The organism is Streptomyces sp. NPDC058195 (genome assembly GCF_042883525.1).
Classification (GTDB): domain Bacteria; phylum Actinomycetota; class Actinomycetes; order Streptomycetales; family Streptomycetaceae; genus Streptomyces.
Map to the genome: position 1 here is coordinate 170,929 of NZ_JBHVVM010000007.1, position 52,200 is coordinate 223,128.

The window sequence follows — 52,200 nt, forward strand, 5'->3', positions numbered from 1 at the left end:
CGCCGAGGGCGTGGACCTGCTGCTCTTCGCGGGCGGCGACGGCACCGCGCGGGACGTGCTCCGCGCGCTGGACGGCGTGCGGTGCCCGGTCCTCGGTGTGCCGACCGGAGTGAAGATGCACTCGGCGGTCTTCGCTGTCAGCCCGCGTGCCGCGGGCGAGGTCGCCGCGGCGTGGCTGGACCGCACGGGCGGGGTCCGGCTGCGGGACGCCGAGGTCATGGACCGCGACGACGAGGCCCTGGACCGGGGGCGGGTCGCCTCCCGGCTCTTCGGGTGGCTGCCGGTCCCGGACGTGCCGGTCCGGGTGCAGCAACGCAAGACCGGCAGCACCGCGGTGGCACCGGAGGCGGTGGGCGGCATCGCGTCGGAGGTCGCCGGGCGGGTCGGGAAGGGGCTGCTGGTGCTCGGCCCCGGATCCACCACCCGGGCGGTGGCGGCCGTGCTCGGCGCGGACACCTCGCTCACCGGGGTGGACGTGCTCGCGCTGCGGCCCGGTCACCCGCCCCGGGTCGTCGTCCGCGAAGCCGCCGAGGACGCCCTGCTGTCGCTCGGGCCCGCCTGGGTCGCCCTCTCCCCCATCGGCGGCCAGGGCTTCCTCCTGGGCCGCGGCAACCAGCAGATCTCCCCGCGTGCCCTGCGCGCGGCGGGCGGACGCGAGCGCCTGCTCGTGCTGTGCACCGAGGCGAAGCTGGCCGCGCTCGGCGGCCGTCCCCTCCTCCTCGACACCGGAGACGACGCGCTCGACGCGGAGCTGTCCGGCTACCACCCCGTCATCACCGGCCGCCGGAGCACCGCGCTGTACCGGCTGGCCGGCTGAGCCCCGTACCTCTTCCCCGACACCGGACCCAAGGAGCCCAGCATGATTTCCCTCGACGGCAAGCGCGCGATCGTCACCGGCGGCGGAGCCGGGATCGGCCGCGCCACCGCACAGGTCCTCGCCGAACTCGGCGCCCGGGTGGTGATCGCCGACATCGACACGGACGGCGGCGAGCGCGCCGCGAAGGACACCGGCGGTGTCTTCGTGCGCTGCGACGTGGCGCGGCGCGAGGACTGCGAGGCCGTGGTGCGCACGGCACAGGAGCGGTTCGGCGGGGTCGACGTCCTCTTCAACAACGCGGGCATCATCCGCCGTTCCACGGTCTGCGAGATCACCGAGGACGACTGGGACCTGGTGATGGCGGTGAACATCCGCTCGGTGATGCTGATGAGCCGGCTGGTGATACCGGGCATGGCGGCACGGGGCGGCGGCTCCATCGTCAACACCGGCTCCGGGTGGGGCATCCGGGGCGGCGGCCGGGCCGTCTCGTACTGCGCGTCCAAGGGCGCCGTCGTCAACATGACCCGGGCCATGGCCATCGACCACGGCCCCGACAACATCCGGGTCAACTGCGTCTGTCCGGGCGACACCGCGACCGGGATGCTCGCCGACGAGGCCCGCCAGCTCGGCGAGAGCGCCGACGCCTTCTACGCCGACGCCGCCGACCGGCCCCTGGGCCGGATCGGGCAGCCCCGGGACATCGCCCAGACCGTGGCGTTCCTGGCCTCCGACGCCTCGGCGTTCCTGAGCGGGGCGGTCATTCCCGTCGACGGCGCCGGTACCGCGTGACGTTCGGGTAGCGGATAATCGACCGGACCGAAGGGGAGGGCAGCCGCACATGCCAATCGAAAACCGCCCGCTGCGCGAACAGGTCAAGGAGGAACTGATCAAGCGCCTCGGGCGCGGCACGATCGCGACCAGCTCACCGATCAACGAGGGGCAGCTGGCCACCGAGCTCGGCGTCAGCCGGACACCGCTGCGCGAGGCGCTGATCACGCTGGAGCGCGAGGGCGTCATCACCAGCGAGCGCGGCAAGGGTTTCCGCTTCACGCCGCTCAGCGCGCAGGAGTTCCGCGACCTGTCAGCGATCGTGGCGACGCTGGAGGCCCTCGCCCTGGAGTCGAGCGATCCGGAGCATCTGGTGGCGACGGCTCCCCGGCTGCTGGAGGAAGCCCGCGCCTTCTCGGCCCCGCAGGCCCCGCACGATGTCATAGAGCGGTACGACGACGCCTGGCACGATCTGCTCCTGTCCGGCTGCACCAACGACCGTCTGATGAAGCTGATCACCTCCCTGAAGGTGACGATGCACCGCTACGAGCGGGTGGCCCTGGGCGATCAGGACATCCTGGAGCGCTCCGCCGAGGAGCACGAGCGGATAGCGGAGTGCCTCCAGCGCGGCGACCTGGACGCGGCCGTCTCGGCGCTCAAGGAGAACTGGAACAGCGGAATGCACCGCATCCTGGAGCACCTGGAGGACTGACCGGGGCGGCGGACTCGGCCATCTGCCCGGAAGGTTCCCGCGGCGGTGACGCCGAGAGCGGATCCGCGCAGGGTGAACACCACCGGAGTTCACGGCTGTTCGCCCTAGCGTTCCCTCCATGAACAGGGGAAACGCATGGGTGCTGGGAGCGACGGGACAGATCGGACGGGTGGCCGTGCGGGCCCTCGCCGAGGACGGCTGGGAGGTGACGGCCGCCTCGCTCGGGGGCGGCCGGGACGAACGGTGGGACGGGGCCGTGCGCACGGCCGCCCTGGACCGGGACGCCGACGGGGCGCTCGCGGCGGCGCTGGGCGAGGGCTGCGACCTGCTGGTCGACATGGTGGCGTACCACAGGAGCCATGCCCTCCAGCTGACCGCTCTCGCCGACCGGATCGGCTCGGCGGTGGTCATCTCCAGTGGCGCGGTGTACGAGGACGAGCGGGGCCGCAGCTTCGACACGCAGGGCGAGCCGGGCGGCGCTCCGCACTACCCGGTGCCGATCCCGGAGTCGTACCGCACCTTGCCGCCCGGTGAGGCGACGTACGGGACGCGGAAGATCCAGCTGGAGCGCGATCTGCTGGCGGCCGGGGAGGCACTGCCGGTGACACTGCTGCGGGCCGGGGCGGTGCACGGCCCGCACTGCCGCTCGCCGCGTGAGCTGTACTTCGTGAAGCGGCTGCTGGACGGCCGGGAGCGGCGGGTGCTCGCCCTCGGCGGAAGGTCGCGCTTCCACCCGGTGCATGTCTCCAACCTGGCCGAGCTGATCCGGCTCGCGGCTCTGCGGCCCGGCTCGCGGGTGCTCAACGCCGGTGACCCGTACGCGCCGACGGTCGCGGAGATCGGTGAGGCCGTCGACGCGGTACTCGGCCGCAGCACCGAGACGGTGCTGCGCGAGGGGATGCCGGAGGAGGGCTTCGTCGGAATGACGCCGTGGAGCGGCGCGCATCCCATCGTGTACGACATGACGGCGGCCGGGCACGAGCTGGGCTACCGCCCGGTCACGGACTACATGGACTCGCTCCCGGAGACGGTCGGCTGGCTCGCGGCGCGGCTGGCGGACCGGGACTGGCGGGAGGTCTTCCCCGCCATGCTGCGGGCGTACGGGGAGAAGCTCTTCGACTACGCGGCGGAGGACGCCTGGCTGGCGGCGTACGACCGGCGGAGCTGAGACGGGCCGACGCTCGGCGGCGGCTCCTCGGCGGGATGCCGCCCCGCGCCCGGGCCGACTGCGCAGACTCCCCGGACATCGGCCCGCGCGGCCGGTTCTCCAGCGTCTCGGGGCCGGTGGCGGCGGCCGCATCGACGCCGCCCGCCGTGTGCGGTACCCATCGGGGCCGATGACGCGGCTCGGTCCGCGGCCCGGGTGCCGGTGAAACGGAGCGCCTTGCCGGAGCCCGCCCCGGCGGGCCTGCCCCGCGCGGCAGGCCAGCCGGGTGTCCCCGCCTCGGCGGACAGGGGCGCCCGGCCTTTCCGTACCCGGCGCGGGAACGGGGCACGCTCCGGGGCCGCTGGTACGGCGTTCAGCCGTCGTGCTCGTGACGACCCGCGTGCCCGGTGTGCCCGGTGTGACCGGTGTGCCCGGTGTGCTCCGCCGCGATGCCGAAGCGACGGCGTTCACCGGGAGCGGACAGCGCCGGGCCGACCGAGGAGACCGAGCTGATCACCCGCTCCTCGGTATTTTCCGCGCCCTGCTCCAGTCGTTCCAGGTCAGCGGCCGACACAAGCGCCACCAACGGCTTGCCGTGACGGGTCACGACCACGCGCTCGCCGCCGTAGACGACTCGGTTGATCAGTTCGGCGAGCTCAGCACGGGCTTGCGTCACAGGAATCTCGTAGGCCATGCTCCCATCCTAACCTTCTGTACGTCCTGTACATTTTCCACGGAAGCCCGAACGGGGCCCGTGTCCGTTCCGAAGGAGAGGCGTCACCATGCCGTTCCGCCCCGCAGCCCGCCATGTGCTGCCCGAGTTCACCGAGCGCACGACCGACGGTGTCCGCACCCTCGACCCGTACTCCAAGCTGCTGGCCGAGCGGATCATCTTCCTCGGCACCCCGGTCGACGACGCCGCCGCCTCGGATCTGATCGCGCAGTTCATGTACCTGGAGCACGCCGCCCCGGACCGGCCCGTCTCGCTCTACATCAACTCCCCCGGCGGCTCCTTCGAGGCCATGTCCGCGATCTACGACACCATGCAGTACGTGACCTGCGAGGTGGAGACCTTCTGCCTCGGCCAGGCAGGCCCCTGCGCCTCCGTACTGCTCGCCGCGGGCGCCCCTGGTCACCGGCACGCGCTGCCCGGCGCCCGGGTGCTCGTGCGCCAGCCCGAACTCCCCGAACCGGTACGGGGCCAGCCGTCCGACCTGGCCGTCGAGGCCCGGGAGATGGAACGGCTCCACACGCTGCTGATCGAACTGCTGGCGCGGCACACCGGCCGCGACACCGGACGGATCGCCGCGGACATCGAGCGCGACCTGATCCTCGACGCGGCGGGAGCACGGGCGTACGGCCTGGTGGATCACGTCCTGGAGAACCGGAACGCCTCCCGCCCACCGCACGCCGCGCGGTGAACGCACGATGCGACCGCCCGAACTCCCGCCGCTTCCCGCGCTGACCCGCGCCGAGGGAGAGTTCATCGACCGCTACCTCGACGTCGTCGACCAGCTCGGCCGGATCAACCCGGCCCGGGGCACCGACACCTACGGCGCGCTGCGCGCCGCTCAGGCACTGGCCTCGCACGCGGTGGCGCTGCGGGAAGCGCTGGCGCTGATGCACGAACGGGGGGAGGCACACATCCACACCGCGACGCTCGCACGGGCGCTGCGCGTGCTGGACGGTGAGCGGCGCGCCGGGCGCGTCACCGTACCCCCGGCTCCCACGATGTGACCGGAGCGTGCGCTCCGCCGTGGGCGAGGCGGGCGGCCGCACCGCCCACGGCCCTCACCCCGCCGCCGTGGCCGACACACCCGACACGGTGATCGGATTTCCTCGCTCGTTCGGCGTAGGAAGTCCCTCGCACGCGAGACCGCTCAACTTGCGCGTTTCACAGGGACAGTGACCGGAATCTACGCTTCCGTCGCTGGTACGGCGTGGGCCCGAAGCTCCGTCAGCAGCCCGGAGCGCACCATGTCCACCTGAATGGATCAGTCGTGAGGAGCCTCACATATCCCATTTTCGGCTCGGAAATCCGATGATCCGTGGGTCAAGATCCCTGGGACGACAAGCCCCCGCCACCGCGGCGGGGCGGTCCGGGCGGACGCCGAGTCCTGCCGCCGTCCGGATGCCTGGTCGACGAGAGTGGATCGGCAGGAGTGGAGGACCCAGGCACAACGGGTCGGCCCGGACACACCGGACGACCCTCGGGGTGAAGCCGCACCACGCGGCCGGGCGACTTCGCCGGCCCGAACCCGACAGGTCATCCTTCACAGGCGGCTGACGAAGGGTTGCGCATGTCTGCGCAGGTTCATGTCCCGTCTCTGTTCGTCCGGGCCGGAACGGCCTCGGTTCTCACTCTCGCCGCCGTCGGCGGCACCATGTTCGCCCCGGGTGTCCAGGCGGACGCCCAGGCCGCGACCGTATCGACGAAGGCGCTCGGCATCGCGGCATCGAAGAAGGGGGCGCCGTACCGCTGGGGCGCCGCCGGTCCCCACCGCTTCGACTGCTCGGGCCTGACCCTCTACGCGTTCAAGAAGGCCGGCAAGAAGCTCCCCCGCACCGCACAGCAGCAGTACAACCGGACCCGGCACGTCTCGGCCTCACGCCGGCAACGCGGCGACCTGGTCTTCTTCCACTACGGCCGCAGCGTCTACCACGTCGGGATCTACGCCGGAGCGGGCAGGATCTGGCACTCGCCCAGGAGCGGCGCGGTGGTCCGGCTGGAGAAGATCTGGACCAAGAGCGTCTACTACGGCCGGGTCGGCTGAGCCCGGCCGGTCCCCGAAGCCCCCGCCCGGCTCCGCACGGGCACCCGCCACGGCAGCACGACCCACACCGTCTTGCCGCCGTCGGAGGTGGGGGTGACGGTCAGCCGCCCGCCGCGCTGCTGCGCCAGACAGCGGATGATCCCCATGCCACGTCCGTTGTCCTGCCGCACCGCGGCGGGCGGTCGCCTGGGCCACTGCGGATGACTGTCCGTCACCCCCAGGCGGAACCTCTCCTCCTGGTCCAGCCGGAGGTCCACGGTGAAGGTGGGCGACTGCCCGAAGGTGTGCTGCACGACGTTGGTCGCCAGTTCGGAGACGATGAGCCGGACGCCGTCGACGAAATCGGCGTCGTCGGCCAGACCCCATCCGCCGAGCACCCCGACCACGTATCTGCGCGCCGCCGGAACCGAGACCGGATCGCTCGGCAGGGTGACGCATGCCCTCTGATGATCTGCCACAGCGTGCCGTCCTTCCCTCCCGGGCCGGTCCACCGATCGGGCCGGGCCGGGCCGCGCTTGGCGCCGGATTGCCCCTGATGCTGCCCGCTGTGGGGGTGCCACACCACAATATGCATATATCTATCGCTCAATGCGGTGAACTCTGCCACCTGCGCCTGTGAACGGCGGCACACTGTCCGGTCGGCGGAAGAGGGAGAGCGCGCATGCAGCACGGCCCCGCGGTGCGACGCCGCAAACTCGGGGAAGAACTGCGGAGCCTGCGCCACGCGTCGGGGCTCACCAGCCGGGAAGCGGCCCGGACACTCGGCTGGCACCAGTCGAAGGTGAGCCGGATCGAGACCGGCGTGAGCGGGGTGCATCCCGCCGACGTGAACCGGCTGCTGGACACGTACGGCGTGGACGACGCCCGGTTGCGCGGCCTCCTGGCGGCACTGGCGGGCTCGGCCGGTGGGGGCGGTACCGGCTGGTGGCATGCCTATCGCGGCCTGCTCCCGCCCCAGTACCGCGACTTCATCAGCCTGGAGTCGCAGGCGCGCACCGCACGCACACTGGAGACCTCGGTGGTGCCGGGGCTCCTGCAGACCGCCGACTACGCGCGTGCGGTGACCCGGGCCTCGCTGGACGGGCTGCCCGCCGGTCAGCTGGACTCGCTGGTGGAGGTGCGGCTGGCCCGGCAGGGGGTGCTGCGGACCGATCCGCCGCTGCGGCTGAGCGCGGTGCTCGACGAGGCGGTACTGCGGCGCCAGGTCGGCGGCTGCCGGGTGATGCGGGAGCAGCTGCGCCATCTGACCAGAGTGGCCCAGCTCCCCCACGTACGGCTCCAGTTGCTGCCGTTCGCGATGGGCGGGTACGCCGGGCTGACCGGGCCTTTCGTTATTTTCTCATTCCCGAACACTTCTGATCTGGATGTGGTCGTTCTTGACCATTTGACGAGTAGCCTCTATCTGGAGCGGAAAGAAGACCTTGAGGCGTACAGCTCGGCCTTCCGCACCATGCAGGCGCACGCGCTGTCGCCGGAGCACTCGCTGGACCTCATCGCCGCGATCGACCGCGGCGCACAGTGAACCGGACCGCCCGGAGGGACCTCATGTCGGACTGCCTGGCACAGCACGGCTCGGACTGGCGGCGCAGCAGCCGCAGCACGGGCATGAACAACTGCGTGGAGACCGCGCCCGTCTCCGACGGACGGCTCGCCGTGCGGGACTCCAAGGACCTGTCCAGAACGCCGTTACGGTTCTCCGCGACGGCCTGGACCTCCTTCGTCACCGGTCTGCACCGGACTCTGGCCGGCTGACGGCCGCGGTCCGGTGCCAGCTCGGAACGGCTGACGGCCCGGCCGGATGGCGGTGCGGCCAGCCGCGCGGCCGGCCAGCGCCTCCTGACAGCTGGTCGGGGGCGGTGCGGTCAGCTGGCGGGGGCGGTCCGCACGACGGTCTCCACGGCGGTGGTGATCTCCTCCTCGGTCAGGTCGGCGCGCGCGGTCAGCCGGAGCCGGGACACCCCGTCGGGCACCGACGGGGGACGGAAACAGCCGACGAGGACACCGGCCGCACGGCAGTCAGCCGCCCAGCGCACCGCCGCGTCCGCCGAGGGCGCGCGGACCGACACCACCGCCGCGTCGGGCCGTACGGCGGACAGTCCGGCCGCGGTCAGCCGTTGGTGGAGCACGGTGGCCACCGCACGGACCCGTTCGGCCCGTCCGGGCTCGCGGCGCAGCAGCCGCAGGCCTGCGAGGGCGGCGCCCGCGGCGGCCGGTGCGAGGCCGGTGTCGAAGATGAACGTCCGGGCCGTGTTGACGAGGTGGTCGATGACCCGGGCCGGACCGAGAATGGCTCCGCCCTGGCTGCCGAGGGACTTGGAGAGGGTCAGCGTGAGGACGGTCCCGGCGTCGCCCGCGAGCCCGGCGGCGGCCAATGCGCCCCGGCCGCCCGCCCCCAGCACGCCCAGTCCGTGCGCGTCGTCGACGAGCAGCGCGGAGTCCTCCGTACGGCAGATCCCGGCCAGTTCGGACAGCGGCGCCGCGTCGCCGTCGACCGAGAAGACCGAGTCCGTGACGACCAGCGCCCGCCCGTCGCGCGTCCGCAGGGCTTTGCGTACGGCCTCGGGTTCGGCGTGCGGCACGACGGCGGTCCGGGCGCGGGAGAGCCGGCAGCCGTCCACGATCGAGGCGTGGTTGCCCGCGTCCGAGACGATCAGTGAGCCGTGTCCGGTGAGCGCCGTGACGGCGGCGAGGTTGGCCGCGTAGCCGGAGGACAGCACCAGGGCCGCCTCGAAACCGCAGAACTCCGCCAGTTCCTGTTCGAGCGCGGCGTGGAGTGCGGTGGAGCCGGTGACCAGTCGTGAACCGGTCGCGCCCGCGCCCCATTCGCGCGCGGCCGCGGCCGCGGCCCCGGTGATGCCGGGGTGTCTGGCCAGCCCCAGGTAGTCGTTGCTCGCGAGGTCGAGGAGCCCGCAGACGGCGGGCCGGGGACGCAGGACACGGACGAGTCCGGCGTCGGCACGACGGCGTGCCTCGGCGTCGGTCCAGCTGAACGGGTCGAAGGACATGAGCGGTCCCTTTTGTAGGCAGCTCACAGACCTTAACCGCGGGCACGTCCGGTCATGGTGTGGCAATACACACACCCTCGACAGGTAGTGTTGTCCGGTTCCTCCTTGGCTGCGGGACCTGTGTAGGACAGGATCTTCGCCATGGACCTCCTGACCACGCTGGTGGACAAGGGCCTGCGGCGCGAGCCGCCGACCCGTGAAGAAGCCCTCGCCGTGCTGGCGACCCCGGACGACGACCTGCTCGAAGTGGTGGCCGCGGCCGGGAAGGTACGCCGTCAGTGGTTCGGGCGGCGCGTGAAACTGAACTACCTGGTCAATCTCAAGTCCGGCCTGTGCCCCGAGGACTGCTCGTACTGCTCGCAGCGGCTCGGTTCGAAGGCCGAGATCCTCAAGTACACCTGGCTGAAGCCCGATGAGGCTTCGAAGGCGGCCGCCGCCGGAGTTGCGGGCGGGGCCAAGCGGGTGTGCCTGGTGGCGAGCGGACGCGGCCCCACGGACCGCGACGTCGACCGGGTCTCGCAGACCATCGAAGCGATCAAGGAACAGAACGAGGGCGTCGAGGTGTGCGCCTGCCTCGGCCTGCTCTCCGACGGCCAGGCCGAACGGCTGCGGTCGGCGGGTGCCGACGCGTACAACCACAACCTCAACACGTCCGAGGCAACGTACGGGGACATCACCACCACCCACACCTACGCCGACCGGGTGGCGACCGTGCACCAGGCCCAGTCCGCCGGGCTCTCGGCGTGTTCCGGGCTGATCGCGGGCATGGGCGAGAGCGACGCCGACCTGGTCGACGTCGTCTTCTCGCTGCGCGAACTGGACCCGGACTCGGTACCGGTGAACTTCCTGATCCCGTTCGAGGGAACGCCGCTGGCCAAGGAGTGGAACCTCACCCCGCAGCGCTGTCTGCGGATTCTGGCGATGGTCCGGTTCGTCTGCCCGGACGTGGAGGTGCGGCTCGCGGGCGGACGCGAGGTGCATCTGCGCTCGATGCAGCCGCTGGCCCTGCACCTGGTGAACTCGATCTTCCTGGGCGACTACCTCACCAGCGAGGGCCAGGCCGGTCAGGCGGATCTGGACATGATCGCGGACGCCGGTTTCGAGGTGGAGGGGGCGGGCACGACGACGCTGCCCGCGCACCGGGCGGAGCAGGGCGGCCCGTGCGGATCACACGACGGCGGATGCGCCCCCTGCGGTGACACGCCGGAGGCGGACCCGGCCGGGCCCGCCGACGTACCGGCCGCGCGCGCCGGACTGGTGGCGGTCCGCCGTCGCGGCGCGGGAACGGATCTCGCCCCCAATGCCTGACGCGCTCTCCCCTGCCGAGTTGCGCTCCCTGGACCGGGCCCATGTCTGGCATCCGTACGGCCCGATGCCGGGGCGTCAGGATCCGCTGGTCGTGGAGTCCGCGTCCGGGGTACGGCTCAGGCTGGCCGAACCAGCCCATGGCCGGACCGAGTTGATCGACGGCATGTCGTCCTGGTGGTCCGCGGTACACGGCTACAACCATCCGGTCCTCAACGAGGCGGCCCACGAGCAGCTGGACCGGATGAGCCATGTGATGTTCGGCGGCCTCACCCATGAGCCCGCCGTGCGGCTGGCCACCCGGCTGGTCGCGATCACCCCGGAACCACTGCGGCACGTCTTCCTCTCCGACTCGGGGTCGGTCTCCGTCGAGGTCGCGGTCAAGATGTGCCTGCAGTACTGGCGTTCGGCCGGTCGGCCCGCCAAGCAGCGGCTGCTGACCTGGCGCGGCGGCTATCACGGGGACACCTGGCAGCCGATGTCGGTGTGCGACCCCGAGGGCGGTATGCACGAGCTCTGGTCGGGCGTCCTGCCCCGTCAGGTCTTCGCCAGCGAGCCGCCTTCCGGCTTCGACGCGGAGCCGGACGCCGCCTACGTACGGCATCTGCGGGAGCTGATCGCCGAGCATGCCGACCGGCTGGCGGCGGTGATCGTGGAGCCGGTGGTGCAGGGTGCGGGCGGGATGCGGTTCCACTCCCCCGCGTATCTGCGGGTGCTGCGCGAGGCGTGCGACGCGCACGACGTGCTGCTGGTGTTCGACGAGATCGCCACGGGTTTCGGCCGGACCGGAAAGCTGTTCGCCGCGGAACACTCCGGGGTCGCGCCCGATGTGATGTGTGTGGGCAAGGCGTTGACCGGCGGCTATCTGACGATGGCGGCGACGCTGTGCACCTCCCGGGTGGCGGAGGGCATCTCGCGGGGCGAGGTGCCGGTGCTCGCGCACGGCCCGACGTTCATGGGCAATCCGCTCGCCGCCTCGGTGGCGTGTGCCTCGATCGACCTGCTGCTCGGCCAGGACTGGGAGCATGAGGTGAAGCGCGTCGGAGCGGGGCTGCGCGAGGGTCTCGCCCCGGCGTCCGGGCTGCCCGGGGTGCGGGACGTACGGGTGCTGGGCGCGATCGGCGTCGTACAGCTCGATCACGAGGTGGACATGGCGGCCGCGACCCGGGCCGCGATACGGGAAGGGGTGTGGCTCCGGCCGTTCCGCGACCTGGTGTACACCATGCCGCCGTATGTGACGGGTGACGAGGACGTGGCGCGGATCTGCCGTGCCGTGTGCGCGGCCGCGCGGGAGGGATGAGATGACGATTCTGGTGGTGACCGGCACGGGCACCGAGATCGGCAAGACGATCGTGACGGCGGCCGTGGCCGCGGCGCACGCGGACCGCCGCGTCGCGGTGCTCAAACCGGCCCAGACCGGCCTGGCCCCCGGCGAACCGGGGGACGCCGACGAGGTGGCGCGGCTGGCCGGTGACCATGTCACGGCTCTTGAGCTGGCCCGCTTCCCCGAGCCCCTGGCCCCGGCGACCGCCGCCCGCAGGTCCGGTCTCCCGCCGGTAGGCCCGCACGAGGTCGCCGACGCGGCGCTCAAGCTGGCGGTCGAGCACGACCTGGTCCTGATCGAGGGCGCGGGCGGGCTGCTCGTCCGGTTCGACGACGGGGGCTCGACCCTCGCCGACGCCGCCCGCCTGCTGGCCGCCCCGGTGCTGGTCGTGACGCCCGCCGGGCTGGGCACGCTCAACACCGCGGCGCTGACCGCGGAGGCCTTGCGGGCCCGGGGGCTGGAGTGCCGGGGCGTGGTGGTGGGCAGCATGCCCGCCGAGCCGGATCTCGCGGCGCGCTGCAATCTGGCGGACCTTCCCGTGGTGACGGGCGCCCCGTTGCTGGGTGCGGTGCCAGCCGGTGCGGGGGCGCTGGACCCCGCGGACTTCCGGGCGCGGGCACGGAGCTGGCTCGCGGCGGACCTGGGCGGGGATCGCTGACCCGGGCCGCCGGGGCGGGGAGGGCCCGGCGCAGGCGCGGCATCACCAGCAGTGCGGCCTCACGGGAGATGCGGACCGCGTGGAAAGCGCGGCATCACGCGTGAGTGCGGACCGCGTGGAAGGCGCGGCATCACAGGGAGTGCGGACCGCATGGAAGGCGCGGCCCGCACGGCTGCCGCAGGTCACAGGCTCCACTGGCGGAGCTCGTCGGCGATGGCCCGTACGTCGGCCTTGCCCTCCTTCACCAGCCTGGCCAGGTCCCGGACCTGCTCAGGCGAGGTGATGACCTTGAGTCCGGAGGCCACGAGGTACCCGTACGCGACGGCCGAGGAGAACATCGCGTTGGAGTGTTCGAGCGCGGGAACGTGGAGCAGCAGCTGAAGGAGCGCCGCGGCCCGGGAGTGCGGGTCGCTGTACACGGGGCTGCCGAAGATCTCGGCCTCATGACGGGCCACCGCGGCGACGAGCGCTCCCCAGTCGACGACCTGCGGATCACCGGGGGTCTTGTGCTCAGCGACCATGAGCAGCCAGGAAAGGTCGATCTGCAGGTTCAACGCGTGCCTTTGCGCTCCGGGCCGAACTCCTCGGCGAACACCGACTCGTACTGCTTCATGAAATCGGCCGCTGCCTCGACGAAGGTGTGTCCGACCTCGCCCGCGTCCTGCCGTACGAGCTCTTCTATGTAGCGGTTCACGCTCATCCCCCTCTGCAGCGCGCGTTGCCGCGCGGCCTCGGCGGTGGCCTCGTCCACTCTCACGTTCAGCTGGGTCTTGGGCACCTCACCACGCTAGCGCCAGGGCGCTAGCAGCGGCAAGAGGAGGCCGGGCGCCCCGCACACGGAGTCCGGGGCCCGGAGCCGGGCACGGAAGAGCACTCGGCGCGGCCTCCAGCGGGCCGCCGACAGGCCCGAAACGGCCCGGTGGATGTGATGCCACCCATAGGGCCTAGATCACATACTGGGCTGGTTAGTAGATGCCGGGGCCGCGGCAAGCACGGGAAAACCACTCCGAAACAGAGCATTTCGGACATTGCTCCGTATTCGGGTAGTACGTCACATCGTTGACCCCTGGCCGGACCGCCGCTAACCATGGTTGTCATCACGGGGAGCCACGGCAGGCCCGGACACACCACCGGACCCACCCGCCTCGTCCCGCATCTCGCGGATCCCGCCCCACCGCCACCACCGGCACCCGGGCGGTCTCATTCCACCCACAGGAGTTACTTCCGCATGACTGCTCGCGCCCTGAACCGCTCCAGCCGCATCCGCAACCTGGCCATCACCGCCCTCACCACCACCGCCGCGGCTGCCGCAGCCCTCACCCTGACCCCCGCCTCCGCACACGCCGCGGAGACCAAGCAGACCGCCGTCGCGGTCACGGCCAGTGACGCCCAGGGCCAGCAGACCGGCACGGCGTACGCGAACAACCTCGACGGCTGGATCAAGGAATCCCTGGACATCATGAAGGCCAAGGGCATCCCCGGCAGCTACGAGGGCCTGCACCGCAACATCATGCGCGAGTCCAGCGGCAACCCCAACGCCGAGAACGGCTGGGACGTCAACGCCCAGAACGGCACCCCGTCCAAGGGCCTGCTGCAGGTCATCCAGCCGACCTTCAACGCCTACCACGTCGCCGGCACGGCCCACGACCTCACCGACCCGGTCGCCAACATCACCGCCGCCGCCAACTACGCCGCCAACCGCTACGGCTCGATCGACAACGTCAACTCGGCTTACTGATCCGGGTATCCGTACCGGCACGCTCCACCACGACGCGTCCGCACCGCGGCGGACCGTCCACCACGCGGAACACGCTCGCCCGGCCGGTCCCCACTCTGCTTGGGTCGGCCCATGAGCGATCTCCGCATCCGCCACGCCGACCTTGGCGACATCGACGCCGTACTGGACTTCTGGCGCGAAGCCGCAGAGGGAACGAGCATCAGCGACGACCACGACGGGGTGACCCGGCTCATCGGCCGGGATCCCGAGGCCCTGCTCCTGGCGGAGCGCGACGGCCTCCTCGTGGGAACCGTCATAGCGGGCTTCGACGGCTGGCGGTGCTCGGCCTACCGACTGGCCGTACATCCCGACTGCCGCCGCGAGGGCATCGCCACCGCCCTGGCACAAGCGGCCGAACGGCGCTTCCTCGCCCTCGGCGGGCGACGCGTCGACGCCATGGTCCTGGAGGCCAATGAGCGCGCGCACCGCGCCTGGGACGCGAACGGCTACCGGCGCGAGGACCACTGGCGGCGCTGGGTCAAGCCACTCACCGGGTGAGCCGCACTCCGGACCGGGCGGAACACCGGGACCGGGCGGAACACCGGGACCGGGCGGAACACCGGGACTGGGCGGAACGCCGGGACCGGGCAGAACGCCGGGACTGGGCGGCCACGGGAAGATCAGCGGACTTTGCCGATCCTTTACTATGGGTGTTCCCTGTCCGATCCTTCCGAAAGGTGTGAGCGTCCGCCCATGGGCGAGCCTCCCAGTCGACATAGCCGGCACCGAGCGGTCCTCCTGTCCCTGCCCGATCATGGGACGGAGGTGAACCGATGACCGAAGTGCTCCTGCTGCTCGTGGCCGTACTGCTCTCCCTGGCCTGCGGCGCCTTCGTCGCGGCCGAGTTCTCGCTGACGACGGTCGAGCGCGGCCAGCTGGAACGGGCCGTCGAGCGGGGTGAACGGGGCGCCGCCAGCGCCATGAAGGCCGTACGCAGCCTCACCTTCCAGCTCTCCGGCGCACAGCTCGGCATCACCGTCACCAACCTGGTGGTCGGCATGCTCTCCGAACCGTCCATCGCCAAGCTCATCCGCGGCCCCGTGGAAGCGCTCGGACTCTCCCCGAGCGTGGCCTCCTCGGTCGCGCTCGTCCTGGGCACGGCGCTGTCCACCGTCTTCCTGATGATCGTCGGCGAGCTCGTCCCGAAGAACTGGGCGATCTCCTCTCCGCTCGCCGTGGCGAAGGCCGTGGCCACCCCGCAGCGGATCTTCACCGCGGTCTTCCGCCCCTTCATCAGCCACCTCAACAACACCGCCAACCGGATCCTGCGCCGCATGGGCCTGGAGCCGGCCGAGGAGCTGGCCTCCGCGCGCAGCCCCCAGGAGCTGGCTGCGCTGGCGCGGCACAGCGCGAAGGAAGGCGCCCTGGAGGCGGACACGGCAGAGCTGTTCGTCCGCACCCTGAACCTGACTGAGCTGACCGCGGAGAACGTGATGACGCCACGGGTCCAGGTCACCGCCCTGGAGGCGCAGGCCACGGCCGAGGACGTCGCGAACGCCACCCGGGCGACGGGCCTGTCCCGTTTCCCCGTGTACCTCGGCAATCTGGACACCGTCGTCGGGGTGGCGCACATCAAGGACGTGCTCGCCATCCCCGCCGAGCAGCGACCCCGTACCCGCGTCTCGGAGATGCTGCGCGAACCCCTGCTGGTCCCGGAGACCCTCACGGTGGACCGGCTCCTGGACCGGCTGTCCGGAAAGCTCGCCATGGCCGTCGTCATCGACGAGTACGGCGGCACCGCCGGAGTCGTGACGCTGGAGGACATCGTCGAGGAGGTCGTCGGCGAGGTGCGCGACGAGCACGATCCTCACGAAACCGCGGATCTCGTTCCGGCCGGCGAGGACACCGACGGGCGGACCCTGTGGTCGGCCGACGGTGCCGCCCGCATCGACCAGCTGAAGACGATCGGGCTACGGGTGCCGGACGGACCGTACGAGACACTGGCCGGGCTCATCGCCACCGATGTCGGCCGTATCCCCGCCGTGGGTGACACCGTGGAACTGGCGGGCTGGCGGATCGACGTGGTCGACGCGTCCGGGCACCGCGCCGCGCGGGCCCTGCTGCACGCGCCACTTCCCGGTGACGACGAGCGGACGGAGGACGCACGATGATCGCCGTCCAGCTCCTCATCGGACTGATGACCCTGGTCGTCAACGCCTTCTTCGTCGGGGCGGAGTTCGCGCTGATCTCCGTACGCCGCAGCCAGGTCGAACCCGCCGCCGAGGCCGGGGACCGTCGCGCGCGCAGCGTGATCTGGGGCCTCAAGCATGTATCGGCCCTGCTCGCGGCCGCGCAGCTCGGCATCACGCTCTGCACGCTGGTGCTCGGCATCGTCGCCGAACCGGCCATCGCGCATCTGCTGGAGCCCGTCTTCGACGTGGTGGGCGTGCCGCACGGTCTGATCCATCCGATCTCGTTCGTGATCGCGCTGAGCGTGGCGACCTATCTGCACATGCTGCTCGGCGAGATGGTGCCGAAGAACATCGCGCTGGCCGAGCCGGTGCGCGCCGCGCTGCTGCTCGGGCCGCCGCTGGTGGCCCTGGCCAGGGCGCTGCGGCCGGTGATCTTCGCGATCAACGCCTTCGCCAACGCCCTGCTCAAGATCCTCCGGGTCGAGGTCAGGGGCGAGGTGTCCGCCACGTTCTCCGACGACGAACTGGCCCGGCTGGTGACGGACGCGGGTGACGCCGGGCTCGTCGACGACCGCTCGGCCGAGCGCCTGCGTCACGCCCTCGAACTGGGCCGCCGCCCGGTGCGCGACGTGGCGATGCCGGTGGACCGGGTCACGTACGCCAGGATCGGAACCACTCCGGAGCAGCTGGAGCGCCTCTCGTACGAGACCGGCTTCTCGCGTTTCCCGGTGATGGACGGCGAGGGACGGATACTGGGCTATCTCCATGTGAAGGACGCCCTCGACGCCACGCCGCGCGATGTGCCCTTCCCGGTGACCGCGATGCGGCCCATCGCACGGGTCCGGGCGGGAACCCCGCTCGACGACGTGCTGACCGCGCTGCGGCGCAGTCGTACGCACCTGGCGGCGGTGCTCGACGAGGACGGCCGGCTGGCCGGAATGGTCACCATGGAGGATGTCCTGCGCGAGCTGGTGGGGCGCCCGAAGGCCCGCTGACGAGTGGCATGGGCGCGGCCGGACGTATCCCGGTCGCGCCCGTCGGCCCGACGGGCGGGTGCGTGCCCCGGAAGAGACCCGGCCCACCGCGATACGATCGCTCCGCCATGGAAATGAATGCCTCCTACACCAGTCTTGTCGCGGTCGGCGACTCGTTCACCGAGGGAATGTCCGACGTCCTGCCCGACGGGTCGTACCGCGGCTGGGCCGATGTGCTCGCCGGGCGGCTCGCCGCCCGCGAACCGGGGTTCCGCTACGCGAACCTCGCCGTGCGGGGCAAGCTGATCGCCCAGATCGTCGACGAACAGGTCGACGCGGCCGCGGCCATGCGCGCCGATGTCGTCACGCTCGTCGGCGGACTCAACGACACTCTGCGGCCCAAGTGCGACATGGGCATGGTCCGCGGACGCCTCGAAGAGGCGGTGGAGCGTCTCGCGCCCTCGTGCGGAACGCTCGTGCTCATGCGGAGCCCAGGGCGCAACGGACCGGTGATGGAGCGTTTCCGTCCGCGGATGGAGGAGCTTTTCTCCCTGGTCGACGACTTGGCGGCCCGGCACGGGGCGGTGGTCGTCGACCTGTACGGAGCACCGGCGCTGGGAGATCCCCGGCTGTGGGACGTCGACCGGCTGCACCTGACGGCCGACGGCCACAGCAGGGTGGCAGAGGCGGTCTGGCAGGCGCTGGGGCTGCCGCCGGAGAGCGACTGGCGGACCCCGTTGCCAGCCGCCGTGCCGCCCGGGTGGGCCACCCGGCGCGTCGAGGATGCCCGTTTCGCCCGTCAGCACCTGATTCCGTGGATCGGGCGTCGGCTGACCGGCCGTTCCTCCGGGGACGGACGTACGGGAGCCCAGTACAGCTCCGAGCTGGGCCGGGCGTTCTGGGTCACCCCTGAGGACGGCGACGCTCCCGGCCCCGTGGCGGCCTGGCGCCGCGTCGACCCGACGCCCTCCTCGTAGCGCCTTCGCGCACGGGCCGTCACACCGGCGCTGCCCGCCGCCGCCCGATGTCCGACTCGGGTGGTGCGGGGCATGAGCCGCTGCCCGGAACCAGACGACTGGCACACCGGACCTTGCCCGGCCGACGCTTCGGCCGGACCAGAGGCGGCGGCGCCTGGGGCTTTCCGGCCGTGGCCGGAAAGTGACGGAGAGACATGGTGTCCGGCAACGTCCGGCCGGGCTGGCGTCGCCGTCCGCGTCACATGGGGGGATGTCTCACCCGCTCCCGTCCTACTGGGACCGGGCCCCGCCACATTGCGGCACCGGCCCGCAGCGCGACTCGTGACCCACGGCGGTGCCGTCGTCGGGTGCGCCGGTACGAGGATCTGCGGCACGGACCGCGTGAACCTGCTCAGGCGATTTCCCACACGGCCGGGTGTGATCCCCGGACACGGTTCGGCGGGTGGGCTGCGGTGCCGTGCGGTGCGGTGCGGGAGACGGGGCCACAGGTACATTCCGTCGCGGCCGACGGCCGGGCGGTGGCCAACCCCGCCCTGCGTTGCGGCTGGCGTGTTCCCTGCCTGCGGGGAGTGACCGCCTTCCGGAGGTGAGCCTCATCCGACGACACCGGTGAGGGCACGGACGCCGCGCTCCCGGACCACAGCAGCGAAACAGGTCCGGCTCCGGCCGTGCACCACGACCGGACCAGCACCCGCGACCAGCCGCTGTGCGTCCACCGGGGCCACGGCCAGCGCTTCGCCAGCGCGACAGGAAAGACACGGACCGGCGAGGATCCGGCGGGGCCGCACGATTCCGATGATCCGGACTCCGGCACCGGCCGACCCGGCACGTCGGCCACGCACACAGCCGCGGAACGGAATTCCGGCGCCGTCGAGGCCGGGCGCTCACGGTCACGGCCGCCCGCGGGCGCGATCCCGGCGACCTCGCCGATCCGCTGCATCGGATCCCTTGGCACCAGGGAGCGGGCCGGGACGGCGGGCAAGGATCCGCCGGCACTCCGCACATCGAGCGAGGGTGCCGCCCTGACCAGGCCCTTACCAGCGACGGACGCTGAAGAACCGCTGCAGACGGCAGGTAAACTCTGGACACGTGACTGCTGTGTCTGCGAAGCCTCGCATCCCCAATGTCCTGGCCGGCCGCTATGCCTCCACCGAGCTGGCCGTCCTCTGGTCCCCCGAGCAGAAGGTGAAGCTGGAGCGTCGGCTGTGGCTGGCGGTACTGCGCGCTCAGAAGGACCTCGGGATCGAGGTGCCGGATGCCGCCCTGGCCGATTACGAACGTGTCGTCGACCAGGTCGACCTGGCCTCGATCGCTGAGCGTGAGAAGGTCACCCGGCATGACGTCAAGGCCCGGATCGAGGAGTTCAACGCACTCGCCGGCCACGAGCAGGTCCACAAGGGCATGACCTCGCGGGACCTTACGGAGAACGTCGAGCAGCTCCAGATCCGGCTCTCCCTGGAGCTGATGCGTGACCGCACGGTGGCGGTCCTGGCCAGGCTCGGCAAGCTGGCGGTCGAGTACCGCGAGCTCGTCATGGCCGGTCGCTCCCACAACGTGGCCGCCCAGGCGACCACCCTCGGCAAGCGCTTCGCGACCTCGGCCGACGAGCTCCTGGTGGCGTATGGGCGGCTTGAGGATCTGCTGGCCCGCTACCCGCTCCGGGGCATCAAGGGCCCCGTGGGCACCGCGCAGGACATGCTGGACCTGCTGGGCGGCGACGCCGGCAAGCTCGCCGACCTCGAACAGCGCATCGCGGCGCACCTCGGCTTCACCCAGGCCTTCACCTCGGTCGGTCAGGTCTACCCCCGTTCCCTCGACTACGACGTGGTCACCGCGCTGGTCCAGTTGGCCGCCGCGCCTTCGTCGGTGGCCAAGACGATCCGGCTGATGGCCGGGCACGAGCTGGTGACCGAGGGCTTCAAGCCGGGCCAGGTCGGCTCGTCGGCGATGCCGCACAAGATGAACACCCGCTCCTGCGAGCGTGTCAACGGCCTGATGGTGATCCTCCGTGGCTACGCGTCGATGACCGGCGAGCTGGCCGGAGACCAGTGGAACGAGGGCGACGTGTCCTGCTCCGTGGTCCGCCGGGTGGCGCTCCCGGACGCCTTCTTCGCCTTCGACGGTCTGCTGGAAACGTTCCTGACGGTGCTCGACGAATTCGGCGCGTTCCCCGCCGTCGTCGCCCGTGAGCTGGACCGCTACCTGCCGTTCCTCGCCACGACCAAGGTCCTCATGGGCGCGGTGCGCGCGGGCGTCGGCCGCGAGGTCGCCCACGAGGCGATCAAGGAGAACGCGGTGGCCTCGGCCCTGGCCATGCGGGAACAGGGCGCCGAGCGCAATGAGCTGCTCGACAAGCTCGCCGCCGATGACCGCATCCCGCTGGACCGGGCGCAGCTCGACGCGCTGATGGCCGACAAACTCTCCTTCACCGGTGCGGCCGGCAACCAGGTCACCTCGGTGGTCTCGCGCATCGAGGAGATCATCAAGCAGCACCCCGAAGCCGCCGCGTACGCCCCGGGCTCCATCCTCTGACGGCCTCTTCCCTCTCACCGGATGACGCCCGAAGAGCGCCAGGCCGCCCGTGACCGCACCGTTCCCGATGTGGTCACGGGCGGCCTGCGTGTGCTGTTCTGCGGAATCAATCCGAGCCTGACGACAGGGGCCACTGGCCACCACTTCGCCCACCCCGGCAATCGTTTCTGGCCTGTTCTCCATCGGTCCGGCTTCACCCCCCGTCAGTTGAATCCCGCCGAGCAGACCGAACTGCTGCGACACGGTCTCGGCATCACCAATGTGGTCGCCCGGGTCACCGCTCGCGCGGACGAGCTGTCCGACGAGGAGTACCGGGAGGGCGGGAGAATCCTCGCGGCCAAGGTTGAGAGTCTGCGGCCGCAGTGGCTGGCGATCGTGGGCGTCACGGCCTACCGCACAGCCTTCGGCAGGCGCACCGCGCGGATCGGTCCGCAGGACCACACGATCGGCGGCGCGCGTGTCTGGGTCCTGCCCAATCCCAGTGGTCTGAACGCTCACTGGACCGTTCAGACCATGGCGGAGGAGTATGGTCGCTTGCTCGCCCGTGTCGAGCAGGACACCGCTTCCACCCCCGAAGCACCCTGAAGTCCCCTGCCCGCGGGCCCTGGTGTTCCGTTTCCTCCTTCCCGGCGACGAACCGCCGCCTCTGGTTTCACGGTGGATCGATCTCCGTCACCACCACGCACAGCTCGCAACCGGGCCCGTCTTCCTCCAGGCAGAGCCCAAGAGCCACCCACCGGTCCTCGATCCTCCACAACTGGAGGTACTCGCACCCCGCAACCGTCTCGGCCCATGCCTCCGGGGTCTCCTCCCCGGTGGCCATCCGCTCCTGGGCACTCCACAGGCTGATCATCTGCGGCTCGCCCCAGTGTCCGGTGAGCAGAACCAGCAGTGCGTCATGCTCTGCCAGGCACTGCGCGCGGTGCTCCAGTCCGCGCACCTCGTCCTCGTCCCAGTGATCGACATCCGCGTGCAGCGACATCCTGTGATAGCCCGGTCCGCTGGTTCCCGAGCCGGACCGGATGCGTTCCGCGGGAAACTCCGCGGTACGCATCGCTTCGATGAGGCGGAGGTGATGTGCGGTGGTCATGCCGCCAGTAAACCGTCCGGCACTGACAAGCCTCTCCCGCTCGGGATTGAGATGACCTCAGCTGCCGTGTGCAGTAAGGGCGCTGCGGCGGTCCGGGCTATACGCCCCTGCGCCGCACCGCCGTTGTGTGACACGGCGCACCGTGGCAGTTGGCTACGCGTCCCTGCGCCGTACCGACCACCAGCCAGCGAGCAGGGCGGCCAGCGCCCAGGCCGCTGTCACCGCGAGGCCGCCCCACGGCCCGAGACTTCCCTGCGGACTCTGATGAAGCACCACCTGCCCCGCGCGGTCCGGCAGATAGTCCGCGACACCGGCCGCGACATCGCCGATCACGAACGGGACGATGAGCACGAACGGGATGAGCAGACTGAGTACAGCCACGGCGCTGCGCAGCAGTGCGGTCAGACCGGCCGCGAAGAGTGCCATCAGCGCGAGGTAGATCCCTCCGCCGAACGCCGCCCGCAGAGCGCCCGGATCTCCCAGGCCGATCGTGTACTCGCCCATGAACAGCTGGCCCACCAGAAACGTGCTGAAGCTCGTGACCAGGCCGACGACGACGGCCGCCCCCGCGACGACCGCGATTTTCGCGGTGTAGAAGAGGGTTCTGCGCGGGACGGCGGCGAGCGATATCCGCAGGGCACTGTTGACGAATTCGCAGGACAGCGCGGTCGCGCCAAAACTGATGGCGGCGAGCTGGCCGAAGTTCAGTGCGTAGAAGGCACCGAAGACCGGATCCGCGTCGGCGTTGTCCGCCTCGGCCTGGCCGACGGTCGGGAAGACGAGCAACGTGACGGCGAGTGTCACGGCCAGGACGGCTATCAGCGATCCCGCCGCGGAGCGGAGCGATCTCATCTTGATCCATTCGGAACGCAGCACTGCGGTAGTCGACATGGTCAGGCCTCCTGGTGGTGAGTGGATGGGGTCGACGCTGACGCGAATTCCGCGTCGTTGGCGGTGAGGTCGAGGTAGGCCTGCTCCAATGTGGCCTGCTCGTCGGTGAGTTCCAGGACCGGAATGCCTGCGGCGGCGGCGATCGCGCCTATCTCCCCCGCCTTCGCCCCCTCGATGGTCCAGCGGCCGTCGTCGCCCTGCGCCGGGGCGTAGCCCTTGCGGGTCAGCAGGTCGCACAGCCGCGTGGGCTCGGTCGTACGCACCCGGGCCCTGGGGCTGCTGCGGGAGTCCAGGAACTCCTGCATCGGCACGTCAGCAAGGAGCCTCCCCCGGCCGAGGATCACCAGGTGGTCGGCAAACGAGGAAGTCTCGTTCATCAGATGGCTGGAGACCAGGACCGTGCGCCCTTCGCGGGCGAGCCGCTTCATCAGCTCACGGATCCAGATGATGCCTTCCGGATCGAGGCCGTTCGACGGCTCGTCCAGCATCACCACCTCCGGGTCTCCCAGCAGGGCAGCCGCTATGCCCAGCCGCTGCCGCATGCCGAGCGAGAAGGTTTTGATGCGAGCACCGCCGACCCGGCTGAGCCCGGCCTCCTCAAGGACTTCCTCCACTCTTCGCACAGCGATGCCGTTGCTGACCGCGAGTGCCAGCAGGTGGTTCCGCGCGGTCCGCGATCCGTGGGCGGCCTGGGCATCCAGCAGTGCGCCCACCCGGCGCAGCGGTTCACCGAGCTGGGCATAGAACTGCCCGCCGATCGTGGCGCTACCACCGGTGGGCCGGTCGAGGCCCAGAACGAGTCGCATGGTGGTGGACTTGCCTGCGCCGTTGGGGCCCAGGAATCCGGTGACGCGTCCCGGACGCACGCTGAACGTGAGGTTGTCCACGGCGCGCGTCGTTCCGTACAGCTTGGTGAGTGCTTGGACGTCGATGCTGGTCATGTCCTCAGCCTCGCGTCGGCGCCGGGGGGTCCGCCTCACCCGCCAGTGGGGTTCTTCTCCCTCTCATGGGGGAGCCACCGTGGCCTGCCGGGCTGGCACGATGGCCACATGTCCCGCCTCCTGCAACCGCTCGCCAGGTCTGTCACCTACACCCGATGGCTTCATCTGCTCATTCCGGGTGCGGGCTACAGCGTGTGGGTCTTCATCTCGCCGGATTCGCCGTGGATGCCCATGCTCTTCGCCGTGCCGGTGGGCCTGCTGCCTGGGATGCGGCTCGCGGAAGGAGTGCAGGCACAGCTGCTGCTCGCGCCGGACGATCGCGGAAGAGCCGATCCTTCCATCTCCGCGGCGTCGGCGGGCTCATGGGCCGACCGCTGGCGAACCGTGCTGTGGCTGGAGATGCGTCTGATATTCGCCGCTCCGATCTGGTACGCCACAGTGTGGCTACCGGCGAGCGCGACGGATCTGGTTCTCACTGCCTTCGGGAGAGCCCCGAGCGATGACTGGCTGATCCGCGGATGGGAACCGCACTGGTGGTTCGGCCTGCTCGCACCGGTGCCCCTCCTGGTGCTGCTCCCCCTCATCGTGACGACCGGCCGCCTGGTCACCGCCACTGCCCGGTGGCTCCTCGGGCCCTCACCGGTACAGCGTCTGACGGCTCTGGAGGAGCGCACCGAGCAGTTGCTGGAACGTAATCGCATCGCCCGTGAGCTGCACGACTCGATCGGCCACGCGCTGACGGTGGCAGTCGTGCAGGCCGGTGCGGCTCGTGCGGCAGGGGATCCCGTGTTCACCGAGCGCGCCCTCGCAGCCATCGAGGAGACCGGCCGGGATGCGCTCGATGATCTGGAGCGGGTTCTGCGGGTACTGCGCGAGTCGGAGGCACCGGTGGGGCAGCGTCCGACGCTCGTGGAGGCGGACCGGCTCCTGGACTCCGCGCGCGGCTCGGGGGCGAAGATCGACGCGGACATGTCGGGTCCGCTGGGACAGGTTCCGGGCGCGATCTCCCGCGAGGGGTACCGGATCCTCCAGGAGTCCCTCACCAATGTGCTGAGACATGCGGGGTCGGTCCCTGTCCGTGTGCGGATCGCCGTCGCCGAGGGGCGTCTGGAGCTGGAGGTCACGAATCCGCTCACGGACACCTCTGCCGACCTGGGCGGTGGGAGCGGGCTGCGTGGCATCCGGGAGCGGGCGGCATTGCTCGGCGGAAGAGCCACAACCGGCCCGTACGAGGGGGAATGGCGGGTGCAGGCGGTCCTGCCGCTGAACGGGCTGCGGATCGCTCTGTAACTCCCAGCACCCGCCCGGAGAACGGACTCCTCGGCGGGGCGTCGGCGGATCGTGGCCGGGGGACACGTCCCGGGCGACTCGCTACCCCCTAGTCTGTGCCAATGGCGGTCAGCGTACTTCTGGTAGACGACGAACCTCTCGTCCGTGCGGGGTTGCGGGCAATTCTCGATGCTCAGCCCGATATCGAGGTCGTGGGCGAGGCCGGTGACGGCGCCGCCGTGATCCCGCTGCTGCGTCAGCTGCGTCCCGACGTGGTGGCCATGGATGTCAGGATGCCGTTGATGGACGGGATCGAGGCCACGCGCGTGGTGCTGCGCACGGTTCCAGATCCGCCGAAGATCCTCGTGGTGACGACGTTCGAGAACGACGAGTATGTCTACGAGGCGTTGCGTGCCGGTGCTGACGGTTTCCTCATCAAGAGGGCCCGGCCGACCGAGATCGTGAATGCGGTGCGTCTGGTCGCCGAGGGCGAGTCCCTGCTCTTTCCGGCGGCGGTCAGGCAGCTCGCCGCCGCATACGGGACCGGCAAGGCGCGCGCCGCCTTGGAGCGGGCGGCTCTCACCGAGCGGGAGTCCGCGGTCCTCCGGCTCATGGCCCGTGGTCTGTCGAACGCGGAGATCGCCGCCAAGCTCGTGGTCGGCGTTCAGACCGTGAAGACCCATGTCAGCTCCGTACTGGCCAAGTTGGGGGCGAGGGACCGCACCCAGGCAGTGATCGCGGCGTACGAATCCGGGTTCGTCGCCCCGGGCTGAGGCAACCCGCTCGGAACCCGTCGCATCCTGTGGTCGCCCGGCGGCCGGCCAGCGAGTACCATCCGCCTGACATGCGCTTGAGCTGGGAGGACACACCGTGGGCCGGCTGACCGGCGGGGATCCGTCACTGTTGCGACGCATCAATTCCGCAGTGGTGCTGCACGCGCTGCGCGGTGCGGACTCCCCCACTCTGACGGACCTGACCAGGATCACCGGCCTGTCCCGGCCGACGGTCGAGGGGGTCATGGAGGGGCTCTTCGAGGCCGGGCTGGTCGTTGAGTCGGCACCTGACGGGGGCGAGACCCGACGCCAGGGACGGCCTGCGCGCCGGTTCCGGTTCCGTGCCGAGGCCGGACATCTGCTCGGCATCGAGATCGGCCCCCACCGCGTCTCCGCGCTGCTCTCGGGGCTGGACGGCCGGATCATCGGCGCGGGTGCCCGTGAGGTGTCGGAGACCGCGTCCGCCGACGACCGGCTCGACAAGGTCAGAGCCGTGGTGGCCGACGTTCTGCGGCGGACCGGGGTCGCGCGGAGCAGTCTGCGCGCGGTGGGGGTCGGGAGCCCCGGCATCGTGGAGGCGGACGGGACGGTGCGGCTGGGCACAGCGCTGCCGGGCTGGACGGGGCTGGCACTGGGAGAGCGGCTGAGGCGTTCCTTCCGCTGCCCCGTTCTGGTGGAGAACGACGCCAATGCGGCGGCGGTCGCGGAGCACTGGAAGGGAGCGGCCACCGAGTCCGACGACATCGTGTTCGTTCTGGCGGGGCTGAGCCCGGGGGCCGGATCTCTGATCGGCGGGCGGCTGCACCGCGGCTTCGGCGGCGCGGCGGGCGAGATCGGAGCGCTGCATCTGCTCGGACGGGAGGCGACTCCGGAACGGCTGCTGTCCACGACGGATACCCCATTGGACCCGCTGGACGAGCCGGCCGTGGCCCATGTGTTCGCGCAGGCCCGGCAGGGCGATGTCCGGGCGCAGGCCGCGGTCGAGCGGTTCATCCAGCGCCTGGTGCACGATGTCGCGGCGTTGGTCCTGGCGCTGGACCCCGAGCTCGTCGTGGTGGGCGGCTGGGCCACCGGCCTCGACGACCTGCTCGACCCGCTCCGAAGCGAGCTGGCCCGCTACTGCCTCCGGCCTCCGCGGGTCACGCTGTCGCTGCTCGGTGAGGCTGCGGTGGCCACCGGTGCGCTGCGGCTGGCCCTCGACCATGTGGAGGAGCAGTTGTTCGCGGTGGAGGGAACGGTGACGGCCCGCCGCTGAGCGCGACGGGCCGTACAGTGTGGGCGGGCCACCCGGTTCGGGTCAGGAGGCCTGGCGCTCCGGGCCGGGGTGGCTGATCTCCACGTCGCCCGCGTCGCCGAAGGTGAGCCGGCAGGTGTCGGCCCGGTACGTGGCGACGGAGAGCGCGGCGGTCCCGCCCGCCACCAGGTAGCGGGTGGTGACGACCAGTACGGGAGCGCCGGGAAGCCGGTCGAGCTCCTTGGCGTCCTCCGCCCGTGCCGAGCCCAGTTCGACGGAGCGGTCCTGCCCGTCGAGACCGAGACGGTGCAGCTCGCGCAGGACGGCGCGGGCGCGGGCGGGCCCGGACGGTGCGTCGATCGCGGAGAGTTCGGGCACGGAGGCCGACGGAACGTAGAGGAATTCCGCCGCGACCGTCTGGCCGTGGGTCGACCGGATCCGGCGTACGACGTGCAGCGGCTCATCGGCGTCCACTTCGAGCACGGACGCGACCGGGAGCGGGGCAGGGGCCATTGTGGCGTCGACCGCCTGCCAAGCCTCCGCCGCACCGTCGCCGGTCCAGTCCCGCTGCGCCGTGGATACGGCCACGCCGACGCGCGGCGGGGCGACAGTCGTACCGACGCCGCGGCGGCGCTGGAGCCTTCCTTCGAGTTCGAGCTGCTCCAGAGCCTGCCGGAGCGTGGCCCGCGCGACTCCGAAGCGGGCGGCGAGCTCGCGCTCGTTGGGCAGGATCTCACCCACCGCAAAGTCCGAGTCGAGTGCGTCACTGAGCACGGTCTTGAGGTGCCAGTACTTCGGCTCCTGCACCGATTCCAGCTGCGTGGTCCCCACCCTGTCCTCCGCAATCGCCCAGCGGCTATTCCGCGACGTTATTTATTAAAGGTTCCTGTCTTAACGGTGAGACCATAGGACGGTACACACCCTTGGTCAAGACCAATCCTCCGTCGGTCACGCAGCGGAACGAAGCTCTGCCGCAGAGCGTTCACAGGACGTTCGTGATGCCGTGAGGCGCGCGCAGCACAAAGCCCCACGACCGGCAGGACATGGGGCTTCGAACGTGGCGACGCGAGGGGCTATGACCGCGGAAGGGTGGCGACGTGCATGAGCTTGTCAGGGTTGCGCACGATATACACGCAGTGCACGACTCCGCTCCTGATGCCCAGGTGTACGACCGAGTCGACCTCGCCGCCCACGAACACCAGCAGAGCGGGACTTCCGTTGAGCTCCAGGATCCGGGATTCCAGACGCCCGGCCTGTTCACGGGTGACCGCGAGGAGGAAGCGGCCGACCTTGTCGGCGCTGTCGATGATCCGCAGCGGAGCTTTGGACTTCCCACCGCCGTCCCCGACGAGCCGCACATCGGGCGCGAGCAGCGTCAGCAGTTCCTCGATGTCCCCGCCCGCCGCCGCGGCGAGGAACCGTTCGGTGAGGTCACGGCACTGGGCCGGGTCGACGTCGTAGCGCGGCTTGCGCTCCTCCACGTGGCGTCGCGCGCGCCCGGCCAGCTGACGCACGGCACCCTCGCTCCGGTCGAGAGCCAGGGCGATCTCCGCGTACGGGAAGCCGAACGCCTCGCGCAGCACGAAGACGGCCCGCTCCAGGGGCGACAGGGACTCCAGGACGACGAGCACGGCAACCGATACGGAGTCGGCCAGCACGGCCCGTTCCGCGGTGTCGGGCACGGCGGGCCCGAAGTCGGTGACGACCGGCTCCGGCAGCCATGGCCCGACGTACGCCTCGCGCCGCGACCGCACCTGCCTGAGCCGGTCGACGGCGAGGCGGGTGACGATCGTCACGAGGAAGGCGCGCGGTTCGCGGACGTCCTCGCGCGGCGCGGCGGACCAGCGGAGCCAGGCCTCCTGCACCACGTCCTCAGCATCGGTGATCCGGCCCAGCATGCGGTACGCGACGCCGGTGAGGACGGGGCGGTGGCTCTCGAAGACATCGGCTGCGGTCTCGGCTGTCACTCCCCCATCCCAGCCCACGCACCCCACCCTGTCCAGCGCGGGCCGGACACCCCCTTGAACTGTGGGCTACTCGACGGTAATTGTTGTTGACGAGACGTCTAAGCCGCCCTCAGGCATGGCCCGTTCATGCCGGATCACCCCGGGAGCCCAGCATGGTCAGCACGGTCTCGTTCAGCGTCGAATCGCCTCATGGGCCCCGGACCGTCTCCGTGGCATACGAGCGGACCGGTACGGGCGAGCCGCTGCTTCTGCTCCACGGCATCGGCCACCACCATCAGGCCTGGTCCCCGGTACTGTCCGCGCTCTCCGCGGAGCGCGATGTCATAGCTGTCGACCTGCCTGGCTTCGGCACGTCACCGGAGCTTCCCGAAGGGCTGACGTACAACCTGCCGACCGTGGTCGCGGTGCTCGACGCGTTCTGCGCGGAGATGGGCCTGGAGCGGCCGCATGTGGCGGGCAATTCACTGGGCGGTCTGCTGGCCCTGGAGCTCGGGCGGCAGGAACTGGTGCGGTCGGTGACCGCGCTGTCGCCCGGCGGGTTCTGGACCGAGAGCGAGCGGCGCCTGGCGTTCGGCACGCTGCGGGCCATGCGGCGGGCCGCGCGGGCCATGCCGCCTGCGCTGATCGGCCGTCTCTCGCGCAGCAGGGCTGGACGCACCGTGCTGACCAGCAGCATCTACGCCCGGCCCGGCCGTCGTTCACCCGAGGCCGTCGTCGCGGAGACCTGCGCGCTGCGGCAGGCCGCCGGATTCGACCAGACGCTCGCCGCCGGGCGGAACGCCGCTTTCACCCACGACGTGCCGGGGCTACCCGTGACCGTGGCCTGGGGCAGCCGGGACCGGATACTGCTGAGGCGGCAGGGAATCAGGGCCAAGCACACCATCCCCGACGCCCGGCTGGTCCGTCTGCCCGGCTGCGGTCATGTGCCGATGAACGACGATCCGGCTCTGGTGGCCCGGGTCATCCTCGACACCAGCCGCTGAGTTCACGCCGGTCGCCGTATCCGGACCGCGTGGCGTCGCGCGCCGGGCCAGGGCTCCTGATCCCAGGGCGACGCCGAGCCCGACGAGCAGGCTGCCGCAGGCCTGGGCCAGTCCGTAGGAACCGGCGCCGACGAGCGGTGCGGTGAGGGCGGCGGAGACCGGGATCAGACCGGAGAAGAGGGTGGCCCGCTCGGTGCCGATGCGCTGCATGCCCATGTACCAGCAGACGAATCCGACGACGGTGACCACGCCTGCCTGCCAGAGCAGCGCGACCGCCTCGGCCCCGGTGGGTGTCCGCAGCACGCCGCCGCCGTCCAGGACCACGCCGAGCCCCACCGATTCGACGGCCGCGACACCGCACACGACGGCAGAGAGCAGTGCCGGCCCGAGCGGGCGGAGCACCGGCGCCGCCAGAACGGCGAAGCCCACCTCGCCCGCCAGGGCGCCCGCAGAGCAGAGGATGCCCGCCAGGTCTGTGCGGCCCCACCCCTGGACGGTGAACGCCCCCGAGGCGACCAGTCCGGCCGCGAACAGCACCGTGCGGGTGGGCCTGCGGCCGTCCACGAGCGGTACGAGCACGGCCACGACGATCGGCGCACACCCGACGAACACCCCGGGAACGGCCGGTTCCGCCGATCGTTCCGCGCCGAGCACCGCCAGGTTGAAGCCCACCATGCCGACCGCCGACAGCAGCGCGAGCCGCCCCCATTGACGCGGAGTGAGGGTCCGCAGCGCGGCGAGCGGCCGGGACCGGCCGTCGCGGACCAGAACCGGTACGAGCAGGAGTGCCGCCAGACCGTAGCGCAACGCCTGGCCGCCCGCGTACGGATAGTCGCCCAGGACACTGTTGGCGGTGAAGGAGGCGCCCACGAGGACGCAGGCGAAGGCCGCGAGGAGCGCCCCGCGCAGCGAGTTGACGTTCATGGGACCGACGCTAGGCAGCCAGGCGGACCGGGTTAAGGTCCACTTCCATGACGTCTTCGGGGACCAATCCGGCGACCGGCCCGCCGATGGACGGCGCGCGGGCGGACAGCGCGCGGAACGGCGGCTTCGGTTCCGCCGCCTGGGAGTTGCTGCTCCCCGCCGCCGAGGCACCCGCCCGTCGCCGGGGCCGTGCGCTGCAGTCGGCCCTGCGGGAGGCCGTGCGCTCCGGCCGTCTCGTTCCGGGCACCAGGCTGCCGTCGAGCCGGGCGCTCGCCGCCGATCTGCGGGTGTCGCGAGGGCTGGTCACCGAGGCGTACGAGCAGCTCACGGCCGAGGGCTATCTGCGCAGCGGACGCGGTGCGGGCACGTGGGTGAGCGAATCGGTCCGGGCTCCGGCCCTCGGGGCCCGCGACAGGGCTCCGCGCGCCCCGGGCGTACGCGTGGACTTCCGGCCCGGCACGCCCGATCTGTCGCTGTTCCCGCGCACCGCCTGGGCCGCCGCGCACCGCTCGGTGCTCGCGCGGCTGCCGCACGCCTCGCTCGGCTACCCCGATCCCCGCGGACTGCCGGCTCTGCGGGACGCCCTGGCCGCGCTGCTGTCCCGGCGTCGCGGGGTGGCCGCCGATCCGGAACGCCTGGTGGTGTGCTCCGGAGTGGCACAGGCGATGACGCTGCTGGGCTTCGCGCTGCACGGGCGGGGCATGGGGGCCGTCGGGGTGGAGGCTCCCGGAAGTCCCGAGCACTGCGAGCTGTTCGCGTCGGCGGGGATCACTGCGGTCGGTCTGCCGCTCGACGCCGAGGGCCTCGCGGCCGAACCCCTCGTACGCTCGGGCGTACGCGCGGTCGTCACCACGCCCGCGCACCAGTTCCCCACCGGAATCGCCTACTCCGCACGGCGTCGCAACCGGCTTCTGGACTGGGCCCGCGAGGTGGACGGGCTGATCGTCGAGGACGACTACGACGGTGACTTCCGCTACGACCGGGCAGCCGTCGGAGCGCTCCAGGGGCTCGATCCGGAACACGTCGCCTACACCGGTTCCGTCAGCAAGTCACTGGCCCCCGGACTGCGCCTGGGCTGGCTCCTGGCGCCCGCGGCGATGACTGAGGAGATCATCGCCCGCAAACGCACGATGGACCTGGGCAATCCGGCCGTCGACCAGGCGGTCCTCGCCGATCTCATCGTCCGGGGAGGCTACGACCGGCAGCTGCGCCGCTGTCAGCGCGCCTACCGCGAGCGCCGGGACACCCTCACGTCGGCGCTGACGGAACACTTCCCCGGCACCGAGGTGAGCGGAATCGCCGCCGGCCTCCACGCCATCGCCGAGCTGCCCGAACGGTACGGTCCCGAGCCGGTCTTCCTGGCGCGCGCGGCCGGGGCCGGAATCGCCCTGCGGCCGCTCAGTGCCTGTGGCGGCGTGACACACGAGGACGGGGCCGTCCGTCTGGTCCTCGGCTACGCCCACCTGGCTCCGCACGAGATCGAGACGGGGGTGCGGCTGCTGGCCGATTCTCGGCGGTGCCGGGTGTTCATCTGAGGTTGGCGCGCACGCCGCCGCAGGGCACGAGGGTGGGAGCGTCCGACGAGCCACCCGTCCGCTCCGCTGACCGCTGCCCCGGAGGCGCCTCGATGCCGAACCGTCCCCCCTCCCCGATCCCCGCCCGCCGCAGTGTGCTGCGCGGTTCGCTCGCCGTACCGGCCGCGCTCACGCTCCCCGCGGTGGGCGCCGCCGCTCCCGCCTTCGCGCTGTCCGGCCGACCGTGCGCGCAGTGGGGTGTGCAGGTGGGCGATGTCACCTCCTCGTCCGCGCTGGTCTGGGTGCGGTCGGACCGCCCGGCCCGGATGACCGTGGAGACGTCTGCGACGGAGTCGTTCCGGCGGGCCCGCACCTGGCACGGGCCGCTCGTCGGCCCCGGCTCCGACTTCACCGGGACGACACCGCTGTACGGGCTGCCGCCGGGCGAGCAGGTGCACTACCGGGTGACCCTCGCCGATCCCCATGACCCCCGCCGCACCGGGAAGCCGGTGCACGGGACCTTCCGGACGGCGCCCGCCCGGCGTCGCGACGGGGTGCGCTTCCTGTGGTCCGGCGACATCGCGGGGCAGGGCTGGGGTATCAATCCGGACATCGGCGGCTACGCGGTGTACGACGAGATGCGCCGCCTCGACCCGGACTTCTTCCTGTGCAGCGGTGACACCATCTACGCGGACGGGGTGATCGAGCCGAGCGTGACGCTGCCCGACGGGCGGATCTGGCGCAATGTCACCACTGAGGAGAAGGCGAAGGTCGCCGAGACCCTTGGCGAGTACCGCGGTAACTTCCGTTACAACCTGCTCGACCACAATCTCCGTGCGTTCAACGCCCAGGTGCCCTCGATCGTCCAGTGGGACGACCACGAGGTGCGCAACAACTGGTACCCCGGGCAGATCCTTGACGACGCCCGGTACACGGAGAAGAACGTGGACGTGCTGGCGGCCCGCTCGATGCGGGCGTTTCGCGAGTACTTCCCGGTGCCGACGCCGCGTTCCCGGTCCGGGGAGGGGCGGATGCACCGGGTGGTCCGGCACGGCCCGCTGCTCGATGTGTTCGTCCTCGACATGCGGTCCTTCCGCAACGCCAACTCCCCCGGCCGGCAGCCCGACGACACGACGGGCATCCTCGGTGCTGAGCAGCTCGCCTGGCTCAGGCACGAGCTGTCCCGGTCCCGTGCGGTGTGGAAGGTGATCGCCGCCGACATGCCGCTGGGCCTGGTGGTCACGGACGGTGCCACGGACTTCGAGGCGGTGGCGCAGGGCGATCCGGGGAAGCCGCTCGGCCGTGAGCTGCAGATCGCGGAACTGCTGCGGTTCATCAAGCACCGGCGGATCACCGGCACGCTCTGGCTGACCGCCGATGTGCACTACACGTCCGCCCAGCACTACGCGCCGGAGCGGGCGGCGTTCAAGGACTTCGCGCCGTTCTGGGAGTTCGTCTCGGGTCCGCTGGCGGCAGGCCAGTTCCAGGCGAACGCCCTTGACGCGACCTTCGGCCCTGACCGCGTCTTCCTGCGCGCGCCCGATCGGGCGAACGTGTCGCCGATGGAGGCGCCTCAGTACTTCGGCGAGGTCGACATCGACGGCGACAGCGGTGAGCTGACCGTGCGGCTGCGGGCCCAGGGCGGTTCCGTGCTGTTCACCAAGGTGCTGCGGCCGGGGCACGTCGGGCAGTGATCCGCCCACCGCTGACCGGCCCCCGCACACCGTCCGGGGGCCGATTGTCAGTGGTGGGTCCTACCGTTTTCCCATGACCCGATCCGTTCAGGCATTGGCCTACGCACGCCCGTCCGCGCTGCATTCCTCGCAGGCCGGGCCGCTCCTCGGTCTGGAGACTGCCGGTGGGCTCACGCCGTGGGGCGCGGAGCCCCATCCCCGGTTCTTCTCCGGCTTCCTCACCTCTCCGGCGATCGCGGCCCGGGGTCTGCTCGCCGTGGCGGACGTGGCGTCCACGCGGTACTACCAGCGCACCCTTCCCTCGTCGCTCGACCCGGTCGTGACGGGCAACGGCGACCGTCTGCGCTTCGAGTCGTTCTCCGGCTGCTGCGGGGTGTACGCGCGCCTCGATGTGCTCCAGGAGGGGCTGGACGGCGGGCGGACGGACCACGGCACCACCAACGTGGATGTCAACAATCCGCTGCGGGACGCGCTGTCGCGGATATCGGGGGACGATCCGCTGCATCTGCGGGTGGGCCCGGAGGAAATGGCCGTGACCACGCTGGACGGCCCGGTCATGGAGAAGAAGGTGCCGCTGCCCGACCGGTGGCTGCGCGGCTTCGCGGAGGCGCAGGTGGCATCGGCCGGATTCGATCTGCGGGCCGAACTGCCGGCCGCCGAGGCGGTGCGGTTCCTCCGCTCGCTGCCGCGTTCGTCGGGCAATGCCTCGCGCGGCGCCCGGTGGGTGGTGCCCGCCGGGAAGACACTCCGGCCGACGACCCGGCCGGTGGCGGGGGCCGTCTGCCTGCCGGGGCCCGAACGGCTGGTCGCGCTGCAGCGGGTGCTGCGCCACGCCACCTCCCTGCGGGTGTACGGGCCGGTCGGCGACGGGGCCGCGACCGCGAGTGCCTGGGAAGTCGTGCTTCCGGGCATGCGCCTCACGCTGACGCTCTCGCCGGATGCCGCGCGCGGCTTCTCGGGCGAGGGCGGGGTTCTGGACGCGCTGGCCACCGACGACGCGGCGGCCGACGCCGAGCTGGTCTCGGTGCTGCTGGCCTGGGAGCCCCGGATCGACCCCGCGGATCTGGCGGCCCAGTCCGGTCTCACGGTGGAACGGGTCAGGGCGGCGCTGACCCGGCTCGGCACAGCGGGCCGGGTCGGCTACGACCTCGCGGACGCGGCGTACTTCCACCGCGAGCTGCCGTACGACGCGGACCGGGCCGAGCGTCATAATCCGCGCCTGGTGGCGGCCCGGCAACTGGCCGGATCGGGCGCGGTCGCACTCGGCACGGACATGGCGGCCGTGACCTCGGGCGACCATCGGTACCAGGTGAGGGAGAAGGACGGCGTGCTGAGTTGTACCTGCAAGTGGTGGGCGGACCACCGGGGACGGCGTGGCCCGTGCAAGCACGCGCTGGCCGTCCGCATGGTCCGGCGCGGGGCGCTCGTCGCCGGGGGGGCGCGATGAGCGAGTTGATGACGGCCGTGCGGGAGTCGCGCACGCATGAGCTGCCGGGTCTGCTGGCCCGGATGGACCAGGCGGAGCGCCGGGCCGCTCTGGTCGAGCTGAAGGCCCTCCGCAAGGAGAAGCGGGGCTGGGAGTGGGACAAGCAGCGCACGCTCATCAAGCCGCTGCTGGTGGCCGGTGCGGGCTGTCACACCGGGGCAGCGGCGTGCGCCACCTGGATCAGCGGCCGGGACCTGGTGTGGGACCGCGCCCCCTTCCCCTTGGTCGTCGCGGCCCTGGCGGACCGTGACCCGGCGTGGCTCGGCGATGTCGCGCACCGGCTGGCGGCCCGGCCGGCGACGGCGGAGATGACCTACGACCTGATCCACCGGCTGGTGCTGAAGTCGCAGTGCCCGGTGCCCACGACGGAGGGGTTCGTACGGGGCTGGCTCGAGTCGGTCTCCTCGTTCCAGTGGCGGCGGCAGAAGAGGAGGCCGCTCATCGACGTGCTCCGCGCCGACCCGTTCGCCTCACAGCTGCTGCCGCGGATCTTCGATGTGCAGGAGCTGCCGCCGCAGATGCTCTGGGCCTACGAGACGGACGACCCGGGCCGCTGGGACGCCACCTTGGCCACGCTCCCCCAAGAGGGCCTGCTGGAGCGCCAGGTGCTCGTCGACGGCTGCGTGACCCGGCTGCTGCGTGGCGGAAAGCCCGGTGATCAGCGCTTCTTCCTCGGTGTGCTGCGGCTCCTCGCGCTGACCGGGCAGGAAGAGGCAGAACGGGCCGCGGACTGGATCGGGATGGCCTCGGACGCCATGTCCACCGTGGCAGCTCACGCCCAGCAGGTACTCGGCCGGCTGGACGAGCGCGGTGAGCTCTCGGTGCGGACGCTGGCGGAGGTCTCGGCGGCCGTGCTGTTCCGCACCGAGAAGAAGCTGGTCCGCTCCCAGCTCGTACTGCTCGGCAAGGTGCTGCGCCGTGATCCGTCGGCGGCCGGCGAGCTGCTGCCCGTGGTGGCCAGTGCTTTCGAGCACGAGGACATCGACGTCCAGGAGCGGGCGCTCAAGCTCGTGGGCCGTCATCTGTCCGCCGCCGGACCCGCGGTGCGGGAGGAGCTCGCCCTGTCGGCCTCGCTGCTCGGCCCGGCGCACCGCGCGCTGGTGGCCGAGGTGTTCGGCGCTCCGGCGGCCGGACAGCGGGACGTGGAGCCGTACGAGGAGGTGCTGCCCCCCGCGCCCGTCGCCCGGCGCCTCGGCCCGGCACCCGCGACGCTTCCCGAACTGGTCGAGGACGTGGTGGTTCTGGTGCGCTCGTCCGCGCCGGACGTGTCGGTCTTCGAACGCGCGCTGGACGGCCTGGTGCGCCACGCCAATGCCGACCGGCCGGGGCTGACCTGCGCGTTGCGCGACGCGCTGGCGGGCGAGTGGTGGATGAACGAGGAATCGTGGCGGAGCGAGCCACGGGACTGGACGCTGCAGCAGCTCCGCTCGGCGGACGGGATCGAGCCGGTCCTGGCCACCCTGCTCGGACGCCTCTCGCCACAGGTCGTGGCGCAGGAGCGTGCTTCCTGGACCGGTACGGGGACCTGTGCCCACGCCGCGTTCCAGGGAATTCTGCGAGCCAGGGTGTGGGAGGCCGCCGACGCGGCGCTGACCGGCGGCCTCCCCTTCCTGCTGGCGGTCCCCACCTGGCACACCGGTTCACTCGACGCCGCCGTGCTGGTCGAGCGGCTGCGGGAGTACCAGCGGCTCGGGTTCCGGCCCGGCGAGGCCGACTTCGCCCAGGCCATGCTGCGCGTACGGCGCCGTGAGCAGCACGACGTCGCGGCGGCGGCCGAGCGGTTGGAGATGCCCGAGGGCGACCGGCTGGCCGCCTGGCTGCGGGCCGACCGGCCACTCGCGGAGGTGTACCGCTTCGATCTGGAGAAGAAGACCCGGCGTGGGCAGACGGTCGAGCGATCGCGCCGGATCCTGATGGCCACCAAGGAGAGCCCGTTCATCGAGGAGGTCTTCCCGCGTTCCTTCCACTGGCTCGGGCGGCCGCAGATCCCGGCGCATCACCCGTGCTACCACTGGCGCGAGCACCCGGAGCACTGGACCGCCACCCTTCCGGAGGATGCCGAGACCCTGGCCGCCTGGCTGCTGCCGAACACGGCGAACAACGTGGTCGAGGAGATACGGGACGCCGTCCAGCCGCTCACCCTGCTCGCCGAGCTCGACGGCCCCGCGGGTGAGGCCCTTCATCTGACGGTGGCGTACGGGCTGGGTGCCCGGCATCCCGAAGAGCGGCTGGCCGCGGTGGACGCCCTGCTGATCCTCGCCACCCAGCGGAGGCTCGACCCGGTACTGCTCGGGGAGCAGGTGGCGGCCCTGCTCGACTGCGGGCTGACCAAGCCCACCCGCCTCGCCGACTCCGTTCGCACCGCCGCCGTCACCGGGGCGTACCGGACGGTGCTCCGCGTACTGACCGGGGTGCTGCCCGGGGTGCTGGCGCACGAGAAGGCTCCGCGCGGGGCGGGTGACCTGCTCGCCGTGGCCGCCGAGTGCGTCGAACACTGCGGTGCGACGGCGGCCGAGGAGATACCCGGGCTCGCGGAGACCGCCGCACGCGGCGGAGCCTCTCAGCTGGTCCGCCAGGCGAAGCGGCTGGCGGTGGCGTGGAAGGCGGGCGCCCCACGCGGGTGAGGATCGTTCCACGCCTGGAACCAATGGCCGAAAACAACCTGAAAGGGATCAGATTCGCATGTAACCCATCGGTCACAGGGTGTTCGTGATCAGGCAACACCACTCGGTCAGAGTGGGTGCATGACTGATACGACATCCTCGAAGTCCGCCCGCCGCCACCACTGGCGGCGGGACATGACCGAGCTGGCCGCGCTGTTCACCGCGGTCGCGGTGGCCGACGCCGTCGCGAACCTGATCGGTCACCAGCCGGGCGGGCCGTACCTGTTGATCGTCTCGGCCCTGGTGCTGGCCATGACGGCCGGGTTCCACACCTGGTGGGCCCGCCGCCACAGCCACGCGCCGCCACCGCGCGACGATACCGGCACGGGCGCGGACCCCGGCGCGCGTACGGGTCTGGGCGCAGGGCCCAAGGCCGCCACCCGGGCGGCCCCGGACGCGGCCCCGGGCGCGGGTCAGGCGGCCGGTACGGGGGAGGCGGCGCCCGGCGGGGGCACGGTGCTGTGGCAGATGCGGACCACGGTGCGGGACACCCCCGGCAGTCTGGCGGTGGTGTGCGCCGCCCTCGCCCGGCACCGGGTGGACATCCTCACGCTCCAGACCCACCCGCTGGGCGGGAGCACGGTGGATGAGTTCCTGCTGCGGGCGCCCGCACGGCTTCTGGCGGGGGAGCTGAGCCGGGCGGTCTCAGCGGCCGGGGGCCGTTCGACGTGGATCGAGCGGGCCGACACCCACGATCTGGTCGACGCCCCGGCCCGTGTCCTCGGCCTCGCCACCCGCACGGCACTGGACGGGGCGGAACTCCCCCTTGCTCTCAGGCAGTTGCTCGGTCGCTGCACCATCCACTCGCTGCCCGCCGTTTCCGTCACCGGACGAGAGACCGACGCGGGTGCACCCGTCGAAGGGGTGCTGGAGGACACGGTGATGCGGCTGCGCGATCCCTCGGGGGGCGCCCTCACGATCGAGCGGCCGCACCTTCCGTTCACGCCGACCGAATTCGCCCGGGCACGCGCCCTGGTCGAGCTCGATGCCCGGCTCGGCCCCCGCGTCCCGCGCGGCGCACAGGTGCTCACCCTGCCCGAGGGCAACGAGATCACCGTACGCCGCGCAGGCCTGGACGATCTGCCGGCCGCACGCGCGATGCACGACCGCTGCTCCGATCACACGCTGCGGCTGCGCTACCACGGGCCGGTGCTCGACGCCGACCGCTACCTCGACCACCTGCTCGGCCCCCGGTTCGGCCGCACCCTGGCCGTGCAGACGGCCTCGGGCCGACTGGTCGCCCTCGGCCACCTGCTCTGGGACGGCGACGAGACCGAGGTGGCCCTCCTCGTCGAGGACGACTGGCAGCGCCGCGGCATCGGCTCCGAGCTCCTGCGCCGGCTGGTCGCACTCGCGACCGAGGCGGGTTGCGAGAGCGTCTACGCCGTCACGCAGGCGTCGAACACCGGCATGGTCGCGGCCATGCGTGCGCTGGCCCTGCCGCTGGACTACCAGATCGAGGAAGGCACCCTGGTCATCACGGCACGGCTGGACGCGGCACCGGTCCGCTCACTGCCCCCCTACGAGCAGGCCGGCCGCTGATTCACCGGCCCCGGAGAGCAGTTGCCCGGTGTCCTGCGCGCCGAGCGCCCGGTGCAGGTCGGCCCACAGGTCCTCGACGTCCTCCAGGCCGACCGACATCCGCAGCAGCCGGTCCCCGACACCGGAGGCGTGCCGGTCCCCCTCGTCCACGATGCGATGGCTGATGGAGGCCGGGTGCTGGATCAGGGTGTCCACACTGCCGAGGCTGACCGCCGGTGTGATGAGCCGGACGGCCGAGATCACCTCGTGCGGATCGCCGTGCACCTCGAACGAGACCATCGCGCCGCCCAGTTCCGGGTAGTGGACCCGGGCGACGCGCGGATCGGCGGTCAGCCTGCGGGACAGTTCGGCCGCGCTCGCGGACGCCGCCCGTACCCGGACCGGAAGGGTGGACAGACCACGCAGCAGAAAGAATCCGGCCATCGGGTGCAGTACCCCGCCGGTGGCGAACCGCACCTTCCGCAGAACGGCCGCGAACTCCTCGTCGCAGGCGACGACCCCGCCCATCACATCGCCGTGCCCGCCGAGGTACTTGGTGGCGCTGTGGAGCACGATCCGGGCACCGTGCTCGACGGGCCGCTGGAGCACCGGAGTGGCGAAGGTGTTGTCGACGAGCAGGGGGACGGAGCCGCAGGAGTGCGCGATCGCCCGGATGTCGACCTCGGCGAGCGTCGGATTGGCGGGGGTCTCCACCATCACCAGTCCGGTCTCCGGACGGATCGCGTCCGCGATGCCCGCAGGATCGGTCCAGGTCACCTCCGTACCCAGCAGTCCCGCGCCGAGCAGGTGGTCGCTGCATCCGTAGAGCGGGCGAACGGCGACCACATGGCGCAGGCCCATGCTCGCGCGGGCCAGCAGCACGGCGGTCAGGGCCGCCATTCCGCTGGCGAACGCGACGGCGCTCTCAGCTCCTTCGAGCCGGGCGAGGGCGGTCTCGAACCGGGCCGTCGTCGGGTTGTCCAGCCGTGCGTAGACCGGCGGGCCCTCGAGCCGGGCGCCGGTGGCGGCGAAGGTGTCGATCCGCTCCGCCTCGGCCCTGGAGTCGTACGACGGATAAGTGGTGGACAGATCGATCGGCGGGGTGTGCAGCCCGAGGGCGGCGAGATCGTCACGGCCCGCGTGCACGGCTTCGGTGGCGAGCGCCCTGGAGCGGTAGGGGACCGGGGGCGCCATCGGGGTTTCGGTGTCCATGCCCCCACTCTGAACAGGCACCGGCCTGTCCGGCGCAACGCCCGTGCTAGATTCGGCCGATGGCTGATTCTGTCGCTCTTGATCCGGTGGATCTGCACATTCTGCGGCTGCTGCAGAACGACGCCCGGACCACCTACCGCGAGCTGGCCGCCGAGGTCGGTGTCGCGCCGTCGACCTGTCTGGACCGGGTGGCCAGGCTCCGCCGGTCGGGCGTCATCGTCGGCCACCAGCTGCGGCTGGACCCGGCACGGCTCGGCCGGAGCCTGGAGGCGCTGCTCTCCGTGCAGGTCCGTCCGCACCGCAGGGAGCTCATCGGCCCGTTCGTCGAGCGCATCAGGGCGTTGCCGGAGTCCCGCGCGCTGTTCCATCTCACCGGCCCGGACGACTACCTGGTCCATGTCGCCGTCACCGGCACGGCCGATCTGCAGCGCCTGGTCCTGGACGAGTTCACCTCCCGCCGCGAGGTGGCGCGGGTCGAGACGCGGCTGATATTCCAGCAGTGGGAATGCGGCCCCATGCTGCCTCCCGCCGCGATTTCGTCGGGTTCGGATCGCTGAGGCCGAATGATGTGACGCGGAGGCCATCGCCGTACGAGGATGTCCGCATGTCAGACACTCCCAGCAGCGCGCTGCCCCGTCAGGTCGCCGACGCCTACGTCGACGCGTTCATCGAACTCGATCCGGTCGCCGGAACATATCTGGGTGTCGCGGAGAGCTCGCGCCGCCTTCCCGATTTCTCGCCCGCCGGCCAGGACGCTCTTGCCGAACTCGCCCGCACCACCCTGGTGAAACTCGACGCCGCGGAACAGCTGCCCGGTGCGGACAGCGAGGCCGAGCGCCGCTGCGGCCGCCTGCTGCGCGAACGCCTCATGGCGGAACTCGCCGTTCACGAGGCCGACGAGGGGCTGCGTACCGTCTCCAACCTGTCCTCCCCGGCGCACAGCATCCGTGAGGTGTTCACGGTGACACCGACCGACACCGATGAGGACTGGGCGGCGGTCGTGGACCGGCTCCACGCGGTGCCCGCCGCTCTGGAGGGCTACCGCGCCTCGCTCGCGCTCGGTCTCGAGCGCAAGCTGTACGGCGGTCCGCGCGCCACGGCGACGTTCATCGGCCAGCTCGACGAGTGGGCGGGCCAGGGCGGGAAGGGTTTCTTCCAGGAGTTCGCGGCCGGGGGCCCCGAGGGTCTGCGCGCGGCGCTGAACGAGGGTGGCCGGCTGGCCACCGAGTCGGTCGCGGCCCTCCGCGACTGGATGCGCGAGGTGTACGCCCCGGCGGTCGAGGGTGCGCCGGACACGGTGGGCCGCGAGCGCTACGCGCGCTGGGTGCGTTACTTCAACGGCACCGACCTGGACCTCGACGAGGCGTACGCGTACGGCTGGTCCGAGTACCACCGGCTGCTCGGCGAGATGCGGACCGAGGCCGAGAAGGTGCTCCCGGGCGCCGGTCCCTGGGAGGCGCTGGCCCATCTCGATGTGCACGGCACGCACATCGAGGGAGTCGACGAGGTCCAGGCCTGGCTGCAGAAGCTGATGGACGAGGCGGTCGAGGCGCTCGACGGCACCCACTTCGAACTCGCCGAGCGGGTACGGAAGGTGGAATCCCGGATCGCCCCGCCCGGAGGCGCCGCCGCTCCGTACTACACCGGCCCCTCGGAGGACTTCTCCCGGCCCGGCCGCACCTGGCTCCCCACGATGGGCGAGACCCGCTTCCCCGTGTACGACCTGGTGTCGACCTGGTACCACGAGGGCGTGCCCGGCCATCATCTGCAGATCGCGCAGTGGGTGCACGTGGCCGACAGCCTGTCCCGCTACCAGGCGTCGATCGGCGGGGTCAGCGCCAACTGCGAGGGCTGGGCGCTCTACGCGGAGCGGCTGATGGACGAGCTGGGCTTCCTGCCGGACGCGGAGCGCCGCCTGGGCTACCTGGACGCGCAGATGATGCGGGCCTGCCGGGTGATCGTGGACATCGGCATGCACGCGGACATGGAGATCCCGGCGGACTCCCCCTTCCACCCGGGCGAGCGCTGGACCCCGGATCTGGCCCAGGAGTTCTTCGGCAACCACAGCGGCCGTCCCGCCGACTTCGTGGAGAGCGAACTGACCCGCTATCTCTCGATGCCGGGGCAGGCCATCGGCTACAAGCTGGGCGAGCGGGCCTGGCTGCTGGGCCGGGAGAACGCCCGCAAGGCACACGGCGACGCCTTCGACGCCAAGTCCTGGCACATGGCGGCGCTGTCGCAGGGCCCGCTCGGGCTCGACGATCTCGTCGAGGAGCTGTCCCGGCTCTGACCCCTCCCGGACGGCCGGGCTCCGGTTCCCTGGACCGCGGGCCCGGCCACACTCCCGGCGCGCCGTCGGGTGGTTCCGGCCACTCCGCCGGTGCGCCGTCGGGTGGTCCCGGCCACGCCCCGGCGCGCCGTCGTCAGCCGACGTGCGCCCGGGGCGCCGTCAGCCGGTCTGCTCTCCGGTGGTGCGGTGCCGTACCGCCGAGCCCTGGCGCTCCTTGACCACTTCGAGCTGGGCGGGAATACGGCGGCGCAGATCAGCCACATGGCTGACGATTCCGACACTGCGGTCCCGCTCGCGCAGCGAGTCCAGTACGTCGAGCACCTCGTCGAGGGTCTGTTCGTCGAGACTGCCGAAGCCCTCGTCGATGAAGAGGGTGTCCAGCCGTACGCCACCGGCTTCGTCGGTGACGACGTCGGCGAGGCCGAGCGCCAGGGCGAGCGAGGCGAAGAAGGTCTCGCCGCCCGAGAGCGTCGCCGTGTCCCGCTCACGGCCGGTCCAGGCGTCGACGACATGGAGGCCCAGGCCCGATCTGCGGCCCCCGGTGCGCGCGTCGGAGTGGACCAGTGTGTAGCGCCCGGACGACATGCGCTGGAGCCGGGCGGTGGCCGCCGCGGCGACCTGTTCGAGCCGGGCGGCGAGCACGTACGACTCCAGCCGCATCTTGCGCTCGTTGTCGGCGGAGGTGCCCGCGGTGAGCCCGGCCAGGCGTGCCACCCGGTCGTACTCCTCGCGCAGCGGGCCGAGCCCGCGCACCTCCCGCTCGGCCTCCCGGGAGAGCCGGGCGAGTTCGGCACGGCGTTCCCGTGCGGCGGCCAGCGCCGCGGTGGCGTCCCGCAGCGACCGCTCGGCCGCGTCGCACGCGGCCTGCGCCCCGGTCACCTCGGCCCGCGGGCGGTCGGCGGCGGCCCGGGTGTCCGGTTCGGCCAGCCGGTCGGCCACCGCCGCCGCCTCGGTCTGCCAGGCATCGACGAGGTGCTGGAGCTCGCGCTGCGCGGCGTCGTCGACCAGGGCCCCGGCAGCGGCGTGCGGGGTGTCGAAACCGGCCCGGAACGCGGCGTCCGCGAGCCGGTCGTCGGCGTCCTTGCGGCGCTGCGCGGCCGCCTCCTCCTCACGTACCGCCTCGGCCGCCGAGGCGAGCAGCGCGACCCGGCGCTCCAGCAGCGCGGCGTGTTCGGTGACGCTGGCGGCCTCCCCGCGGGCGGTTGCCAGCTCGGTCTCCAGGGCGGCCTGTTCGCGGTCCAGGGCTTCGCGCTGGGAGGTACGGGCCGCGGCGCGGCGTTCGGCGAGGCGCCGGCCGTCGAGGCGTTCGGCCTGTTCGCGCTCGGCTGCGGCGAGCGCCTCGCGTGCGGCGTGCGTACCCGAGGCGGTGTGGTGGGCCTCGGCGTGCAGGTCTGCCAGCTGGTCGACGAGGGCGGCGAGTTCGACGGCCGTGGGGTCGGCGCTGGCCCCGGCCGGACCGGCGGTGCCGGTCCGCTCCCCCGGCTGCGGAAGCTCCGCCTCCCGCGCGGCCGCACGGGCCACCGTGTACTGCTCGCGTACGGCCCCGAGTTCCCGCTCGGCCCGGGTGCGTGCTTCCTCGGTGTGCCGGTAGACGCCGAGCGCCCGCTCCTCGGCGGCTTTGTCGACATGTCCCTCGGCGGCGCGGGCCGGCCGGGGGTGCTCGGCGGAGCCGCAGACCTTGCAGTCCTCGCCGTCGACCAGTTCGGCGGCCAGTTCCGCCGCGATGTCGCGAAGCCGCCGTTCGCGGAGGTCCAGCCAGGTCTCATGGGCGGCGGCGGCCCGTTCGCGGGCCTCGGCGAGCTGGTCGGTGGCGGCCGAGACCTGGGCCGCACGTGCGTCACGGCAGCGGGCGGCGGCCAGCCGGGCGCGGGCGGGCTCCAGCCGGCCCGCGAGCTGCTCGGCGCGGGTGGCGGCGTCCTGGGCCGTCTCGATGCGGGCGCGCAGGCCGTCGCGGGTGGTCTCCCAGTCGGCGAGCCAGGTCTCCGCCTCGCGGATCAGTTCGTCGTCGGCCCTGGCCTGGTACTCCAGTGCGGCCCGCTCGGTGTCGATCCGTGCGCTGCGCCGTTCGGCGCGCTGGGCTGCCTCCAGGCCGCCCAGCTCCTGGCGCAGCCGCCGCTCCAGCTCCGCCAGCTGTTCGGCACCGGCCTCACCCAGGCTGCCGGGCAGTGCGGCGCGCGCGTCGTCACGTTGCCGGCAGGCCGTGCCGTGGGCGCGCTCGGCCTCCTCGCACAGCTCCATGGCGGGGACGACCAGCTCCGCCTTGCGGGCCCAGGCGAGGCGTTCACGGTGCCGGTCGTGGTCGGCGCGGCGCGTTTCGAGGGCGGCGGCGCGGCGGAGCGTGTCGGCGTGGCGCTGCTGAAGCGCGGCGATTTCGCGGGCCAGGTCGAGGCACTGGCGGGCCTCCGACTGACGGCCCTCGGCCGCCCCCACTGAGCAGGTGGCGATGTCGAGCCGTTCGCGGGCGGCGCTGCGGGCCGTCGCCGCCCACTCCAGCACGATGTCGGCGAGCCCCGGATCACCGGCCTGGAGTTCGGGGAGCGGCACCTCGCGCCCGGTGGGTCCGGCGGCCTGGGCGATCCGCTGGACCACCGCGAGGACACGTTCGTCCCCGGCCCTGACCTTGGTCTCGGCGCCGCGGCGCAGCTCGGCCAGGCGGTCCTCCACGGCGGCGAAGCGGTGGGTGTCGAAGAGCCTGCCGAGCAGCTTGCCGCGGGCCTCGGCGTCGGCCCGCAGGAAGCGCGCGAAATCGCCCTGCGGCAACAGCACCACCTGGCAGAACTGCTCCCGGCTCATTCCGATGAGCTGGGTGATCTCCTCGCCGATCTCCTGGTGTGAGCGGCTGAGCGGCCGCCATCCGTCGTCGGTGTCGTGCTCGCGCAGATAGCTCTGCGCCCGCTCGGTGGTGAAGCCGTGGCCCTTCTTCTTGGGGCGGGGCTGGGCGGGGCGCCGGGTCACTTCGAGACGGCGGCCGCCGACGGTCAGCTCCAGCCTGATCTCGGTGGCGAGATCCACCGGGGCGTGGTCGCTGCGCAGGGAGGTGCCGGGGCTCTGCCGGGCGCCGGGCACCGCTCCGTACAGGGCGTAGCAGACGGCGTCGAGGACCGAGGTCTTCCCGGCGCCGGTGGGACCGTGGAGCAGGAAGAGCCCGGCCGACGAGAGGGCGTCGAAATCGATCTCCTGGGTGGTGCCGAACGGCCCGAAGGCGGTCACGGCAAGGCGGTGCAGCCTCAACGGTTCACCTCGCGCAGACCGTCCGTCACCCGGACGTGGTCGAAGGCGCCGCGCAGCACGGTGCGTTCCTGTTCGTCGGCCGCGGAGCCGCCGCGCACATGGGCCACGAAATCCTCCGCGATCTGCTGGTCGTCGCGCCCCGCGAGGCGCTGGGCGTAGGAGGCGTGCGGGTCGTCGGGGGCCCGGTCGGGTTCGAAGACGAGACTGAGCGTGTGCGGGAAGCGTTCGGCCAGCCGGGCCATCGGCTCGTCCGGGCGGACCGGGTCGGTGAGGGTGGCCTCGACCCAGGACTCCCGGTGGCGTTCCAGCGCGGCATCGTCCAGGAGCCGGTCCAGGGGGCCGCGGAGCCGGGCGAGCGGGCGTGGCACCGGGCAGTCGACGCGCTCGGCCGTGACGGCGCCCGAGGCGTCCAGGTCGATCAGCCACATGGTCTTGCGGTGGCCGGCCTCGGAGAAGGAGTACGCGAGCGGCGAGCCGGAGTAGCGGACCCGCCCGGAGAGGGCCTGACTGCCGTGGAGATGCCCAAGGGCCACGTAGTCGGCGCCGTCGAAGACCCCGGCGGGCACGGCGGCCACCCCGCCGACGGTGATGTCGCGCTCGCTGTCGCTGGGCTCGCCGCCCGCGACGAACGCGTGTGCGAGCACCACGGAACGGGTGCCGCCGGGGCGGGCCGCCAGATCCGCGCGGACCCGCTCCATGGCGGCCGCCAGCACCGCTTCGTGGCCTGCCCGGTCCGCCTTGAGAACATCCTTCACCAGGGCCGGTTCCAGGTACGGCAGCCCGTAGAAGGCCACCTCGCCGTGCGCGTCCCGCAGGACGACGGGGGTGGCGCAGTCGGCGGGGTCGGTGCGCAGATGGATCCCGGCCCGCCCGATGAGGCCCGCGCCGACGCCGAGCCTGCGCGCCGAGTCGTGGTTCCCGGAGATCATCACGGTGGGCACGTCCTCGGCGGCGAGCCGGTGCAGTGCGTTGTCGAAGAGCTCGACGGCGGCCAGCGACGGTACGGCTCTGTCGTACACGTCACCCGCGACGACGACCGCGTCCACCTCGCGCTCCCGCACCGTCGCCACCAGGTGGTCCAGGTAGGCGGCCTGCGCGTCGAGCAGCGAGACCCGGTGGAACGAACGGCCCAGGTGCCAGTCCGATGTGTGCAGAATTCTCAAGACCCGGCTCCGACCCGCATGGTTCTCTTCCTCCGCCCCGGACCCGGCCGCCGCACGCCACGACCGGCCCCAGACAGTCTCGCATCACCGCGGACCGCGTCCGGGCCACGGCCGGAAACCGGGACGCGGGCCCGCTCCGGAGATCAGATCCGCACGACCCGGCCCGCTTCGGCGCCGCTTCCGTCAGGCGTCCCCGTACGCCTCTCCGCCCAGTTCCAGCTCGGCCTCGCCCGCCGTCGCGTCCGCCAGCCAGCTGCGGAAGGCCTCGACGTCGGCGTCCGGCAGCCCGATCTCGATGACGACGGCCTCGGCGTAGCGGACCTCGCGCACGGAGCGGCCGGTGGCGCGGAGGTCGTTCTCCAGCTTGCCCGCGCGCTGGTGGCCGACGGTGACGGTGGCGAGGCGGTACCGGTGGCGGGTGACGGTGCCGAGCGCGTCGATGGCCTCGCCGACCACTCCCCCGTAGGCCCTGATCAGCCCGCCCGCCCCGAGCTTGACCCCGCCGTAGTAGCGGGTGACGACGGCGACGACGTAGCGCATGTCCCGGCGGGTCAGCATCTGGAGCATGGGCACGCCCGCGGTGCCGCCGGGCTCCCCGTCGTCGCTCGCCTTCTGCACGGAGGCGTCGGCGCCGATCACGTACGCGAAGCAGTTGTGGGTGGCGGCCGGGTGCTCGGCGCGGACGCGTGCGACGAATTCCTGCGCCTCCCGCTCGGTCGCGGCGGGGGCGAGCGCGCAGATGAAGCGCGATCGGTTGATCTCGGTCTCGTGCACGCCCGCTTCGGCGACGGTCCGGTACTGCTCCTGCATCCGGCCACCCTATGCCCCGGGCGGGAATGGCCGGGGGCCGCCGTCCGTTGAGCCGGTCATGTACGCAGACGACGAGACGATCCGCCGGATCCTCCGGGAGACCGGCGACACCTGGGCCGTGGTGGGCCTGTCCGACAACCGCTCGCGTGCGGCCTACCGCGTCGCGGAGGTGCTCCAGCGCTTCGGCAAGCGGGTGGTCCCGGTCCATCCGAAGGCCGAGCGGGTGCACGGCGAGGACGGTTACGCCTCACTGGCCGCCATCCCCTTCCCGGTCGATGTGGTGGACGTGTTCGTCAACAGCGAGCTGGCGGGCGCGGTGGCCGACGAGGCGGTCGCGGCGGGCGCCAGGGCCGTCTGGTTCCAGCTCGGCGTGATCGACACGGCAGCGTACGACCGCACCCGTGCGGCCGGGCTGGACATGGTCATGGACCGGTGCCCCGCCATCGAGATCCCGGCGCTGAGCGGCTGACTCCGCCCGCCCGCGCGCTTCGTCCAGATGTGCGCGGTGTCGTGGCGGGCGTCCGGCTGGGACAATGGCCCGCTGTGACTACTTCGACTGCGCCTGCCGTCACTCACAGCCGGGCCGGGCTGGCCGGTCAGCTGACGGCGCTCGGCGTGGAGCCGGGCGGGGTCCTTCTGGTGCACGCCTCGATGCGCGCGGTGGGCCCGGTGAGCGGTGGGGCCCGTGCGGTGGCCGGTGCGCTGCGCGATGCGCTCGGCGGGGACGGAACGCTTGTCGTCCCCGCCTTCACTCCGGAGAATTCCGACACCTCGCCGCACTATCTCGACCGCGTACGCGGTCTGGACGACCAGGCCCGGAAGGCGGTACGGGCGGGGATGCCGCCGTTCGACCCCGCTGTCTCGCCCGCGCCGTCGATGGGCCGTCTGGCGGAGACCGTACGGCTCAGTCAGGGCGCGGTGCGCAGCGGGCACCCGCAGACGTCGTTCGCCGCGGTCGGCCCGGGGGCCCGGAACCTTCTGGCGGGTCACCGCCCCGACTGTCATCTCGGCGAGGACTCGCCCCTGGCCCGGCTCTACGCGTCACGGGCCCAGGTCCTGATGCTGGGCACCGGCTTCGGCACCTGCACCGCCTTCCACCTCGGCGAGTACCGCGTGCCCGCCCCGCCCCGCCGGATCTACCGCTGTGTGGTGACGGCCGGGGGCCTGCGCCAGTGGTGGGAGTACGAGGACGTCGCGCTCGACGACAGCGACTTCACGGCCCTGGGCGCGGACTTCGCCCGCGCCCGCGGCCTCCTGGTGCGCACCGGCCCGGTGGGCACCGCGACGAGCCGTCTCTTCCGCATCACCGACGCCGTGGACTTCGCCGCCCACTGGCTGCCGTCCCACCGCGCTCCCGCCCCGCTCCGTGCCCTGTGCCACGAGCACGGCTGAGCCTCTCCCCGGACCCGGCGGCCGTCTCAGCCCACGGGCGGGATGGAGACCGTCATGGTGATCTCGGCCGGTTCGGGACCGTCGTTGCGGTAGGTGTGCGGGTGGTGTGCCTCGAAGGAGGCGGAGTCACCGGCCGGCAGGGTGTATGTCGTGCCGTCAACGACCAGGGTGAGTTCGCCCGCGGTGACGTGCAGCAGTTCGACGGTGCCCTCGGGGTGCGGGTCGGACGTGGTGCCCTCGCCTGGCATGAGGCGCCAGGACCAGAGTTCGAGCGGGCCGCGCGCCTCCGCGCCGATATGGAGGACGGTGGAGCTGCCCGCCTCGGTGGACCACAGGCATACCGCCTGGCTCCCGGGCACCAGTTGGACCGGGGAGCCCTGTTCGTGGTCGAGGAGCGTGGTGATGCTGATGCCCAGCGCGTCAGCCAGCTTGACCGTGGTGCCGACACTCGGGTTGGTGCGGGCCTGCTCGATCTGGATGATCATGCCGCGGCTGACTCCGGAACGGGCGGCGAGCACGTCCAGGGTGAAGCCGCGCTCTCTGCGCCAGCGCTTGAGGTTACGGGCCAGCGCTTGGGTGAGCTGATCAAGATCTGCCACATTCCGTCCAAGATTCTGGATGAAAAGGTCAAAAATATCGCACTGTGGTGGGGTGAACTCCACCGTGCACCGCACTGTACTGCGTGGTCATCCGGCGGGCGGGTTCTCCGGCTCGGCCGGTTCCGCCAGGGCCAGCAGTTGCTCGGGGGTGGCGTCCGCGGGTATCGGGACCGGTGCGGGGGTACGCAGCGGCGGCTGCCAGCCCTTCTCGGGATCCCAGCTGCGTACGACGCGGGCGGGGGCACCGGCCACCACCGCGTGGTCGGGCACCGCACCCCGTACCACCGCGCCCGCGGCGACCACCACGTTGCGCCCGAGCACGGCGCCGGGAAGGATCACCGCTCCGGTGCCGATCCAGCAGCCGGGCCCGATGGCGACGGGTTCCATCCGGGGCCACTGCCGGCCGACCGGCTCGTGCGGGTCGTCGTAGCTGTGGTTCGTGGAGGTGATGTAGACGTAGGGCCCGCAGTACGTGTCCGGGCCGATGGTCACCCGGGTGTCGGCGACCACGTGGCTGCCGCGGCCCAGTACCACCCCGTCGCCCAGGGTCAGGATCGGGTCGGGGCCGAGGTCGAGGTCGGGCATGAGTCCCGCGGTCAGTGTGACCTGTTCACCGATCACACAGTGCGCGCCCAGTTCGATCCATCGTTCCCCGAAGACGGTGCCCTGCGGGAAGGCCAGCCGGGTGCCCTCGCCGATCCGGCCGAAGCGCAGCGCGCCGGGGCGGTCCGCGGTGACCGCGCCTGTCTCCCGTACCCAGCGCCAGCCGCGGTGCACGGCCCGGGACAGGGCACGGCGCCGCCAGGCGGCAAGGGAGGAGAACGTGTTCCTGGTCGTCGGCACTCGCTCACGGTAGTCGGCGGTGCCCGGCCCGCTCACCGCGACGCCCTGTGATGTTCACCCCACTCGGCCATCGCCCGCGGGCCGTCGCATACCGTTCCCTTGCCGCGGCCGGACAGCCGCGGCCGGACGGGACACGAGAGCTGAATACGGAGGAGGACGCCATGGCGGAGCGGGCGTTGATCACGGGAGTGGGCGGCAAGGAGCCGGACATCGACGCGGAGGCCTTCGCGACGCCGACCTCGGTGGTCGTCGGCGAGGTCTCCCTGGCCGCGGGCGCCAGCGTCTGGTACCAGGCCGTACTGCGCGCCGACTGCGGGCCGATCAGCATCGGGGCCGACAGCAACATCCAGGACAATTGCAGTGTCCACGGCGACCCCGGCTTCCCCGTGACGGTCGGTGAGCGCGTCTCGGTCGGACACAACGCCGTGCTCCACGGCTGCGTGGTCGAGGACGACGTCCTGGTGGGCATGGGCGCGACGGTTCTCAACGGCGCCCGGATCGGCGCGGGTTCACTGATCGCGGCACAGGCGCTGGTCCCGCAGGGGATGCAGGTTCCCCCGGGCTCACTGGTCGCCGGAGTCCCCGCCAAGGTCAAGCGGCAGCTGACCGGGGAGGAGCGCGAGGGCATCAGGCTCAACGCGGTGGGATACGTGGAGCTCGCCAAGGCCCACCGCCAGGCCCACGAAGGCTGAACGGGCAGACCGGAGACGCGGGACGGGCGCGGCCGGGGGGGCCGCGCCCCGCCCCCCCCCCCCACCCCCGACCGAGCAATCGACCGGCCGGCACGCCGTCGGGGAGGGGGCGGGGC

Annotated in this window: 49 protein-coding genes, 1 pseudogene and 1 riboswitch (1 of these 51 only partly in view); of the genes and pseudogenes, 33 read left to right on the forward strand and 17 right to left on the reverse strand. The window is 72.0% G+C overall.

Annotated features, from left to right (window positions below):
* The 4 genes from ACFVWY_RS11705 to ACFVWY_RS11720 all read left to right on the forward strand — a co-directional run.
* A protein-coding gene (locus ACFVWY_RS11705) for an ATP-NAD kinase family protein (protein ID WP_389870062.1) crosses the window boundary here: on the forward strand, positions 1 to 817 show its 3' portion. 311 nt of this gene lie to the left of the window's left edge; only the last 817 of its 1,128 coding nucleotides appear in the window; its start codon lies off the left edge, out of view; its stop codon occupies positions 815 to 817.
* 42 nt (positions 818 to 859) lie between these two features.
* The gene (locus ACFVWY_RS11710; protein WP_389870065.1) at positions 860 to 1,606 is read left to right on the forward strand and encodes an SDR family NAD(P)-dependent oxidoreductase; all 747 of its coding nucleotides are present in this window, start codon (positions 860 to 862) and stop codon (positions 1,604 to 1,606) included.
* Between the two features lie 49 nt (positions 1,607 to 1,655).
* Positions 1,656 to 2,297 carry a GntR family transcriptional regulator gene (locus ACFVWY_RS11715; protein ID WP_389870067.1) on the forward strand — a complete coding sequence of 214 codons (642 nt, stop codon included), beginning with the start codon at positions 1,656 to 1,658 and terminating at the stop codon, positions 2,295 to 2,297.
* Between the two features lie 118 nt (positions 2,298 to 2,415).
* Complete coding sequence (locus tag ACFVWY_RS11720; protein WP_389870070.1) at positions 2,416 to 3,465, forward strand: NAD-dependent epimerase/dehydratase family protein; 1,050 nt, start codon at positions 2,416 to 2,418, stop codon at positions 3,463 to 3,465.
* A 352-nt stretch (positions 3,466 to 3,817) separates the two neighbouring features.
* Here ACFVWY_RS11720 and ACFVWY_RS11725 read toward each other — a convergent pair whose 3' ends face one another.
* Positions 3,818 to 4,138, reverse strand: coding sequence for a type II toxin-antitoxin system Phd/YefM family antitoxin (locus ACFVWY_RS11725; protein WP_389870073.1), 321 nt, complete (start codon positions 4,136 to 4,138; stop codon positions 3,818 to 3,820).
* 88 nt (positions 4,139 to 4,226) lie between these two features.
* Here ACFVWY_RS11725 and ACFVWY_RS11730 point away from each other — a divergent pair, with 88 nt between their 5' ends.
* The 3 genes from ACFVWY_RS11730 to ACFVWY_RS11740 all read left to right on the forward strand — a co-directional run bounded on the left by ACFVWY_RS11730 (position 4,227) and on the right by ACFVWY_RS11740 (position 6,218).
* Entirely contained in the window at positions 4,227 to 4,865 is a 639-nt protein-coding gene (locus ACFVWY_RS11730) for an ATP-dependent Clp protease proteolytic subunit (RefSeq protein WP_389870076.1), read from the forward strand.
* Positions 4,866 to 4,872: 7 nt separating this feature from the next.
* A complete protein-coding gene (locus ACFVWY_RS11735) occupies positions 4,873 to 5,181 on the forward strand; it encodes a hypothetical protein (RefSeq protein WP_389870079.1) in 309 nt (102 codons plus the stop codon).
* 361 nt (positions 5,182 to 5,542) lie between these two features.
* A riboswitch (cyclic di-AMP (ydaO/yuaA leader) is annotated at positions 5,543 to 5,741 on the forward strand.
* Between the two features lie 3 nt (positions 5,742 to 5,744).
* A complete protein-coding gene (locus ACFVWY_RS11740) occupies positions 5,745 to 6,218 on the forward strand; it encodes a C40 family peptidase (RefSeq protein ID WP_389870082.1) in 474 nt (157 codons plus the stop codon).
* Here ACFVWY_RS11740 and ACFVWY_RS11745 read toward each other — a convergent pair.
* Positions 6,200 to 6,676, reverse strand: coding sequence for an ATP-binding protein (locus tag ACFVWY_RS11745; protein ID WP_389870085.1), 477 nt, complete (start codon positions 6,674 to 6,676; stop codon positions 6,200 to 6,202). The two genes, ACFVWY_RS11740 and ACFVWY_RS11745, sit on opposite strands and share 19 nt — an antisense overlap.
* Positions 6,677 to 6,879: 203 nt before the next feature.
* On the opposite strand from ACFVWY_RS11745, the gene ACFVWY_RS11750 reads away from it, so the two are divergent.
* Both ACFVWY_RS11750 and ACFVWY_RS11755 read left to right on the forward strand, forming a co-directional pair.
* Positions 6,880 to 7,740 carry a helix-turn-helix domain-containing protein gene (locus tag ACFVWY_RS11750; protein WP_389870087.1) on the forward strand — a complete coding sequence of 287 codons (861 nt, stop codon included), beginning with the start codon at positions 6,880 to 6,882 and terminating at the stop codon, positions 7,738 to 7,740.
* 23 nt (positions 7,741 to 7,763) lie between these two features.
* Entirely contained in the window at positions 7,764 to 7,970 is a 207-nt protein-coding gene (locus ACFVWY_RS11755) for a DUF397 domain-containing protein (RefSeq protein ID WP_389870089.1), read from the forward strand.
* Positions 7,971 to 8,080: 110 nt separating this feature from the next.
* On the opposite strand, the gene ACFVWY_RS11760 is transcribed toward ACFVWY_RS11755, so the two are convergent.
* Entirely contained in the window at positions 8,081 to 9,223 is a 1,143-nt protein-coding gene (locus ACFVWY_RS11760; RefSeq protein ID WP_389870091.1) for an 8-amino-7-oxononanoate synthase, read from the reverse strand.
* 141 nt (positions 9,224 to 9,364) lie between these two features.
* On the opposite strand from ACFVWY_RS11760, the gene bioB reads away from it, so the two are divergent.
* Genes bioB through bioD form a run of 3 tightly spaced genes read left to right on the forward strand, consistent with a single transcriptional unit; the run spans position 9,365 to position 12,510 of the window.
* Positions 9,365 to 10,531: a biotin synthase BioB gene (gene bioB, locus ACFVWY_RS11765; protein WP_389870094.1), complete on the forward strand. Its 1,167-nt coding sequence runs from the start codon at positions 9,365 to 9,367 to the stop codon at positions 10,529 to 10,531.
* Positions 10,524 to 11,828: an adenosylmethionine--8-amino-7-oxononanoate transaminase gene (locus tag ACFVWY_RS11770; RefSeq protein ID WP_389870097.1), complete on the forward strand. Its 1,305-nt coding sequence runs from the start codon at positions 10,524 to 10,526 to the stop codon at positions 11,826 to 11,828. The genes bioB and ACFVWY_RS11770 overlap by 8 nt, the downstream gene beginning before the upstream one ends.
* Before the next feature lies 1 nt (position 11,829).
* The gene (bioD, locus tag ACFVWY_RS11775) at positions 11,830 to 12,510 is read left to right on the forward strand and encodes a dethiobiotin synthase (protein ID WP_389870100.1); all 681 of its coding nucleotides are present in this window, start codon (positions 11,830 to 11,832) and stop codon (positions 12,508 to 12,510) included.
* Positions 12,511 to 12,692: 182 nt separating this feature from the next.
* Here the strand turns inward: bioD and ACFVWY_RS11780 are convergent, their stop codons facing one another.
* Both ACFVWY_RS11780 and ACFVWY_RS11785 read right to left on the reverse strand, forming a co-directional pair.
* A complete protein-coding gene (locus ACFVWY_RS11780; protein WP_093551070.1) occupies positions 12,693 to 13,064 on the reverse strand; it encodes a fic family toxin-antitoxin system, toxin component in 372 nt (123 codons plus the stop codon).
* The gene (locus ACFVWY_RS11785; protein WP_093551072.1) at positions 13,061 to 13,288 is read right to left on the reverse strand and encodes an antitoxin; all 228 of its coding nucleotides are present in this window, start codon (positions 13,286 to 13,288) and stop codon (positions 13,061 to 13,063) included. Before ACFVWY_RS11785 ends, ACFVWY_RS11780 begins: the two co-directional genes overlap by 4 nt.
* A gap of 450 nt (positions 13,289 to 13,738) precedes the next feature.
* On the opposite strand from ACFVWY_RS11785, the gene ACFVWY_RS11790 reads away from it, so the two are divergent.
* The 7 genes from ACFVWY_RS11790 to mug all read left to right on the forward strand — a co-directional run bounded on the left by ACFVWY_RS11790 (position 13,739) and on the right by mug (position 21,487).
* A complete protein-coding gene (locus ACFVWY_RS11790; RefSeq protein ID WP_389870102.1) occupies positions 13,739 to 14,248 on the forward strand; it encodes a transglycosylase SLT domain-containing protein in 510 nt (169 codons plus the stop codon).
* A 111-nt stretch (positions 14,249 to 14,359) separates the two neighbouring features.
* The gene (locus ACFVWY_RS11795) at positions 14,360 to 14,785 is read left to right on the forward strand and encodes a GNAT family N-acetyltransferase (RefSeq protein ID WP_389870105.1); all 426 of its coding nucleotides are present in this window, start codon (positions 14,360 to 14,362) and stop codon (positions 14,783 to 14,785) included.
* Positions 14,786 to 15,060: 275 nt separating this feature from the next.
* On the forward strand, positions 15,061 to 16,398 hold the full coding sequence (locus tag ACFVWY_RS11800) for a hemolysin family protein (protein WP_389870107.1): 1,338 nt from the start codon (positions 15,061 to 15,063) through the stop codon (positions 16,396 to 16,398).
* A complete protein-coding gene (locus ACFVWY_RS11805) occupies positions 16,395 to 17,414 on the forward strand; it encodes a hemolysin family protein (RefSeq protein ID WP_389870109.1) in 1,020 nt (339 codons plus the stop codon). The genes ACFVWY_RS11800 and ACFVWY_RS11805 overlap by 4 nt, the downstream gene beginning before the upstream one ends.
* A gap of 107 nt (positions 17,415 to 17,521) precedes the next feature.
* Positions 17,522 to 18,370: an SGNH/GDSL hydrolase family protein gene (locus ACFVWY_RS11810; RefSeq protein ID WP_389870111.1), complete on the forward strand. Its 849-nt coding sequence runs from the start codon at positions 17,522 to 17,524 to the stop codon at positions 18,368 to 18,370.
* A 1,089-nt stretch (positions 18,371 to 19,459) separates the two neighbouring features.
* Positions 19,460 to 20,902, forward strand: a complete 1,443-nt coding sequence (gene purB, locus ACFVWY_RS11815) for an adenylosuccinate lyase (protein WP_389870114.1) — start codon at positions 19,460 to 19,462, stop codon at positions 20,900 to 20,902.
* Between the two features lie 21 nt (positions 20,903 to 20,923).
* Positions 20,924 to 21,487, forward strand: a complete 564-nt coding sequence (gene mug / locus ACFVWY_RS11820; protein ID WP_389870116.1) for a G/U mismatch-specific DNA glycosylase — start codon at positions 20,924 to 20,926, stop codon at positions 21,485 to 21,487.
* A 67-nt stretch (positions 21,488 to 21,554) separates the two neighbouring features.
* Here mug and ACFVWY_RS11825 read toward each other — a convergent pair whose 3' ends face one another.
* The 3 genes from ACFVWY_RS11825 to ACFVWY_RS11835 all read right to left on the reverse strand — a co-directional run bounded on the left by ACFVWY_RS11825 (position 21,555) and on the right by ACFVWY_RS11835 (position 23,824).
* Positions 21,555 to 21,992 carry a hypothetical protein gene (locus tag ACFVWY_RS11825; RefSeq protein ID WP_389870118.1) on the reverse strand — a complete coding sequence of 146 codons (438 nt, stop codon included), beginning with the start codon at positions 21,990 to 21,992 and terminating at the stop codon, positions 21,555 to 21,557.
* Between the two features lie 153 nt (positions 21,993 to 22,145).
* Positions 22,146 to 22,883, reverse strand: coding sequence for an ABC transporter permease (locus tag ACFVWY_RS11830; protein WP_389870121.1), 738 nt, complete (start codon positions 22,881 to 22,883; stop codon positions 22,146 to 22,148).
* Positions 22,884 to 22,885: 2 nt separating this feature from the next.
* Positions 22,886 to 23,824: an ABC transporter ATP-binding protein gene (locus ACFVWY_RS11835; RefSeq protein ID WP_389870123.1), complete on the reverse strand. Its 939-nt coding sequence runs from the start codon at positions 23,822 to 23,824 to the stop codon at positions 22,886 to 22,888.
* Positions 23,825 to 23,932: 108 nt separating this feature from the next.
* On the opposite strand from ACFVWY_RS11835, the gene ACFVWY_RS11840 reads away from it, so the two are divergent.
* The 3 genes from ACFVWY_RS11840 (at position 23,933) to ACFVWY_RS11850 (ending at position 27,121) form a co-directional block, all read left to right on the forward strand.
* A complete protein-coding gene (locus ACFVWY_RS11840) occupies positions 23,933 to 25,114 on the forward strand; it encodes a sensor histidine kinase (RefSeq protein ID WP_389870126.1) in 1,182 nt (393 codons plus the stop codon).
* Between the two features lie 101 nt (positions 25,115 to 25,215).
* Positions 25,216 to 25,866, forward strand: coding sequence for a response regulator (locus ACFVWY_RS11845; protein WP_389870128.1), 651 nt, complete (start codon positions 25,216 to 25,218; stop codon positions 25,864 to 25,866).
* A gap of 97 nt (positions 25,867 to 25,963) precedes the next feature.
* Positions 25,964 to 27,121 (forward strand): ROK family protein, encoded by a 1,158-nt coding sequence (locus tag ACFVWY_RS11850; RefSeq protein WP_389870131.1) that lies wholly within the window; start codon positions 25,964 to 25,966, stop codon positions 27,119 to 27,121.
* A gap of 42 nt (positions 27,122 to 27,163) precedes the next feature.
* Here the strand turns inward: ACFVWY_RS11850 and ACFVWY_RS11855 are convergent, their stop codons facing one another.
* Complete coding sequence (locus tag ACFVWY_RS11855) at positions 27,164 to 27,931, reverse strand: GntR family transcriptional regulator (RefSeq protein ID WP_389870133.1); 768 nt, start codon at positions 27,929 to 27,931, stop codon at positions 27,164 to 27,166.
* 242 nt (positions 27,932 to 28,173) lie between these two features.
* Complete coding sequence (gene sigJ, locus ACFVWY_RS11860; protein WP_389870135.1) at positions 28,174 to 29,067, reverse strand: RNA polymerase sigma factor SigJ; 894 nt, start codon at positions 29,065 to 29,067, stop codon at positions 28,174 to 28,176.
* Between the two features lie 152 nt (positions 29,068 to 29,219).
* Here sigJ and ACFVWY_RS11865 point away from each other — a divergent pair, with 152 nt between their 5' ends.
* Positions 29,220 to 30,050 (forward strand): alpha/beta fold hydrolase, encoded by an 831-nt coding sequence (locus ACFVWY_RS11865; protein ID WP_389870138.1) that lies wholly within the window; start codon positions 29,220 to 29,222, stop codon positions 30,048 to 30,050.
* 75 nt (positions 30,051 to 30,125) lie between these two features.
* Here the strand turns inward: ACFVWY_RS11865 and ACFVWY_RS11870 are convergent.
* A pseudogene (locus tag ACFVWY_RS11870) lies at positions 30,126 to 30,974 on the reverse strand (DMT family transporter); the annotation flags it as partial.
* Between the two features lie 47 nt (positions 30,975 to 31,021).
* Between ACFVWY_RS11870 and ACFVWY_RS11875 the strand changes: the two are divergent.
* The 5 genes from ACFVWY_RS11875 to ACFVWY_RS11895 all read left to right on the forward strand — a co-directional run bounded on the left by ACFVWY_RS11875 (position 31,022) and on the right by ACFVWY_RS11895 (position 39,873).
* On the forward strand, positions 31,022 to 32,509 hold the full coding sequence (locus ACFVWY_RS11875) for a PLP-dependent aminotransferase family protein (RefSeq protein WP_389870141.1): 1,488 nt from the start codon (positions 31,022 to 31,024) through the stop codon (positions 32,507 to 32,509).
* A gap of 92 nt (positions 32,510 to 32,601) precedes the next feature.
* Positions 32,602 to 34,182: an alkaline phosphatase D family protein gene (locus ACFVWY_RS11880; RefSeq protein WP_389870144.1), complete on the forward strand. Its 1,581-nt coding sequence runs from the start codon at positions 32,602 to 32,604 to the stop codon at positions 34,180 to 34,182.
* Between the two features lie 73 nt (positions 34,183 to 34,255).
* Complete coding sequence (locus tag ACFVWY_RS11885; protein WP_389870146.1) at positions 34,256 to 35,629, forward strand: SWIM zinc finger family protein; 1,374 nt, start codon at positions 34,256 to 34,258, stop codon at positions 35,627 to 35,629.
* Positions 35,626 to 38,292 carry a DUF6493 family protein gene (locus tag ACFVWY_RS11890; protein WP_389870149.1) on the forward strand — a complete coding sequence of 889 codons (2,667 nt, stop codon included), beginning with the start codon at positions 35,626 to 35,628 and terminating at the stop codon, positions 38,290 to 38,292. Before ACFVWY_RS11885 ends, ACFVWY_RS11890 begins: the two co-directional genes overlap by 4 nt.
* A gap of 120 nt (positions 38,293 to 38,412) precedes the next feature.
* Complete coding sequence (locus tag ACFVWY_RS11895; RefSeq protein ID WP_389870151.1) at positions 38,413 to 39,873, forward strand: GNAT family N-acetyltransferase; 1,461 nt, start codon at positions 38,413 to 38,415, stop codon at positions 39,871 to 39,873.
* Here the strand turns inward: ACFVWY_RS11895 and ACFVWY_RS11900 are convergent.
* Positions 39,841 to 41,064: a trans-sulfuration enzyme family protein gene (locus tag ACFVWY_RS11900; protein WP_389870153.1), complete on the reverse strand. Its 1,224-nt coding sequence runs from the start codon at positions 41,062 to 41,064 to the stop codon at positions 39,841 to 39,843. The genes ACFVWY_RS11895 and ACFVWY_RS11900 overlap by 33 nt on opposite strands.
* Before the next feature lie 59 nt (positions 41,065 to 41,123).
* On the opposite strand from ACFVWY_RS11900, the gene ACFVWY_RS11905 reads away from it, so the two are divergent.
* Together ACFVWY_RS11905 and ACFVWY_RS11910 are read left to right on the forward strand one after the other, a co-directional pair.
* The gene (locus tag ACFVWY_RS11905) at positions 41,124 to 41,621 is read left to right on the forward strand and encodes an Lrp/AsnC family transcriptional regulator (protein ID WP_389870156.1); all 498 of its coding nucleotides are present in this window, start codon (positions 41,124 to 41,126) and stop codon (positions 41,619 to 41,621) included.
* Positions 41,622 to 41,668: 47 nt separating this feature from the next.
* Positions 41,669 to 43,354, forward strand: coding sequence for a DUF885 domain-containing protein (locus ACFVWY_RS11910; protein WP_389870159.1), 1,686 nt, complete (start codon positions 41,669 to 41,671; stop codon positions 43,352 to 43,354).
* Between the two features lie 159 nt (positions 43,355 to 43,513).
* Here ACFVWY_RS11910 and ACFVWY_RS11915 read toward each other — a convergent pair whose 3' ends face one another.
* The 3 genes from ACFVWY_RS11915 to ACFVWY_RS11925 form a co-directional block, all read right to left on the reverse strand.
* Positions 43,514 to 46,585: an AAA family ATPase gene (locus tag ACFVWY_RS11915; protein WP_389870162.1), complete on the reverse strand. Its 3,072-nt coding sequence runs from the start codon at positions 46,583 to 46,585 to the stop codon at positions 43,514 to 43,516.
* A complete protein-coding gene (locus tag ACFVWY_RS11920) occupies positions 46,582 to 47,748 on the reverse strand; it encodes an exonuclease SbcCD subunit D (protein ID WP_389870164.1) in 1,167 nt (388 codons plus the stop codon). Before ACFVWY_RS11920 ends, ACFVWY_RS11915 begins: the two co-directional genes overlap by 4 nt.
* Before the next feature lie 183 nt (positions 47,749 to 47,931).
* Positions 47,932 to 48,558 (reverse strand): YigZ family protein, encoded by a 627-nt coding sequence (locus ACFVWY_RS11925; protein ID WP_389870166.1) that lies wholly within the window; start codon positions 48,556 to 48,558, stop codon positions 47,932 to 47,934.
* A gap of 58 nt (positions 48,559 to 48,616) precedes the next feature.
* Here ACFVWY_RS11925 and ACFVWY_RS11930 point away from each other — a divergent pair, with 58 nt between their 5' ends.
* Both ACFVWY_RS11930 and ACFVWY_RS11935 read left to right on the forward strand, forming a co-directional pair.
* The gene (locus tag ACFVWY_RS11930; protein WP_389870168.1) at positions 48,617 to 49,027 is read left to right on the forward strand and encodes a CoA-binding protein; all 411 of its coding nucleotides are present in this window, start codon (positions 48,617 to 48,619) and stop codon (positions 49,025 to 49,027) included.
* 74 nt (positions 49,028 to 49,101) lie between these two features.
* Entirely contained in the window at positions 49,102 to 49,950 is an 849-nt protein-coding gene (locus ACFVWY_RS11935; RefSeq protein ID WP_389870171.1) for an aminoglycoside N(3)-acetyltransferase, read from the forward strand.
* Between the two features lie 26 nt (positions 49,951 to 49,976).
* On the opposite strand, the gene ACFVWY_RS11940 is transcribed toward ACFVWY_RS11935, so the two are convergent.
* Both ACFVWY_RS11940 and ACFVWY_RS11945 read right to left on the reverse strand, forming a co-directional pair.
* Positions 49,977 to 50,549, reverse strand: coding sequence for a helix-turn-helix domain-containing protein (locus ACFVWY_RS11940; RefSeq protein ID WP_389870173.1), 573 nt, complete (start codon positions 50,547 to 50,549; stop codon positions 49,977 to 49,979).
* An 87-nt stretch (positions 50,550 to 50,636) separates the two neighbouring features.
* Positions 50,637 to 51,392, reverse strand: coding sequence for an acyltransferase (locus ACFVWY_RS11945; RefSeq protein ID WP_389870174.1), 756 nt, complete (start codon positions 51,390 to 51,392; stop codon positions 50,637 to 50,639).
* Positions 51,393 to 51,553: 161 nt separating this feature from the next.
* On the opposite strand from ACFVWY_RS11945, the gene ACFVWY_RS11950 reads away from it, so the two are divergent.
* Positions 51,554 to 52,084 carry a gamma carbonic anhydrase family protein gene (locus ACFVWY_RS11950; protein ID WP_389870177.1) on the forward strand — a complete coding sequence of 177 codons (531 nt, stop codon included), beginning with the start codon at positions 51,554 to 51,556 and terminating at the stop codon, positions 52,082 to 52,084.
* Positions 52,085 to 52,200 lie beyond the last annotated feature (116 nt).

Bases quoted from the DNA above. Each gene is read 5' to 3' on its own strand.
- ACFVWY_RS11710 (WP_389870065.1), top strand. From the start codon at position 860: ATGATTTCCCTCGACGGCAAGCGCGCGATCGTCACCGGCGGCGGAGCC.
- ACFVWY_RS11715 (WP_389870067.1), top strand. From the start codon at position 1,656: ATGCCAATCGAAAACCGCCCGCTGCGCGAACAGGTCAAGGAGGAACTG.
- ACFVWY_RS11720 (WP_389870070.1), top strand. From the start codon at position 2,416: ATGAACAGGGGAAACGCATGGGTGCTGGGAGCGACGGGACAGATCGGA.
- ACFVWY_RS11725 (WP_389870073.1), bottom strand. From the start codon at position 4,138: ATGGCCTACGAGATTCCTGTGACGCAAGCCCGTGCTGAGCTCGCCGAA.
- ACFVWY_RS11730 (WP_389870076.1), top strand. From the start codon at position 4,227: ATGCCGTTCCGCCCCGCAGCCCGCCATGTGCTGCCCGAGTTCACCGAG.
- ACFVWY_RS11735 (WP_389870079.1), top strand. From the start codon at position 4,873: ATGCGACCGCCCGAACTCCCGCCGCTTCCCGCGCTGACCCGCGCCGAG.
- ACFVWY_RS11740 (WP_389870082.1), top strand. From the start codon at position 5,745: ATGTCTGCGCAGGTTCATGTCCCGTCTCTGTTCGTCCGGGCCGGAACG.
- ACFVWY_RS11750 (WP_389870087.1), top strand. From the start codon at position 6,880: ATGCAGCACGGCCCCGCGGTGCGACGCCGCAAACTCGGGGAAGAACTG.
- ACFVWY_RS11755 (WP_389870089.1), top strand. From the start codon at position 7,764: ATGTCGGACTGCCTGGCACAGCACGGCTCGGACTGGCGGCGCAGCAGC.
- ACFVWY_RS11760 (WP_389870091.1), bottom strand. From the start codon at position 9,223: ATGTCCTTCGACCCGTTCAGCTGGACCGACGCCGAGGCACGCCGTCGT.
- bioB (WP_389870094.1), top strand. From the start codon at position 9,365: ATGGACCTCCTGACCACGCTGGTGGACAAGGGCCTGCGGCGCGAGCCG.
- ACFVWY_RS11770 (WP_389870097.1), top strand. From the start codon at position 10,524: ATGCCTGACGCGCTCTCCCCTGCCGAGTTGCGCTCCCTGGACCGGGCC.
- bioD (WP_389870100.1), top strand. From the start codon at position 11,830: ATGACGATTCTGGTGGTGACCGGCACGGGCACCGAGATCGGCAAGACG.
- ACFVWY_RS11790 (WP_389870102.1), top strand. From the start codon at position 13,739: ATGACTGCTCGCGCCCTGAACCGCTCCAGCCGCATCCGCAACCTGGCC.
- ACFVWY_RS11795 (WP_389870105.1), top strand. From the start codon at position 14,360: ATGAGCGATCTCCGCATCCGCCACGCCGACCTTGGCGACATCGACGCC.
- ACFVWY_RS11800 (WP_389870107.1), top strand. From the start codon at position 15,061: ATGACCGAAGTGCTCCTGCTGCTCGTGGCCGTACTGCTCTCCCTGGCC.
- ACFVWY_RS11805 (WP_389870109.1), top strand. From the start codon at position 16,395: ATGATCGCCGTCCAGCTCCTCATCGGACTGATGACCCTGGTCGTCAAC.
- ACFVWY_RS11810 (WP_389870111.1), top strand. From the start codon at position 17,522: ATGGAAATGAATGCCTCCTACACCAGTCTTGTCGCGGTCGGCGACTCG.
- mug (WP_389870116.1), top strand. From the start codon at position 20,924: ATGACGCCCGAAGAGCGCCAGGCCGCCCGTGACCGCACCGTTCCCGAT.
- ACFVWY_RS11825 (WP_389870118.1), bottom strand. From the start codon at position 21,992: ATGACCACCGCACATCACCTCCGCCTCATCGAAGCGATGCGTACCGCG.
- ACFVWY_RS11830 (WP_389870121.1), bottom strand. From the start codon at position 22,883: ATGTCGACTACCGCAGTGCTGCGTTCCGAATGGATCAAGATGAGATCG.
- ACFVWY_RS11835 (WP_389870123.1), bottom strand. From the start codon at position 23,824: ATGACCAGCATCGACGTCCAAGCACTCACCAAGCTGTACGGAACGACG.
- ACFVWY_RS11840 (WP_389870126.1), top strand. From the start codon at position 23,933: ATGTCCCGCCTCCTGCAACCGCTCGCCAGGTCTGTCACCTACACCCGA.
- ACFVWY_RS11845 (WP_389870128.1), top strand. From the start codon at position 25,216: ATGGCGGTCAGCGTACTTCTGGTAGACGACGAACCTCTCGTCCGTGCG.
- ACFVWY_RS11865 (WP_389870138.1), top strand. From the start codon at position 29,220: ATGGTCAGCACGGTCTCGTTCAGCGTCGAATCGCCTCATGGGCCCCGG.
- ACFVWY_RS11875 (WP_389870141.1), top strand. From the start codon at position 31,022: ATGACGTCTTCGGGGACCAATCCGGCGACCGGCCCGCCGATGGACGGC.
- ACFVWY_RS11880 (WP_389870144.1), top strand. From the start codon at position 32,602: ATGCCGAACCGTCCCCCCTCCCCGATCCCCGCCCGCCGCAGTGTGCTG.
- ACFVWY_RS11885 (WP_389870146.1), top strand. From the start codon at position 34,256: ATGACCCGATCCGTTCAGGCATTGGCCTACGCACGCCCGTCCGCGCTG.
- ACFVWY_RS11890 (WP_389870149.1), top strand. From the start codon at position 35,626: ATGAGCGAGTTGATGACGGCCGTGCGGGAGTCGCGCACGCATGAGCTG.
- ACFVWY_RS11895 (WP_389870151.1), top strand. From the start codon at position 38,413: ATGACTGATACGACATCCTCGAAGTCCGCCCGCCGCCACCACTGGCGG.
- ACFVWY_RS11900 (WP_389870153.1), bottom strand. From the start codon at position 41,064: ATGGACACCGAAACCCCGATGGCGCCCCCGGTCCCCTACCGCTCCAGG.
- ACFVWY_RS11905 (WP_389870156.1), top strand. From the start codon at position 41,124: ATGGCTGATTCTGTCGCTCTTGATCCGGTGGATCTGCACATTCTGCGG.
- ACFVWY_RS11910 (WP_389870159.1), top strand. From the start codon at position 41,669: ATGTCAGACACTCCCAGCAGCGCGCTGCCCCGTCAGGTCGCCGACGCC.
- ACFVWY_RS11925 (WP_389870166.1), bottom strand. From the start codon at position 48,558: ATGCAGGAGCAGTACCGGACCGTCGCCGAAGCGGGCGTGCACGAGACC.
- ACFVWY_RS11930 (WP_389870168.1), top strand. From the start codon at position 48,617: ATGTACGCAGACGACGAGACGATCCGCCGGATCCTCCGGGAGACCGGC.
- ACFVWY_RS11950 (WP_389870177.1), top strand. From the start codon at position 51,554: ATGGCGGAGCGGGCGTTGATCACGGGAGTGGGCGGCAAGGAGCCGGAC.